Source organism: Paenibacillus sp. GCM10027628 (genome assembly GCF_042676385.1).
Taxonomy (GTDB): Bacteria; Bacillota; Bacilli; order Paenibacillales; family NBRC-103111; genus Paenibacillus_E.
Genome location: NZ_JBHTHA010000023.1, coordinates 115344 through 173014, shown reverse-complemented (window position 1 = coordinate 173014; position 57671 = coordinate 115344). Strand labels below are relative to the sequence as shown.

At 42.9% G+C, this 57671-nt stretch carries 42 protein-coding genes and 2 pseudogenes (1 of these 44 only partly in view); 5 read left to right on the top strand and 39 right to left on the bottom strand.

The genetic code is table 11. The features are described from left to right. Positions 1-172: the end of a beta-galactosidase gene (locus ACFQZT_RS17860; RefSeq protein ID WP_379302196.1), read on the top strand. 1892 nt of this gene lie to the left of the window's left edge; only the last 172 of its 2064 coding nucleotides appear in the window; the start codon falls outside the window, past its left edge; the stop codon is at positions 170-172. 35 nt (positions 173-207) lie between these two features. On the opposite strand, the gene ACFQZT_RS17855 is transcribed toward ACFQZT_RS17860, so the two are convergent. The 7 genes from ACFQZT_RS17855 to ACFQZT_RS17825 form a co-directional block, all read right to left on the bottom strand. After that, on the bottom strand, positions 208-1812 hold the full coding sequence (locus tag ACFQZT_RS17855; RefSeq protein WP_379302195.1) for a response regulator: 1605 nt from the start codon (positions 1810-1812) through the stop codon (positions 208-210). Continuing rightward, complete coding sequence (locus ACFQZT_RS17850) at positions 1794-3545, bottom strand: cache domain-containing sensor histidine kinase (RefSeq protein ID WP_379302194.1); 1752 nt, start codon at positions 3543-3545, stop codon at positions 1794-1796. Before ACFQZT_RS17850 ends, ACFQZT_RS17855 begins: the two co-directional genes overlap by 19 nt. Before the next feature lie 86 nt (positions 3546-3631). Further along, the gene (locus ACFQZT_RS17845) at positions 3632-4471 is read right to left on the bottom strand and encodes a carbohydrate ABC transporter permease (RefSeq protein WP_379302193.1); all 840 of its coding nucleotides are present in this window, start codon (positions 4469-4471) and stop codon (positions 3632-3634) included. Beyond that, on the bottom strand, positions 4468-5367 hold the full coding sequence (locus tag ACFQZT_RS17840) for a carbohydrate ABC transporter permease (RefSeq protein WP_379302192.1): 900 nt from the start codon (positions 5365-5367) through the stop codon (positions 4468-4470). The genes ACFQZT_RS17845 and ACFQZT_RS17840 overlap by 4 nt, the downstream gene beginning before the upstream one ends. Before the next feature lie 73 nt (positions 5368-5440). Next, the gene (locus ACFQZT_RS17835) at positions 5441-6781 is read right to left on the bottom strand and encodes an extracellular solute-binding protein (protein WP_379302191.1); all 1341 of its coding nucleotides are present in this window, start codon (positions 6779-6781) and stop codon (positions 5441-5443) included. Between the two features lie 823 nt (positions 6782-7604). Beyond that, on the bottom strand, positions 7605-9206 hold the full coding sequence (locus ACFQZT_RS17830; RefSeq protein WP_379302190.1) for a copper amine oxidase N-terminal domain-containing protein: 1602 nt from the start codon (positions 9204-9206) through the stop codon (positions 7605-7607). Positions 9207-9249: 43 nt separating this feature from the next. Beyond that, complete coding sequence (locus ACFQZT_RS17825; RefSeq protein ID WP_379302227.1) at positions 9250-10569, bottom strand: helicase-related protein; 1320 nt, start codon at positions 10567-10569, stop codon at positions 9250-9252. A 724-nt stretch (positions 10570-11293) separates the two neighbouring features. Here ACFQZT_RS17825 and ACFQZT_RS17820 point away from each other — a divergent pair. After that, positions 11294-11605 (top strand): hypothetical protein, encoded by a 312-nt coding sequence (locus tag ACFQZT_RS17820; RefSeq protein ID WP_379302189.1) that lies wholly within the window; start codon positions 11294-11296, stop codon positions 11603-11605. Between the two features lie 395 nt (positions 11606-12000). Here the strand turns inward: ACFQZT_RS17820 and ACFQZT_RS17815 are convergent, their stop codons facing one another. From ACFQZT_RS17815 to ACFQZT_RS17725, 19 genes and pseudogenes are all read right to left on the bottom strand, one after another. Then, the gene (locus ACFQZT_RS17815; protein WP_379302188.1) at positions 12001-13599 is read right to left on the bottom strand and encodes a response regulator transcription factor; all 1599 of its coding nucleotides are present in this window, start codon (positions 13597-13599) and stop codon (positions 12001-12003) included. A 21-nt stretch (positions 13600-13620) separates the two neighbouring features. Beyond that, entirely contained in the window at positions 13621-15330 is a 1710-nt protein-coding gene (locus ACFQZT_RS17810) for a cache domain-containing sensor histidine kinase (RefSeq protein ID WP_379302187.1), read from the bottom strand. Between the two features lie 87 nt (positions 15331-15417). Then, a complete protein-coding gene (locus ACFQZT_RS17805; protein ID WP_379302186.1) occupies positions 15418-16254 on the bottom strand; it encodes a carbohydrate ABC transporter permease in 837 nt (278 codons plus the stop codon). Further along, entirely contained in the window at positions 16244-17149 is a 906-nt protein-coding gene (locus tag ACFQZT_RS17800; RefSeq protein ID WP_379302185.1) for a carbohydrate ABC transporter permease, read from the bottom strand. Before ACFQZT_RS17800 ends, ACFQZT_RS17805 begins: the two co-directional genes overlap by 11 nt. An 83-nt stretch (positions 17150-17232) precedes the next feature. Beyond that, positions 17233-18510 (bottom strand): ABC transporter substrate-binding protein, encoded by a 1278-nt coding sequence (locus ACFQZT_RS17795; protein ID WP_379302184.1) that lies wholly within the window; start codon positions 18508-18510, stop codon positions 17233-17235. Positions 18511-18725: 215 nt separating this feature from the next. After that, on the bottom strand, positions 18726-18938 hold the full coding sequence (locus ACFQZT_RS17790; protein ID WP_379302183.1) for a Beta-galactosidase C-terminal domain: 213 nt from the start codon (positions 18936-18938) through the stop codon (positions 18726-18728). 14 nt (positions 18939-18952) lie between these two features. Beyond that, entirely contained in the window at positions 18953-19234 is a 282-nt protein-coding gene (locus ACFQZT_RS17785; protein ID WP_379302182.1) for a beta-galactosidase trimerization domain-containing protein, read from the bottom strand. 98 nt (positions 19235-19332) lie between these two features. Further along, positions 19333-20880: a glycoside hydrolase family 43 protein gene (locus tag ACFQZT_RS17780; protein WP_379302181.1), complete on the bottom strand. Its 1548-nt coding sequence runs from the start codon at positions 20878-20880 to the stop codon at positions 19333-19335. A 188-nt stretch (positions 20881-21068) separates the two neighbouring features. Continuing rightward, a complete protein-coding gene (locus ACFQZT_RS17775) occupies positions 21069-21971 on the bottom strand; it encodes a nucleoside hydrolase (RefSeq protein ID WP_379302180.1) in 903 nt (300 codons plus the stop codon). Positions 21972-22061: 90 nt separating this feature from the next. Further along, positions 22062-24731, bottom strand: a complete 2670-nt coding sequence (locus ACFQZT_RS17770) for a family 78 glycoside hydrolase catalytic domain (protein ID WP_379302179.1) — start codon at positions 24729-24731, stop codon at positions 22062-22064. A gap of 324 nt (positions 24732-25055) precedes the next feature. Next, positions 25056-27038: a PKD domain-containing protein gene (locus tag ACFQZT_RS17765; protein ID WP_379302178.1), complete on the bottom strand. Its 1983-nt coding sequence runs from the start codon at positions 27036-27038 to the stop codon at positions 25056-25058. A 1373-nt stretch (positions 27039-28411) separates the two neighbouring features. Then, positions 28412-28999 carry an SDR family NAD(P)-dependent oxidoreductase gene (locus tag ACFQZT_RS17760; RefSeq protein ID WP_379302177.1) on the bottom strand — a complete coding sequence of 196 codons (588 nt, stop codon included), beginning with the start codon at positions 28997-28999 and terminating at the stop codon, positions 28412-28414. A gap of 1185 nt (positions 29000-30184) precedes the next feature. Further along, a pseudogene (locus ACFQZT_RS17755) lies at positions 30185-30633 on the bottom strand (aldo/keto reductase); the annotation flags it as partial. Positions 30634-30794: 161 nt separating this feature from the next. Continuing rightward, positions 30795-31913, bottom strand: a complete 1119-nt coding sequence (locus ACFQZT_RS17750; protein ID WP_379302176.1) for a Gfo/Idh/MocA family protein — start codon at positions 31911-31913, stop codon at positions 30795-30797. A gap of 106 nt (positions 31914-32019) precedes the next feature. Beyond that, positions 32020-32892, bottom strand: a pseudogene (locus ACFQZT_RS17745) (ROK family protein). Positions 32893-32922: 30 nt separating this feature from the next. After that, positions 32923-34404 carry a glycoside hydrolase family 32 protein gene (locus tag ACFQZT_RS17740; RefSeq protein ID WP_379302175.1) on the bottom strand — a complete coding sequence of 494 codons (1482 nt, stop codon included), beginning with the start codon at positions 34402-34404 and terminating at the stop codon, positions 32923-32925. A gap of 18 nt (positions 34405-34422) precedes the next feature. Then, the gene (locus ACFQZT_RS17735; RefSeq protein ID WP_379302174.1) at positions 34423-36039 is read right to left on the bottom strand and encodes an ABC transporter substrate-binding protein; all 1617 of its coding nucleotides are present in this window, start codon (positions 36037-36039) and stop codon (positions 34423-34425) included. A gap of 48 nt (positions 36040-36087) precedes the next feature. Next, a complete protein-coding gene (locus ACFQZT_RS17730; RefSeq protein WP_379302173.1) occupies positions 36088-36969 on the bottom strand; it encodes a carbohydrate ABC transporter permease in 882 nt (293 codons plus the stop codon). An 18-nt stretch (positions 36970-36987) separates the two neighbouring features. Further along, positions 36988-37926 (bottom strand): ABC transporter permease, encoded by a 939-nt coding sequence (locus tag ACFQZT_RS17725; protein WP_379302226.1) that lies wholly within the window; start codon positions 37924-37926, stop codon positions 36988-36990. A 545-nt stretch (positions 37927-38471) separates the two neighbouring features. Here ACFQZT_RS17725 and ACFQZT_RS17720 point away from each other — a divergent pair. After that, entirely contained in the window at positions 38472-39506 is a 1035-nt protein-coding gene (locus ACFQZT_RS17720; protein WP_379302172.1) for a LacI family DNA-binding transcriptional regulator, read from the top strand. A gap of 197 nt (positions 39507-39703) precedes the next feature. Here ACFQZT_RS17720 and ACFQZT_RS17715 read toward each other — a convergent pair whose 3' ends face one another. The 9 genes from ACFQZT_RS17715 to ACFQZT_RS17675 all read right to left on the bottom strand — a co-directional run bounded on the left by ACFQZT_RS17715 (position 39704) and on the right by ACFQZT_RS17675 (position 50292). Next, a complete protein-coding gene (locus ACFQZT_RS17715; protein ID WP_379302171.1) occupies positions 39704-40381 on the bottom strand; it encodes an IS6 family transposase in 678 nt (225 codons plus the stop codon). 168 nt (positions 40382-40549) lie between these two features. Beyond that, positions 40550-42673, bottom strand: a complete 2124-nt coding sequence (locus tag ACFQZT_RS17710; protein ID WP_379302170.1) for a glycoside hydrolase family 3 N-terminal domain-containing protein — start codon at positions 42671-42673, stop codon at positions 40550-40552. 12 nt (positions 42674-42685) lie between these two features. Beyond that, positions 42686-44062: a family 4 glycosyl hydrolase gene (locus tag ACFQZT_RS17705; RefSeq protein ID WP_379302225.1), complete on the bottom strand. Its 1377-nt coding sequence runs from the start codon at positions 44060-44062 to the stop codon at positions 42686-42688. A 38-nt stretch (positions 44063-44100) separates the two neighbouring features. Then, on the bottom strand, positions 44101-44934 hold the full coding sequence (locus tag ACFQZT_RS17700; protein ID WP_379302169.1) for a carbohydrate ABC transporter permease: 834 nt from the start codon (positions 44932-44934) through the stop codon (positions 44101-44103). A gap of 6 nt (positions 44935-44940) precedes the next feature. Beyond that, on the bottom strand, positions 44941-45858 hold the full coding sequence (locus ACFQZT_RS17695; protein ID WP_379302168.1) for a carbohydrate ABC transporter permease: 918 nt from the start codon (positions 45856-45858) through the stop codon (positions 44941-44943). 70 nt (positions 45859-45928) lie between these two features. Further along, positions 45929-47272, bottom strand: a complete 1344-nt coding sequence (locus ACFQZT_RS17690) for an ABC transporter substrate-binding protein (RefSeq protein ID WP_379302166.1) — start codon at positions 47270-47272, stop codon at positions 45929-45931. A gap of 71 nt (positions 47273-47343) precedes the next feature. Further along, positions 47344-48072: a glucosamine-6-phosphate deaminase gene (locus ACFQZT_RS17685; protein WP_379302164.1), complete on the bottom strand. Its 729-nt coding sequence runs from the start codon at positions 48070-48072 to the stop codon at positions 47344-47346. Continuing rightward, positions 48069-49001: an ROK family protein gene (locus ACFQZT_RS17680; protein WP_379302162.1), complete on the bottom strand. Its 933-nt coding sequence runs from the start codon at positions 48999-49001 to the stop codon at positions 48069-48071. Before ACFQZT_RS17680 ends, ACFQZT_RS17685 begins: the two co-directional genes overlap by 4 nt. 163 nt (positions 49002-49164) lie before the next feature. After that, on the bottom strand, positions 49165-50292 hold the full coding sequence (locus ACFQZT_RS17675) for an ROK family transcriptional regulator (protein ID WP_379302160.1): 1128 nt from the start codon (positions 50290-50292) through the stop codon (positions 49165-49167). 287 nt (positions 50293-50579) lie between these two features. Here ACFQZT_RS17675 and ACFQZT_RS17670 point away from each other — a divergent pair, with 287 nt between their 5' ends. Continuing rightward, on the top strand, positions 50580-51086 hold the full coding sequence (locus ACFQZT_RS17670) for a GrpB family protein (protein ID WP_379302158.1): 507 nt from the start codon (positions 50580-50582) through the stop codon (positions 51084-51086). 1035 nt (positions 51087-52121) lie between these two features. Here ACFQZT_RS17670 and ACFQZT_RS17665 read toward each other — a convergent pair. The 4 genes from ACFQZT_RS17665 to ACFQZT_RS17650 all read right to left on the bottom strand — a co-directional run bounded on the left by ACFQZT_RS17665 (position 52122) and on the right by ACFQZT_RS17650 (position 56829). Beyond that, complete coding sequence (locus ACFQZT_RS17665) at positions 52122-52529, bottom strand: copper amine oxidase N-terminal domain-containing protein (protein WP_379302156.1); 408 nt, start codon at positions 52527-52529, stop codon at positions 52122-52124. 59 nt (positions 52530-52588) lie between these two features. Beyond that, positions 52589-54016: a leucine-rich repeat domain-containing protein gene (locus ACFQZT_RS17660; RefSeq protein ID WP_379302154.1), complete on the bottom strand. Its 1428-nt coding sequence runs from the start codon at positions 54014-54016 to the stop codon at positions 52589-52591. 159 nt (positions 54017-54175) lie between these two features. Next, positions 54176-55180, bottom strand: a complete 1005-nt coding sequence (locus ACFQZT_RS17655) for a hypothetical protein (RefSeq protein WP_379302152.1) — start codon at positions 55178-55180, stop codon at positions 54176-54178. Positions 55181-55215: 35 nt separating this feature from the next. Then, positions 55216-56829, bottom strand: a complete 1614-nt coding sequence (locus ACFQZT_RS17650) for a HEAT repeat domain-containing protein (protein ID WP_379302150.1) — start codon at positions 56827-56829, stop codon at positions 55216-55218. A 78-nt stretch (positions 56830-56907) separates the two neighbouring features. On the opposite strand from ACFQZT_RS17650, the gene ACFQZT_RS17645 reads away from it, so the two are divergent. Further along, complete coding sequence (locus ACFQZT_RS17645) at positions 56908-57531, top strand: restriction endonuclease (RefSeq protein WP_379302148.1); 624 nt, start codon at positions 56908-56910, stop codon at positions 57529-57531. Positions 57532-57671: the final 140 nt, after the last annotated feature.

Below are 57671 nucleotides of genomic sequence, written 5' to 3'. Positions count from 1 at the left end.
TGCCATCCGTGTGAAACAGAATCGTCGATTTGCCTTTATCCTGAATTACTCCAACAAATCGGTCAGAGCCAATCTGCTACATGATATGGAAGACATGTTGGAAGGTACACGCCTTAGCGCGGGGGATCTGGATATCGCCCCTTATGGTGTGAAGGTATTGGCATTAAATTAATGAAAAGGAACCGGTCATCAAGCCGGTTCCTTTCCTTATTTCTGTGAAGTTCTCTTGTATTCCTGAATGGAAACTCCCGTTACTTTCTTGAAGCGGTGGCTGAAATAATACGGATCCTTGATCCCAACTTTTTCTGCGATCTGATAAGCTTTCCAATCCGTTTCGTTCATGAGTTTAACAGCTTCTTCTATACGAAGTTTCAGCAAATAATCAGTGAAACCCTGACTCATCTCCTGCTTGAAAATGCGGCTTAAATAACTAGAATTGAGGTGGAACTTTTGGGAAACGGAGCCCAAAGAAACTTCGGGGTTTCGAAATTCATCGGTCAGATACGCCAGGATATCGTGAACAATCTGGTTCGTTTTCTTCATTCGCGTTCCCTGCACATAATCCGCCGCATCTTCCGCCAATTTGGACAATAGTTGACTCAATTCACCAATCATACGGCAACCGAACATACGATTATATATGGCGCCGTTCAACAAGTTCGAACGCAATTGCGTAAAGCCCAACTCCGACATGGTCAGATTCAGCATCGAAATGAAATGGACACCGAGCGAATACATGTGCTCATTCGTCGCTCCGCCAGAGGGAGCCAATGAATGAAACAGCTTATCGATCGATTTAACGGCTTGATCTTTTAGTCCCGTTTTAATAAAAAAAATAATCTCTTCCGTATCCGACAGCTTCAAGTCTGTCGAATAATTGACAAGTCGGATATCCTCTCCGAACGAGATGACTTGGTCCCCTCCGAATAGTTTGCCATAACGCAGAGCTTCAAGGGCCTCCTTGTAGCTCTGTTTCACCCGAGGCAAGGTGTCACTTACGCCTCCTACCCCAACTGTCGCTTGACAGTTCAGCTTATCCTTAATGATGCGAATGGCCTGTTCACTGAGTGATTCCAACTCAATCGTTTTATCCCAATTGATCATTACGACGCGTCCGCCATTGTCTTGAAGAACATGAATCCCCTCACATTCGTGCACCAGGAATTCCACAGCTCTTTTGCAACCCATACTGAGGTTTAGTCTTCTCTCTTCTTCATCGTTAGGTTCGCTTTGAAAATCGAGTACGGCAACAGAGCAGCATAAACGAAACGATTCTCCGAACAAATATTCGAATCTCCGATTGAGCTGCTCGCCATTTGAAGAGGTGCCCACTAGCAGGTCCATTAGAAATTTTTCTTGCAGCTCATGGGTATTCTCCAGAAGCTCCGTCTTTATTTTCCGGTATTCATTCCAATGGTGAGTTTCTTTCTCTATCGTATCTTTCAAATCGACAGCCAGTTTTTTCAGTACGTCAGGTTGAATAGGCTTTAACAAGAAATCATGGACACCAATTTTCACACTTTGCTTTGCATAATCAAATTCAGGATACGCGGTTAGAATAACAACCTTAATGAAAGGATCTCTTTCCCGTACAAGCTTCGCGAGCTCCAATCCATCCATGTACGGCATATTAATGTCGGTAAATACGATGTCTGGCCTCACAGTATCAATTAAATCCAGCGCTTCATTACCGTTAGCCGCCTCCCCTATGAATTCAATGCCAAGGGAATGCCAATCTAAGAGAACTTGAAGGAGCTTTCTTGGATTGACTTCGTCATCTACGGCAATGGCAGTTATCCTTCCTTGTTCCATTGGGAATCCTCCAAGTAGGGTATTTCAATTTCGATGATCGTTCCGTTTCCCGGTGAACTGCCAATTGAATAGGACATACCGTCCCCGTAAAAAAGTCTAAGTCTCGTTATCGTTCCACGCAACCCGAAGCTAGATGCATTATGAATAAGCTGCTCCTCTCTCATGGAATCTAGATTATCCTCTGAGATCCCCATGCCATCATCTTTAATGGTCAAGATGACCGATCTGCCTGAAGGGACGGCCGAGACAGTAATTACCCCCTGCTGCCCCATCGGACGAATGCCGTGGTACAGCGCATTCTCCACGAGTGGCTGCAGGGTGAGCTTGGGAACCGGATAATCATGTAACGCATCGCTTAATACATAGACAGTCCTAAACATGCCTGGGTATCTAATAAGCTGAATCGTCAAATAATTCTTGGCGATTTCAAATTCTTCTTTTAACGAGATAATTTCATTCCCTTTGCTTAAACTCAAACGGTAATATTGGGCTAACGCGGAGATCAGACGATAGGTTTCTTCCCTTTCTCCAGCCAAAGACAAGTATCCCGCAGATTCCAAAGCATTATATAGAAAATGCGGTTTAATTTGCTGGTGTAAAATATGAAGTTCAAGTTTTCGCCGCAGCGACTGCTCCTCTTTCTCGCGTTCCATCGATTGTTGAATTGTAGCAAGCAGACGGTTATACCGATCTTGAAGCTGCCGGATCTCATTGGAATTCGGATTGAGAAGGACTTCCTGGTAATCACCTGTCTCCGCTTTTCTCATCGATTTCAATAAACTTAATATCGGGTTGATAATCGATCTCGTGATCCAAATAAACCCGAGAAAAATAAAAACAACATTAAAAGCGACGATTGGGAAGAGGACTCGATTCACAGCCTTGTACGGATTCGGCCAGTCGCTCATCGAGAATGCGGTTACATAACGCCATCCGCCAACCTCCATCTTATCGAAAATATATCGATTATTCGCTATGGTTTTAATAAAGCTCCCTGAAGCATGGGAACGAAACTCTTCCGATTCCGCAAACTGCTGTAGCTCGGGATTTTCAAACTCCATTATAAGCGCGTCTTCCCGATCTACCATAAGATCGTACTTCTTGCCGTCAATGGTATGTTCATAGGGCTTCTTAATTTGAGCTAACGGAATGTTAATCATCACTATGCCAAGTTGTTTGGCGGTATTCAGATCGTTCACGACACGGATTAAAGACAGATATGGTTCCCCTTTAACCGGGGTATTCAGGAGCCCGCCTGCATTAATCCGCCATATCGGACCCCCGTTTTTGCTTACGGCTTCCTGGTACCAGGGAGCTGATTTCATGCTTGCTATGTTAAGTCCTAGCTTCTGAAATTCCAAAGAATAGTATAAATCGTCGTTTCGAAACAAATAAACGGAGGCTACGCTGGACTCCGCGAGAAAAATTTCATTTAGTACCTTCTGGATACTCAAGTTTGAAGCAACGAATCCATCGTATGTGAAGTCCGTCTTCAGCAGCTCCTGGACGGTGCCGCTGGCAATCACTCTTTGGGAATATTTCGAAGCGTTATCGAACAAGGAATTCATATTGGATTGAATCGCGTTTAAGCTTTGTTCGGAGACTTCCGCAATCTTACCGTCGATCAGACTTCGGTTAAATCTTTCATACAAGACGCCGCTAACCAGCAGAGAAACTGATAGCAAAACAATATAATAGGAGATCATTTGTGTTCTTATTTTGGCGAATTTCACCACATAAACCACCTTCTGTCTGATTGAAATCCTATCTACTTATTTCCTATCATTCCTCCTCTTATTATAGCATGGACGCAGCGGTACTATCCTTTAATTGCTCCCGCGACGATACTCTTCTGTACCTGCTCGCTTAAGAAAGCATACAAAACAATCGTTGGAATGGTCGCGATGACCATGCCGGCTGCGATCGGACCATACTCTGTCATATGCAGCCCCCGTAAGGAATTAATGGCAACGGTTATCGTCATGAGATTCGTATTATTGATAAACGTAGTCGCAAACATCAATTCATTCCATGCGGCTAGGAACGTAAAGATGGACACCGAAACGAGAGCCGGTTTTATTAAAGGAAGCATAATTCTGAAAAACACTTGGTAAATATTACAGCCATCGACGACGCTAGCTTCTTCCAATTCCCGAGGAAGGTTCGTAAAAAAACCAACCATAATGAACATAGCGGGAGGAATGGCATTCACCGTATAAGGGATCATCAAACCCCATGGCGTATTTAACAAATGGGTTTGCTTTAAGATGAGAAATATAGGCAGTAAGGTAGCATGTACCGGAATCATCAACCCGGACATAAATAAGGCAAGTACAATTTTGCTAAACTTCCATCTCATCCGGGTGACGGCATACGATACCATCGACGCTAACAACCCTGAAGCGATTACCGTTATACCAGTGTATAACAAACTGTTCAAGAAATTCCTGCCAAGCTTAGAACCAACAAAGACGTATTTATAGTTTTCAAACCTCCACGTGGAAGGCAGTCCCATTACATTGCTTCCGGTGATTTCAATATTGGTTTTGAATGAAGTTAACACTAGCCATAGCAGCGGATAAAATTGAATGATGGCGAAAACGACGAGAAAGAATTGAAGAAATAGCTTGGTGTTAATCCATTTGCGTGTCAGTATCACTTGCCATTCTCCTCTCCTCGTACTTGAAACAACCATTGCAGCCCCATATAAATAACAAGACATTCCACCACCATAAAGACGGCCATTGCACTTCCATACCCGTACATATTTCTCTTAAAGATCGTTGTGTACATCAGCGTGCTGGGTACATCCGTCGCCGGTGCCGAGGTGCCGTTCGTCATGATAAAAGTCAAATCGAAAAATTTCAACGAGCCAATAATGGCAAAAACGATACAAACCTTGATAATTGGCGTTATTAACGGAATCACGATCGAAAACGTGGCGCGCCATCTGGACGCCCCATCGATTTTGGCAGCATCAAACATTTCTTCGGAAATGCCTTTTATAGCCGCATACATCAGAAGCATGTAATAACCAACCCACTGCCACACGGCGGGCAGCATGATGCTCGATAAAGCCGTTTTATCATTCGTAAGCCAATCGTTCTTCCAACCTTCCAGTCCTATTTGCGCCAATATGGCATTCAATACACCGTAGTTCGGGTTCAAAATGGATAAGAACATGAGTCCGATGACGGCGGAAGAAATCGTGACGGGGATAAAGAATAACGTCCGATAAAACTTCTCTCCTTTGATGCCTCTGGCCAAAATTAGGGCAAGAAGGAACGCGAAAGGGATTTGCAAGCCCACTGACAAAATAGCTAAATAAAACGTATTCCAAACAGAGTGAAGAAATTGCATGTCGTACGTATCGGTAACGAACAGATCTTTATACAAAGCCAATCCTACAAATTTTCCTTTTCCGATTCCGTTCCAATCCAACATGCTGTAATAAACGGATTGAACAATCGGGATAAAACCTACTAGTATGAACAAGACTAGCGCAGGAAGTACGAAGACGGCTATGGCTTTCTTATCACCAAACACTTGTTGCATGGTTCTCCCTCCCCCTAATCAAACTGGCGGAAGTTGATTTCCGCCAGTTTCTTCGATTAGATTTCTTTCGTCTCTATTTGCCAGGATTGATTTTGCTTTGCAGTTCTTTATTAAAGTCCTCAGGCGATACTTTTCCAGCTGTGAATTTCATCAGTGAACCGAACATAGACTCCGTATCATTACCAGACAACATTTGATCCCACCAGTACGAGAAACCAGTCGCTTTTGCAGAAAGCTGGCCAATTTTAACAGCAAGCGGATCTACCTTGGAGGTGTCGCCTAGATCGCCTTTCCATGCAGAGGAACCGGAACCAGCAAGGTATACTTCCTTCGCCATCGTTTCCATAAAGTATTTGTAAACTTCCCACACACGATCTTTATTTTTTACATTGGCATTAATAAAGAAGGTTTCGCCGGAACCGCCATGCCATTCATCGGCATTGCCTTTCCCACCTGAAATCGTCGGGAATTTCACCACTTCAACCTTCCCTTTTACCGCTGATTCCGGTGCATTGATCTGTCCGTTCACCCAAGCGCCCATATACAAGATAGCGGCTTTGCCAGTTAAGAACATATTGATTGACTCATCATAGGAAGTCCCTAGTGGATTTTCCCCGAATGCCTTGGCGTCAATCAGCTCCTTGTACTTGCGGCTGGCTGTCTGGAATTCCGGCGTATCGAAGGATCCTGCCTTATTCAATGCTGCATTGACAGCAGCTGCCCCTCCCATGCGGATGTCCAAAATGGAGTTCCAGAACATCGCAGGCCATCTATCTTTTGCCCCCAGTGCGATAGGCGTAATGTTTTTGGCTTTTAAAAGGTTAATATCAGCTAGCAGATCTTCCCAAGTAGCAGGAACTTTAGCGCCTGCGGCTTGAAATAGCTCCGTATTGATATAAAGGTTCGCAGTTGCGATATTCGTGGGAAGCCCGTACAGCTTACTGTCAAACGTAAAGTTGTCCGTCGTTCCCGGAACCAACTTATCGATGGTTCCGTCTTTTACAAGATCTTGCATCGGTAGAATGCGGTTTCCTGCGACGAACGGCTGAGCGAAGCCTCCACCCCATGAAAAGAAAATGTCGGGCAATTCATTTGCTGCTGAAGCCGTTTTGATCTTCGTTTTATAGGCTTCTCCCCCGATCCCCGTATGTTCGATTTCTACATTGGGAAACTTGGCTTTCGTGGCATCCAACGCTTTGTAAAAGCCGATAAACCCTCCGTCTTTGGAGTTAGGATCGGAAAACTGCGACCACATTGAGATCTTGATTTTCTCAGCCGCAGCATTGTCCGTAGATTTTGGCGAGTTGGAATTTGCAGGTTGTTGGCTATCGCTTTTCGTACTTCCGCACGCAGCCAGTGTCACCGTTAAAACTGCAGCCAAACCCATGCTTATTATCTTTCTGAACATCTTCATTTTGTTTGCCTCCCCGCTATTAATAAAACCGCTTACATGTCATATCATACGATTTTCTACGCTGTCGAAGAATGTAATCGCTTTACTAAAAGATAGAATCTTTTTACTTTGCCTATCTATGAATTTCATGCCAAGAAGATTCTGCTAATCCAACTGCTAATTTGTAGTATACACCTACAAAGAGACATACATGTAACGGTCTCACTCAATTACGTCCCAAAATCAATACCTCGTCCGCCTGATCAGCGGTCGTAATTTGTGCCTAATCGAAGTAAAAAGATTCTATCATTCAGTAAAGCAATTACATTTTTCAAGCGACTAGCGTAGCGTATCATTACATTTGTAAGCGCTTAACTAAAAATTAGAAAAACAAAAAATGAAGGTAAATTTATTGAAAAAACATGTAAAGCGATTCGTGGTTACAATGCTTCTATTCCTAGTAATGTTAGGTACTTTGGCGACATCCGTTGGTGCCTATGGTCCTTTGACCATGTTTACACCTCCCAGTGATGCGCCTACTTACGGGGTCTTGTCACCCAGAACCGTTCAGCTCACACACAGCGGTGGCAACAATGGCAAAATGTATACCACCAGGGAAAACAGAACTACTGGTATACCGACATTCCCAATCTACGAAAGCACAAATAACGGACAATCTTGGGCAAAAATGGGAGATGTCACAAATACAGTGGATGGGTCTGGCTGGGGAATGCAGAATTGCCCGCAGCTTTACGTCGCGGCGAAAATCACAGTTTGTTGCAGATTTCGGTAGAAAGAAATTATCCTTGAGTATTTAAAAAATGCATAAAAATTCAGTAGGTCCTTACTTCGATACGTTTGTTGCTAAGGCTGTAATCCGAACGATACGATTCACGTTGTCCCACTCCACTTGACTGTCGAGAGCTTCGCTAACATAGCGGATTGGTACGTAGGTCACGTCGTCAATAAGCGCCGGTGCCGTATCAAAGATCGCTGAAACTCCGTTGATGTACGCCTCTTTTGAGCCGATTTGCATGATAATTTTTTTGTCATTTTTTACAGCTGTGATTTGTTGTTGTTTTTCGTTCCAGGTAACTTGTGCACCAAGCATTTCAAAAATCTCGCGTAATGAGATCATCACGCGGCCATCTTGCATGATGAGCTGATGCTGTAGTGCTGCCTGTTGTCCGTTCAGCCATAACGAAATGCCGCCCTTTTCGTCCTCTACCTTTTCCAGACAAATCACATTTCTGTTGTTCGCGATGACAATGGAGTTTTTGGTGAGTGGAATGATCTGAGAGTAACCGATAATTTTATTCATGATCTGCAGCGTAAATCTCGGATTCCCTTGTGGGTCTAAGGAGTGGACGGTACCACCGTTGGTCGAAACGAAGACATTCCCCTGATCGTCAGACACAAAATTCCCCTTGAAATTCGCAGCCAATTCATATCCAGCTGAGCGTTCCGCGGCGCTTAACATATAGCTCCATAGAACATTGCCGGACTGGATATCGTTGTCCGTTAAAGTGGAGGTTTTCTCATCGACCTGGAAAAATCCCCCTTGATGATCGATAGCTTTTCCGCTTATAGTGTACATAATCTCCGGTTTATTTTCTTCTACTAGGCCTGTTGAAGTAACCGAATAAATCTTTTCGTTTATCAAAAGGTAGCTATCTGACAATTTTATTCTGGATGTCGACGTGATATTTGGAATAGCCCAGATCACCTTACCTTCGTCGTTAAGACAAATGAGCTGGTTATCGATTCCAATCAACAAATTTCCTTGGACGTCCGCAAGAAGGTTGTTCATTGCAAATACATCGAAGGTTTTATCGTTAACTTTCAGTTCTTTAATCTGCCAATTCTTGGTACCATCAGGACGAAACGAGGTAAGTCCATTATCGATCAAGGCTACAAGGTTACCTATCCAATCAACACTGAAAAACCTGTCAGCAAAAAAAGTAGAATCTTTTCGTCGAACCAGTGCAAGGGATAAATCTTTATATTGGCTAAGCACCGTCCCGTCTTTATTAAACCGTATTACAGTAGCTTTCGAGGTAGTTGTATTTTTGTCAAGATAATTGAAAACGCTAGAGAACGTAAAAATACTCCCGTCCGCGCCAGTCATCAAATCACTACTTTTTCCATCCTGCTTCCATATAACTTGCCCTTGGTTATTAACAGCGAACACTTTGCTAAAATTATGTAATATAATTATTTGATCATTTAACTTCTTTGCTTGAAAATGATCGTATCTACTATCACCGCTAAATGACCATTTTAGGCGATATTTAGCACCTTCATTCTTAAGGACCCAATTTTGCCCTGAATCGTCCGTTACCGTTAAATCAATTGGATCAGCTTCTTGGGAATCAGCAAGTACCATCGATATAGAAATGTTGCTAACTAATAATAATCCTGCCAGGGCCAGCAATAATTTTTTCAACGTCAACCAACCTCTTTCCACGTTTTTGCCATCTGAATTGGAACTATTCCACTGCAATTTGATGATTATCGTCCTCCTCAATCTCTAGCATGATTTCTTCTAATATATTTACTAAATTTCTTCTTAGTAATGTTTCACTAAACCAAACGAACTCAAACATTCCTTTTAATATCCATCTCGATATCGCTGTAGAGATCATAGTTAATAACAATAAGAGAGTGAAGTTTGTTGCCATTGAAAAAGCTAATTCACTGGTCTTTACTTCTTTAAATACATTCGTTAAGAACTGCACCCAGAATGGAACGAAAAGTGAGATGAATATTGTAGGAGCAATTAATGAAGGTAGCTTTTTCCTTTCAATATCCTTATAAACCAGCTCTATAAGATGCTTGAGTTTTTCCTCTTTATACAGCTTCTTCACCTTTAAATGTCCAATCAGAATATCTGACTGTATTCTCTCAAAATCATCCGTTCTCCATGAGAACCCTTTAATATGTATTTTAAATTTTTTCCTTACCACTTTCTTTGCCCTCGAATTTATTAGCAATAACATTGCAATAGACATACTCAAGAGAATAAAAAAAGAAGTGACTGAATCACGAATTTCTACTAAGAAGCTGCTTTCAAGTTTATTAATATTGTTTAAATACCAAGTAATCCAATCCTTCTCGGTTGCCGCCTCAAAATCGAGTAATATCAGGGTATTTTCCACATTTATACTATTTATTAATGATTGGGCACTATGTAAAGAAATTGCGTTTTTTTGTGCGATTTTAAGAACTTTTTGCATACTACTATTGTCTTGTATAGATTGCAACCACTTATTTGTATTTAATATTGCTTGGTCTACCATACCTTCATTTAACATATAACTGGCAAGTGTTTTCTTTATTGTTTCTGAATCGATAGTTAAATCTCTTGCAGCTGCATGAATCAAGAACATATAGTTATTTGGATCACTTTCTTCAAGACTAATAGCCGCATTTGTGATTAGTTTTGATAATCCAGACTCTACTGGAACTACCGCATCAATACGCTCCAGATATGATGTATATTCACTTTCTAAATCATAACCGGTTTGATCATACGTTGATGGATATTGCGGAACAATTATTCCAATAGATTGAAAACCTAATCCAGGCCGTCCTGCCCTGCCCAGCATATTCATTACTTCTTCCTTTGACATAGGCCTTGGTATATCATCTGCTGAATACTGTTTAGTAGTATTTACTACCACTGCTGAGGCAGGAAGATTAAGCCCCTGAGCAAGAGTACCAGTTGAACAGATAACACCAATCTTAGAGGATTTAAAAAATTCTTCTACAGCTTCTTGCTCTTCTTCAATTAATGCTTGTGTATGAATACCAATTCCTTTGGAAAGCCCCTCAAATAACTCGGATTGATACCCTAGTTCAATTTCAGCGAATTTTAAATATGCTTTTACTCTCTCATTGAGTTCTTGGTTAAAAGTTCTGATTTGTTTGTGTTTATCAATTTCTCCAATTAAATGTCTTGTTGTCTGTGAGAATATTCATTCCATCGATTATTATTCTTTTTAAATCCGACGTTGACTTTCTCAGGAATTCTAATAGGGAAAGCTGAATTGCCACCTTCTTGTTTCCAAACATCCTGTACACAAAAGAACAAATCCGCAGTAAGTTGTGCATTATATGAACTTCTGCCGCTTTCTCTTGCAGAACGAAGAGCATTTACGTATTCATTACTAGGATGAGAGATAAACCCTCTAATAGTTCTTGAAGGTCGCCATCTTGTAAATGTTGTTGTAACGGGCTTTTTATTATATTATTTAGCCATTTGGGGAGGATCTCAGATTCATCAATCAGAGCAGATAATAAGAGATATACACAATTTGAAGTATAAATTGATATTCTAGATAATAGTGAATCTAACAAAGCCCCCCTTTGACCTTCTTTAATTGCGCTAGTACTTTTTTATCTGTAAGGGCTTGCTCCTTGTTCGGTATTTGAAAAAGGAATAAGCCCAACCGTTGGAACACGTGCAGGACGAACAATCCAGGCGACAGAGCCGCTCTTCAGCAGCTTGAACAAGAAGGCTATGTCCGAATCGTGCCTACACATGGCGTCATTATTTTAGATTCATCCGCTCAAAAGATAAGTGACCTTTTGGATATCGTGATTTCCTGTATCATGTTTTCCGTAAATGCCGTATGGAGTTTAAAACAACAGGAATTACAGGATTCCTCCGATAAACTATCTCAGTCTTTTACCAATTTTCTTGAAGCGGATACGCTGGATCCTGATACCTTGGTTCAATTTGAGTTTGAGTTGCTGCATGACCTCATTAAAGTCTACAACAATGAAGAAATGTCCAAACTGTTTGTCAACAACCTCCAGATTATTTTGATCAAACAACAATAAACGGTGGAAGGCACCCAATTATGCGGAAACAGCCAAAGTTCTTCGTCAGCTGATTGCTGCGATGGCAAAGGGATTGGGGCCATTTCACGAATCTTTATTTCTTCATCTTCAAATCTTAAAACGGACATGGGTCAAGGTTTTCCCTGAAGAAGGAGATGTCTACTTGACAGGTGTTGGTGTATAACCTGAAGTTTCAGAACGAATAACTACTACCTTTTCTTAATTCATTTAGGACGATCGGAAAGAAGGCAAAGAAGAGTAACTCCTTCATTAACCATATCCATTAGTACGGTCCTGAATTTAGACATTAAGATTCTGTTCGATGATGAAGGTCTATGCAATAAGAAAAGAGGCTTGTTTAATGGATCAGTAAAACCAAGCCCCTATCTTTAACGTTAGTTCTCCCCTAACTCAAATGCAATTCCAGAATTATTCTTTCTCAATACAGCCGGCGGGTACCCCTCCACTTTTTTGAAGACCTGGGTAAAATACGTGTAATCGGAAAATCCGACCTTTCCGCTGATTTCATAGATAAGATCATTCGTATTGAGAATGAGCTCTTTCGCCTTGACTATTCTTAAGCGGGTAACATATTCCTTGAAGGAGATTCCAAATTCGCGCTTAAACAAATGGCTGAAATAGTTTGGTGTCTTGCCCACATACTCCGAGAGCATCTCAACCGTAAGTTCGCGCGTAAAGTTTTTGCGGATAAACTCGTCCGCACGGATCATCAACGGACTGAGATCTTTGGAGAAGTGCTTGCCGGTCTCCTCGAAAACAGAGACAACGATTTCTCTGAAATCTTCGATCGTTAGAAAATCAGCATTTACTTCAATGAATTCAATTTTGCTTTGAATCTGTTCGATCCGATCAGCAGGAACGTTTCTATTCGCGACCGTTAAAAAGTGAAGCAAATTTCGCGAATAGGCAGCCACACTTTTTCTGCTATATTCACGTTCTTTCTTCATACGCTCAAACTCGTTTTCGACCATCGTCACAGCGGAAGTAATGTCCCCTCGGGACAATTTCAACATAAATTCTGCGTTTTCCAGCAAACCGACAATCGTTTTATCGCTTAATTCAGCGGATTTATTATAGACTTGGATCGAGCCGCTGCCTATGTATAACCTCATAGACAACGCTTGGTTAGCTTCCTGATACAGTTTTACGAATTCGGAAATATTGCCTGGGCTGCTGATTCCGGCCGAGAACGACATTCGACATTGGGACCTCGTCTCGCGATTCCAAGACCGCAATCGATTCACCAATTCACTCGCATATTGACGATAGTATAAGTAAGAATTCGTATCTATCGTCACCAAGAAAACCATTTTTACTTCTTTTGACCTTAGACAGATCCCCCGCGTAGCTAAATCGCTGGATGCAAAGAGATTGCAAATGGTGTCCGCGGCGATCTTCGATTGATCCGAATGCTTTTTCCAATCACCATCGAATTGTGCTGTTACGCAGATGAGTGATTTCGTTCCATCGAAACCATAGTACTGCTGCAAGCCTTCCAGAATGATCAAACGGTCCGTGATACTGCCATTTAGAAGTTCTTCTCCGAAATTGCTCTTAAAGGACTCGAGATATTTTTGAAACTCTTGCTCCGAAACCCGTTCCCTAATAATGTCATCCTTAACCTTTTGGATCAAAGCGATTAAACTTCGTGCACGAATGGGCTTCATTTCATAATCTACGGCATCCAGTTGAATCGCCTTCTTAAGATACTCGAAATCGTTATATCCGCTTAAGATGATGACCCTCGTTCTAGGATTGATCTCCTTTATTTTCTCCAGAAGCTCCAATCCGTCCATTCCGGGCATTCTCACATCCGTGATCACGATCTCCGGCTGCAGTTCGGTAAATCGTTGAAGTGCCTCAAGGCCATTGGAAGCTGTAACTACCATCTTAATGTCCAAAGCAGACCAATCGATACCTTGCTCAATGCCCGATCTGATCTGTTCATCATCGTCTGCGATTAACAGTTTCATTCCGACTCACCCGCCTTTCCATTAAACGATAAGGGGAATGAGCACCTCAACTTTAGTACCAACCCCGACCTTGCTTGTAAAATAGAGACCAAATGGTTCTCCATAACTGGTTTTAATTCTGTCATCGATATTTTTTAAGGCAAATACGTGTTTCGCTTCCTCGATATTGCTCATCATTTTATGGATTTTAGTTTCATCGTTCCCCATACCGTTATCCGTTACCATTAACCGAATCCCCTGGTCCGCTCTGGTTATTTTGACTTCGATAATGCCTCCCTCGACGACCTGTTCCAACCCATGAAAGATCGCATTTTCAACCAAAGGCTGCAGAACTAATTTAGGCATTTTATTGTTCATAAGGTCCGGCGCGGCATCGATATGAAGTTTAATGCGTTCCCCATACTTCCGTTTCTGAATAAACATATAATTTTCCAAAAAATCAACCTCTTGGCCAATGGTGACAAAAGGCTCTCCCTTATTCAGAACGTGCCTGAATATTTCTGCAAGAGCTTCAATTTGCTCGCTGACATCATAATTTTTTTGTCTGATCGCAAGCCAATGAATCGAATCTAAGGTATTGTATAAAAAATGAGGGTTAATTTGCGATTCCAGCGCCTTGATTTCGGCTTCTCTTTGCTTGATTTTGGTCAAATAAACGTCGTTGATCGTTTCCTTCAGCTGCTCTACCATCCGCAAAAATCCGTTGCTGATTTCGCCGATTTCATCTTTGGAATCGATCCTCAAAGCAATGTTAAAATTGCCGGTCTTCAGCTTCATCATTTCTTTACGTAATTGCAGCAGGGGCCTAAGCAAGTATTTGTGCAAAATGAAGGAGAATAATATGCCGAAGATAAGGCATAGCACAATAACAATCAGCAAAACTGTATTTATTGTAGATTTCAACAATGTAAAGGACTTTTCCGGGATGATCTGAACCATTGTCCAGTTGGATTGCTCTATCGTATAAAAGAGCACAATTTGTCTCGCATTTTCAATATCTGCGGTAAAATAACCGTTTTTCGTTAGAATGTTTCTATGAACAAAATCGAAGTCATCAATCTTGTCTCCGATTTTGTTTCTTTCCGTTGAAGATAAGACGATGCCGTTAGCATCCAAAAGAAAAATATGAGAACCCTCATAAGAATTGATGTTTTTGTAAAATTCATAAAGAATTTCTTCGTTAATATCAAGTCTTTCTACTGCAATCATTCTACCCATTTTTCTAAAGTCCATAATTCCTCGATAATAGGCGATCTTTCCAGGCCCAGTTAGCCAAAAGCCTCTTCCTTGCTCCTGCAACGCACGCTCCATCGCAGATTGGTCCAAATCCGGAACCGAAACCCCTTTTTGAAAAATAACTTCCTTGCCTAAGTACAAGTTTATAGAACGATAATATTTTTTGGATCCTACTACATCATCCAACCAAGAGTTCATATTCAAAACTATTTTGTCATAGTCCAACTCTTTGTTGTATTCGCCTTTGGCAAACTCTTGAACGAGCCCATTGGATAAGATTCGGGTCGAAATATCATTGGTATCGACGAACAGAGATTCAAAATTCTGTTTCGTTTGCTTTAGCGTCTGCAGGGCAATTTCACTTGATTTATTTAGTGTTAAAGCGGCAAATTGGCTGTTTAAATATAATCCCAATACGATTAAGGGAACAATAATCAAAACCGCTATGCATAAATATAATTTAATGATTAGAGGTAAGTCTTTAAACTTCAACACTTTTTGACCACGCCCCAAGTGTCCATTTATGTGTAGAGATAAATAGAACGGCATCGTTCAGACGAAGCCGCTCTGTTCGTAACTATTTTACCCTTTTACCGCACCGGATGTTAAGCCTTGAACGAAATACTTTTGCAAGAAAATAAAGAGAACAATAAGCGGAAGAAGAACCATACACATGCCAGCTGTCATTAAGGGCCAGTTCGTCGTATATTGTCCTTGAAAATTAATCAGACCGACCGAGATCGGGACCCCTTTGTCTGTCGTCAATGTGGCAATTTGCGCCCACATCAGTTCCCCCCAGGCAAAACCAAAATTAAATACGGTACATGTGGCGATGGCCGCCCCCGAGAGCGGAAAGACGATCCTGAACATCGTACCGAACTCACTGCAGCCGTCAATTCTGGCCGATTCAAGCAACTCACCGGGTATGGAAAGGAAAAAATTGCGAAGAATAACGATGGTCCCTGGTAAAAGCCATCCTACATAAACGACAACGATGGGAATATAGACGACTTGAAACATTTTCAATTTAGACATCATCATATAAAGAGGAATAATCATGGATTCGGCTGGCAAGATCATTAAGATAAATAAGATGCCAACGATAGCTCCTGTGAAAGGAACCTGTAATCTCGCGAGCGCATACGCCGCGAAGGTCGCTAAAACGGTTGCAGCTAACAACGTGACAACCACAATCACAATGCTGTTAAAGAAGTAATCGCCCAGACGCCCGACCTTAAATGCTTGGATATAATTCTCCAAATGAATTTGACTCGGAAACGACCATAAATTCGAATAAAACTCTTCGGTCGTCTTTAAAGAGGTGAAGACAGTAAAGAGAACTGGGTATATGTTTACTGCCGCGAATACAATCAAGATCAGACGTATGATAAGGGTTGAATTCCAGCTTCTAATACTCATAGACGTCCCCTTTTGCAAGTTTTTGCGAAATGAACATAATGACTGCAACTAGCACGGTAAACAAGACTCCAATCGCCGCGGCATTTCCAAATTCATTGTAATAGAATCCTGTATCCAGCATCTGAATCGGCACGATTTTCGAGTAATCACCGGGCCCACCCTTGGTCATGGAATAGACGATATCATAGGCTTTAAAGGAACCAATCAGGACTAACATCGAGACCAAACGGATCGTGGGCATAATCAGCGGCAAGATAATGATTCTGATTTGGCGGAAGTAGCTTGCCCCTTCCAGTCGCGCAGCTTCAAACATGGAAGCCGGAATCGTAAGCATGGCCGTATAAAATAGCATCATCACGCCTCCGCAACCTTTCCAGCCGCTCACCACGGATATGGTCCACAATACAAGCCCGGGTTCGGAGAGCCAGGCGTGTTCAAGACTAGTCATTCCGATCAACCGGAAAAACTGATTGATAAGTCCCATATCGGGACTTAGGATAAAAGCGAACAAAAGTCCGATGACAATAAAAGGCATCATATTCGGAGCAAAGAAGATTAACCGTAATACCGCTCCCTCCTTGCTGCCGATCCTGTATACCATCAATGCCAGCAATAGTCCTAGCAAGAGAGCAATCAAGGAGGATACAATTGCAATCATAATGGAATATTTGAACCCTTTAAGGGTAGTGGTATCCTGAAATAGCTGAATATAATTATCCAGACCAACCATTTGTATGCTGGATAATGGACTCCATTTTGCAAAAGATAAGACGAAATTCCACCCGATCGGGACGATCATCGTAAATGCAATAAAAAAAGCCGCCGGAATCAGTATGGCAATCCCCAACATTCGCGTTTTGACATTCAACGATTGACTTTTCACTAATCGTGGCACCTTATGTCCTCCTTCTTCTTGGAACAATAAAGGGCATAAGACAGGTCGCTTATGCCCATGATCGAACCATTAATTTTTACTTGTTATTTTTTCTGCTCAATCGCTTCCAATCTCAGTTTTTCGAGATCCTCCAGCGTTTTCTTAGGATCGAAAATGTAGTTGGCAGGCATTTTAGTGTTGAGATATTCGTTTATTTTCGGCGAAAGAGCATTGATATCTTTTTCGACATAGAGATTACCGGCATCCTTCGCATACTGCGCAACTTTAGGATCGGATATTTTCACACCTTTGACTGAAACCGGAGCTCCACTATCAACCCTGTGTTGGGCAATTTCCGTACTCGTTAAATATTTTAGGATCTCGATCGATGCTTCCGGATGCTTCACGTTCGCCGGAATCATGTACCCGTTGGCGTCGCCTGGTACTTTTGTACGCGAGCCCATATAAGGCCAGCTTAGTACCTGCACATTTTTCAATCCCGAATCCTTAACCGCTTTACTTGCTTGATAATTGATGTAGGCCATAATCGCGATCTTTTCGGACTTAAACGCAGTTAATATCTGGTCCTGGGTTACCGTAAGTGCACCTTTGCCCGGATACACATATTCCTTATCGTAGATCGACTTTGTTTCATCGAAAGCCTTCACAACCGTTGGGTCGGTAAAAGGAATCTCGCCTTTTGACCACTGCTGCAATTTGGCATCATCCGGCCAAACGGAGAAAAGAAGACCTGCATGCGTCCAACTCACCCAACTGTTTCCAAAAGGCGTAATCCCCAGTTTTTCTTTCACGGTACCCAGCGCATTCTTGAATCCTTCCCAGGTCGGTTGATCCGGCAGGCTAACGCCAGCTTTATCCAACAAGTCTTTGTTCGCCAGCATCATGAAATATACAGGGGTGATCGGGACCGAAAAGGTTTTGCCTTTATAGGTCCCCTTCTCCAAGGTACCTTCAACGAATGTATTCTTCCATTCGCCGCCATTGGCATCCAGATAAGGTGTTAGATCCAGCGCCATATTGGCATCCACGAACGTATCCATGTTGCCGGTCCAATAGAATGCGAGATCCACAGGCTCGCCTGAAGCGATCGTTGTTTTAATCGTCTTTTCAGGGTCAACGACCGGTTTAAAGGTGATATCATATTTATCGGCGAAACGCTTGGCCACTAACTCTTCTTCCTTTTTCCCGATCTCATCCCCCGGCCAGGCGATCATCAGAGTGAGCTTCGTCTTTTTGGCCGCAGCTTCATTCTTTCCTACGATGGAATCTCCGGTTGACGATTGATTACCGCAAGCGCTTACTACTAGAGCCAAACTCATCGATAGGCACAGAACCATGCTTGATTTCTTGAAGAATTTCATTTTTGACCCTCCCATTATTTCATATTTGATTGCGCGCGCTTTCTAATCCTGATTATACGAGCATAGGACTCCAGCATGTATTTAGAAAATCTACAATATCTTTAGGTTTTCTTTGATCCACAAAACAACTGCCAGCTAAGTATGAATTCTCTTTAAGTAAATCGACGTCCATTCCCTAATCGGGATGAATTCACCTATCTTTATTGTTTTCTTCATCAATTTGCAATTCCACACATTGTAGATCGCAGCTTTATAGTCGCACCCGCTTCGAATCCGGCACTTGAAAATTTGATGGGCAGAGTCAGCGTACCGCTGGCGGGCTGGCCATCCTCCCGATCGGTGTAGCTGACTTCATCCAGATAAACCTGTCGAGCTTCTCCGCTGAAGTTCATGACGAACACATAATCCTTCTCTCCATCTGTCCGCAATTGTGCCGTTACGCCTATTGAAACTCCATATTCAGGACACGGGCTACCTTCGCTTCACGAACTATTTCTTTATAGAATACGTTTAGGAAGTCCTGCTTCAGCCGTGTCGCCATGTAATAGGCCTGCCCCCTGCCCAGCTTATTGACTGTCAAAGCAGGACTCCCCGCATAGAAGCTGTCCGTATAAAGCCCCAGCACCTTGGCGTTCTCCGCATGGATCAGTTCGCAAATTTCGTGAGCCTCAAACGTTCCGGTGAGGCCAAGCTGATTGTCGGGCAGCATCGCCAGTTCGGCCATTGATCGGGATTATAATCGGCGCCATGCATGAATACATGAAGCTTCTGGCTTATCGGAAAATTTTTCAATATCTATTAACACTCCTATAATCGCAATTTTTAAAGCGGTGTGTATTGGAACCAGTCAAAGTAAGCAGGGACCGTGCAGGGGCGCCCATTCCCCGTTGCATAAAGCCCGATATAAACTCCTGTGAAACCGCCGGCCACTTCCGTGGACAGCATGGAACATTCGCCGGTGCCAAAGGACCTTCGCTGCCTATCAGGTTCAGCATAGTAAAAAGAGTAGTTGGAAGGATCGGCTTCCAATCCAAGAATAATCTCAGAGCCTTCAATCGCTTCTTCGAGCTCGACTTTCCATAAGAAGCCAAGCCGGCGTCGTAGAATCACCTTGCAGCTGCCTTCCTGATCATAAGTCAGCGCGATCTCATAATGGAATCTCTCATTCATATAAACGGTTAGTCCAGCTTCCTCACCTTCTTGTAAAGGTTCGAAGCTTAGCAGCGTTGAAACGGAGCACCTGAAATGCTGCTGCCTCCTGCCTATGAATGCAGGCGTGCCGATATCATTCAAACTCGTTGCTGAGCCGCGAAGAGTCAGCCAGCCTGGCCGTTCTTCAAGGGACCAGTCCCCAGCTAGAGGATTCCTCAAGAAGTTCCAACAGGAATGCAATTCCCTTCCTTCGAAATCATCCTTTGCCACCCAAGGCATTCCTGCTTCGAGCCGAAGCGTACCGGCATCCATCTTCTCCGACACCTTTCCCCCATCTCCGAAAACAGGCCACCCATCCGATGACCAAGTGACCGGAGCAAGAAAAGTCTCACGGCCCAAGTGATGGTGCCGCCCTTCGAAGGGAACGGACACGGGGCGGGTACCCAAGAAGACTCCCCACCAGCTACCGTCCTCCAGTTGGACAAGATCCGCGTGTCCCGTGGCTTGGATAGCACAATCCAAGCTCCGGTGGGAAAGAATCGGATTGTTCGGATTGCTATCGAACGGTCCGCAAGGCGTGCTCCCTCTGGCAATCGTGACCATATGACCATAATCGGTTCCTCCCTCTGCGATCATCAGATAGTACATTCCTTGGATATTGTATAAATGTGGTCCCTCAGGCGCTATGCCGCCTGTGCCTTTCCAGATCAGACGACGTTGCGACAAGAGCATCCCGGTTTCCAAATCAATCTCCGCTTGGTAGATTCCAGCGGGCTCTTCCTCCGTAAAACTATTCGTCCCGGAAATATAAACACGCTCATCCTCATCGAAAAACAGAGATGGATCAATACCAGGCCAGTCCAGCCAAACCGGCTCGGACCAAGGTCCCTCGGGCTTTTCGGCCCAAACGTAAAAATTCCTGAAGTTATTCATATTCGTGGTGACCATATAAAATCTGTCATTATGGAAACGAAGGGTTGGAGCATATATCCCCATCGAACTTTTGCATCCATTAAGATCCAACTGGCTATGACGGGTCAAGCAATAACCAATTTGCTTCCAATGAACTAGATCACAGCTATGAAAGATTGGTACCCCGGGAAAATATTGAAACGAGCTAGTAACCAAATAAAAGTTCGATCCTACTCTGCAAATGCTTGGGTCCGGATGAAAACCAGGTATTACCGGATTGGTGTATTGTTTATCTGAAAAGGACATATCCTATATCCATCCCCCTAACTACGCTTTAATATTGCATATCACTGATATTGGTTACACATTGTTTGGAAGTAATGGAAACACGACCATTCCAACGTAAGTAATGATGGACAAAAAATAAATTAGTGCCTGTAACCATATAACCGTGTACAAGGGCATACGTTGCAGGAAACTCCTATCATTCTCATTTAAAGCTTATTACCATAGTGTATTTTGAGCTTGGCATACATGTCCTCTAGGGTAAAGCGCGGGTCGATGTGATGATACCATCGAATAAGACGCTCCTGTTGCTCGTGCACGTACCACATATCAGTTGAAATTCGTGGCGCAGGTCTCCATTCATATCCGAAAGCATGATCATCCATTAGCAATGCGACAGCCGTAGAATCTCCCATAGACCACATCTCCCCCTTAGTCCAACCCGCCCAAGGGCCTAGATTGAAATCGACCAGTTGTTGATACAAATAATCTCCTATATCACCAAATGGTTTGACTCTTACGGCAAGCTCCGAAATGCTGACCTTGATGGTTGAATAAACGTTCTGCGGAACAACCCAGAGTTGAATATTCGAGCGGAAAATAATATTAGCTGCATTGATATCATTGCTTAAATTATATTCATGCCCCCCGTTAGGCCAAGGTCCGCCACCAACCCATATGGCAGTCAATTTGTTCGCGATGGAAGGTTCCCTTAAAAAAGCGGCCGCTAAGTCCGTAATTGGTCCCAAAAATATGACAAAAAGTGGGTGCGGATCACTGGAAAATGCTTCACGAATAATAAGTTCCGCCCCTTCTGACATGACTGGCGTTTGCTCATCAGGCAACGCTCTGTCTGCTCCTTTATACACAGAAATTTCGTCATTCAAATCCATAAGCTCTACTACTTTAACAATCTCCTCGTAGCTTTCCTGCATCGAAGTATTCGTTCTATATTCTCCGAAATGGGCCCCAATGACTCCTTTGACAATAAATTGAGGCGTCAATAAGGCATGTACAATAGCAAATTGATCATCAGCCTCATTTTTTGCATCAGAATTAATAATCAGTCGGATTTTTTTGTTATCTGGTATATCGAATGGAAATTGCAGCATTTATGACGACCTCCAAATATTATTCGCAGTCTTCAATAGACACTCATCTTTCCAGTCCAATGGCAGCCTGGAAGGGTTCTAACATAAACCTCAGGTACTTGAAAATAACGTAAAACTATATTTTCCGGATCCAATAAGAAGCGTGTGACCTTCAATGGTTTGCTCCATTCTAAGTAAGCCGGTCATTTGCTCCAACGACATCCCATTTTCCAGAAAATTCACGTATTCACGCGTTGGAATGACGACTTCAGCTGTCGTATTTGCAGGTATTACCACATCCATCTCCACCGAACCGTTATTCTGTTTACTCCAAGAAACCTTGATGTTTCCGTGAATGGATTCAAGAGAAGCTTCAGCCCATGAGAGATGTTCACCAATCTGCGGCTGGATTCGGATTTTTTTGTAGCCCGGCTCGATTAAATCGATTCCCCCGACAACGCGATAGAGCCAATCCCCGATGGCGCCGTAAGCGTAATGATTATAGGAGTTCATATCATCACTCCAGAATGAACCGTCCTGCTTGATGCCGTCCCAATGCTCCCATATCGTGGTTGCCCCTTGAATCACAGAAAACAACCATGAAGGGTATTCCTTCTGCAGAAGCAGCTGATAAGCCAGCTTGGTATACCCGAATCGTGAAAGGACTAAGCATAGGTAAGGCGTGCCCACAAACCCGGTCGTTATGTGGATCTTATTCTGTTCGATATGTTCGGCCAGCATTCTGGCAGTACGAGGCCGATCCTTCTCCTCCAGTAGATCAAACATAAGAGCAAGCACATACGCCGTTTGTGTAGGAGATTCCACCCGTCCTCTTGGTGTAACGAACTCCGAACGAAATGCCAACACAATGCTTTTATGCAATACTTCATATTCTTTTGCATCTTCCTCTTTGCCAAGTACCGCTGCCATTTTAGACAGCAATTCTGTTGAATAAGCGTAAAATGCAGTGGCGATCAAATCTGTGGGCGTTGCCCCGACAAAGCTGTTTTCCTTAGCATCCAGACCAAGCCAATCCCCAAAGTGAAATCCTGTATTCCACAGGAATTCGTCATCTCCTTGCGAACGCATATACTCAACCCAAGCCTTCATGCTGGAATACTGTCTATCCAGAATACGAATGTCCCCATAGCATTGGTAGAGTGTCCATGGGCAGATGACGGCAGCGTCACCCCAAGCAGAAGAACCGTAACCGGCAGCAGGTATATCGGGAATAACGTGCGGAACTCTTCCGTCAGATTCTTGGTCCGCAGCCAAGTCCTTCAGCCATTTTTCAAAGAATGGAACAACGTTCATATTAAAGGCGGCGGTTCGAATAAATACTTGAGCATCTCCCGTCCATCCTAATCTTTCGTCCCGCTGCGGACAGTCTGTCGGAATATCCAGAAAATTACCCTTTTGCCCCCATAAAATGTTGTGCTGAAGCTGATTCACCAGTTCATCCGAGCATCGGAAGCTGCCGGTTTGCTCCAAATCCGTATGAATGACACAGCCAATGAAGTGATCGATGAGTTGATCCTGCGGAACTCCTGTCACTTTGACATATCGAAATCCTTGAAACGTCAAGTACGGTTCATAGGTTTCTGTCCCGCCGCCTCGACAAATGTACGTAATCGTCTGCTTTGCAGAACGAAGATTGCCGATATAGAAATTTCCGTCTCGATCTAGCACCTCTGCGTGCTGTAAAGTAATGACAGTACCTGCTTCAGCACAAACCTTTAACTTGACCCAACCGACCATATTCTGCCCCATATCCAGAACAGTCTCGCCATTGGGTGTCGCTATGACGGCTATAGGCTTAATCATTTCAATAATTCGGGTCGGTTCGTTTTCTTGGGCAACCAGGGTAGATTGCGGAGTATTCGTAATCGTAACCATTGCTGTCAGCCAATCATCATCTGCATATCCGAGTGAAGCCCAACCATCCATTTCGAGACGAGCATCGTATGTTTCACCGTGGTACAACTCCGACATCAGGATTGGACCTGACGAAGAACGCCAGCTGCCATCCGAAGCAATGATTCGTTCAGAGCCATCGGACAACGTAACATGCACTTGAATGAGCACGGCACGATTGGAACCATAAAACTCTTTCTTTCCTTCCCAAGCTAAATATCCTTTATACCAGCCGTTACCTAAAATGCAGCCAAGTGCATTCTCCCCCTTGGATAGAAGGGAGGTCACATCATAGGTTTGGTATTGAAGACGTTTGGTATAGCTTGTCCAGCCGGGGTTAAACAGCGTGTCGTCGGCCTGGGCGCCATTGACATAAAGCCGGTATAGGCCGAGAGAGGTCGCATATACGCGAGCTGAAACTACATTTTCAGGAAGAGTAAATTCTGTACGCAAATAATCGCATGGTTCGTCTCCAGACTCGACGCTATGAGGCCGCGCCGAAATCCAGCTTGCCTGCCATTCCTCAGATGACAATAACGCTGTTTCCCAGTAGGCGGATTCACTCCAGTCCGATACCTCCCCATGGCAGTCCCAAACTCGAACTTTGAAATTATAATGTGTACGGGAAGATAAGGTAGGGCCTTGATATTCTATATGAACATTTTGATCAGATTCCACTTTTTCGGAATCCCATATGATCTCCGATGTAAACCCAGCATTGGATGCGACTTGAACTTGATAAGCTGTTTGTATAAAGCCTCTTGCATCCGTGATAATCTGCCAGCTGAGTCGGGGGTACAAATCATCGATCCCGAGCGGATTCCTTCTGTAGTTTACCCTAAGATTGGAGACTGTAAAGCTATTCATCTCTAATGCTCCTTCAGTTATATTTTTAAAGCAATAAGCTGACCCTCTACGTTCTCTTGCTCGCCATACTTCCAAATTCGTACTAAGTTATACATCGAAACCCTACAAAGGGGGCGCGGATTTTAATTTGATATTTTATTAGCAAGTTACCTGCCTCCTAATGCGGTTCCAACTCTTCATCAAATTATACGCATGTTAAATTTGGCATGTATTTAAGAAATCTACAAATTCTTTATATTTTCTTTGTTTTTGAGCCCGTATAGAATAAAAGAGGCGACCGCTCCCCAGTTGAATTCCGAGAAGCAATCACCCCTTAATCACACTCTAGTGAACCACGACACGAACGCGCCCCAGGTTTTGAACCTTGGCAAAAGACGTGCTTGAGTCACCCTCGCGCTGGGAGGTCACTCGCAGCGACGGGGAGTAAGTACCGGGCTTGGTGTAGGTAAATGTCGTCGACACCTCTAAAGTCTGCTTGGGACTTCCGAAGTCCGCTGCCGTGAAATTGCCCGTGCCATCGAAATCCCACTCCGTGCCTACGACCTTACCAGACCCAGGCGGGACCTGGATCTTCGCCTTGAAGGTGACTGTCTTGCCAGCGGCGATGTCGATCCGGGCGGCGCCTTTAACGGTCAGATCGACGACGGGCTGGATACCTCGGCGTACAGCAGCGTTCTCCGGCACCTTGATCTGACTGTCGACCACTTCGTAACGGGTGGATCGCGCTGGCGCCACGCCCCTCTCTGCCCAGGCGCTCACGTCCCGAAGTGCCTGCTGGACAATGCCGTCGAACTGAACGAGACGGATAGTACGGGGACCAGGAGTAATATGATCCGCGTTATCGTTGTACCAGAGCCGGAAGTTATCTTCGTAATGGTTGCCGAGGGACTCTCTCACCCTCGCGCTGTACCAGTCGGCTTGCCATGTGTAGGCGTCAGTGTCGAGAAGATTGCCGACAACGATGACCTTGCTATTGATCATGCCACTGTGCGTGCCGCCGCCACTCACGTTACGGGAGATGAGAGGGCCAATCTCCATGGGCCGTTGAGGGTAGAGTGGTGTTCCGTCAGATGCCTTGAACTGGTCCCAAACGTAGAAACCCGACCGCTTTGGAACCTGGTGCCGATGGTACGAGAGCAGCGCAAGGGACCACCGGTTGTCGATCCGCAGCTTGGAACCACTATCGATCGCGTTCAGCACGCTGTCGGGGTTCCCGCTCCCGATGGTGAAGACCTTTGTAGCCGGATCCAGTGAACCCAACAGTGTGCCGACCTTCGTCGTGCCGTCGGCTGTGTAGAGCGTGTAGTCGTTAACGATTGTTGTCAAGAACTCTGGCGCACTATCGAGCAGCAGGCTTGTCGGTATGTTCTGTTCGTTCCGATTAACCTGGGTGATGGTCGCGACGTGATCCACCTTTGCGGAACGGAACTTATCGCCGAGGGGCGACTGCTCCGTGCCGAGATACCCTGGCTTGCTCCAGAAGTCATCGACATAAGTGGGATCCATGCCCCGAATCGCGTTTCCGAAGCCGAGGAGGCCCTGTGGGTCGTTCAGACCGAGTACATACGTGTAGTCTTCCCAGGCCCGTAACGGTACGCCCATCTTCGTCACCTCGAGCAGTACCGCCCGCTCTATATCATTGAGCCCAGCGTAGGGGTTACCGCTACCACCTGGGCTCACCGCGTCCGATATCTGCGGTGCCTTGTCCTCCAGCACGAAGCGCGCGAAGGCACGGGCGAAGAAAGTGTTCGGGATGGAGGTCGGTACGCCCGGGATAAACGGCACTGCGCCGTCCCACACCCCGATGCTGTTCTCGATGGCACCGATCGTCTGGTAGGAGCCACCGCTACCGCCGTAAATGTAGCCATAGATACGTTTGGACGAGTCATAGTAGCTCGCCGCGACCGTCTTAGAGTACTTGGCCGCGGCCGCGTCGACCCGGTAGCCGCCGGCACCGTTTGTCTGTACCGTGTACGCCCCGCTATCCGCACCGAAGCTGATGGTCTCGTCGGTTGCATTTTCGTCTTGAAGCGGATACACCAGGTTGTAGAAACGGCCTTCCCACTGACTCTTCGGCGGGAAGTAGAAGTTGAACCTCTTATCGGTTCCCTCGAAGTGGCCCGACACCTTGTGATGCGGCACCGGAGTGGTCAGATCGATCTGGCTGTCGATGATCGGGCGGTTGTACAGCGGGTCGACACAGTCGGCAGTGACCCACACGGGCCCACCGACTACCTGCGGTGCGCACTCAGGTTGAGACGGCGCAGCAGTGATGCTCATGCTCGGCATCAACAACACGCTGAGCATGGCTCCCACCATTGTCTTCCAGACAATGTGGCGTTGGCGCCTTGTCCACGTTCTGCTCCAATAACCGGACCCTGTGTCGGGGTTCCCTTTAATTTGCTCCAATCCAGCCCGATGTTCGGCCGTCCGATCCAGGTGCGGCCCTGCAGCCGCGGAAATCGATGATTTCTTAGAGACTCGCATTGATATACCCTCCCATTTTTATTCCCTAGAAAGCGCTTTCCATCCCAAATAATACTTGTTTAATAGTCCCAAGTGTATTAGAAAAACTACAAAAACTTTAGTTTTTCATGGATTACAACGATCATTATTCGCCTTATGCCATGCGCTCCAATATCTGGATTTCGCCGATGGGTAGTGTCAACATCCCACTCATGAGTTGGCCATCCTCCAAATCGGTGTAGCTTCGCTCATCCTCTTTCAAATAAAAGAGAACATGGTTATAAACGATTTTATCTTTATATATCTATCTTCAACTCCTCCATGTCCCTGGTTAACATATCGAGCAAAATTGGTAATAACGTATATTCTTTAATAATTTGAACATCCTATTCATTCTCAATTCTTGATACAACACTCATTTTCCTTATCGCCTTCACAAAACGTATGTTCGCATTATTTATTATACACCGAACATAAGGAAGTGTTTGTCTACATAGGTTTATTAATCCTAATCGCTTTTACCGGTTCAATGATCCTTGCCGGAGTGAAACTGCCAAGCCAGATGGTACTGGTTCGTTTCTTGTTTGAATCGATTGGAAAATGGATGCTGAAAGAGTGAAGTCGTTAAAACATTGTGCAAATTCTAGCTTCATTTCCGGCCAATATGGCGTTTCCCCTTTTTACGATTCTATATTGCTGGGCTGGGCTATCTTAGAAAATCGAGGATTCATACCGATCATCACGCCCACGGGAACCGTCCATATAACGGCAAGAGCGTCGAGACAAATACCCGGAGTGCCGTTAACAAGCCGAGTTCCACAACATGGTATAAATCGTTTCAGCTTAACTGGATGATTTCAAAAACAACTCTTCTCGACAGACGCAAATGGAAACCTTTTATTACAATGTATTTAGTGCAGATGTCCCGAGGTGTTGCTCAACAAATAAATTAACGCCCGTTTTTGGGGCGGTTTGATTCGATACGTTCATCATGATTAACATTCATCATGTAGTACAGTCATTTTAACTATTCCTACCTGTTTAGCGAGTTATATTAGTGTCATAAGAGAGCCCTTTTACCTGTCAAACGTTTTTTTCAATTATTGCCAAATTACTTTTACAACAAAAAAAAGCCGAAAAGGAAACCAGGCGCCAACGTCCCTGATCCCTTTTCTACTTGTTTTTGGCGTTTTACAAATTGTGTAATAGACGAATTATCGACCAGACATCATATCGTTAACCTGGTTCACAAGAACGCTTTCGTTCGGGCCTGGATTATTACGATACATTTTTGCTTCCTCCACCAGAACCTCGTCCGTATCTGTACCAATTACTTTTATCGTTTCTTCAATAAATGACGCAAGTGGCATCGCATTCGGATTGTAATTGATCATTTTCGTTTGAACCAATGGCGGCGCAATTTCCAGTACTTTCACCGATGTGTCTTTAAGGATGTACCGTTGGGTTAGCGTATAGGAATGAAGCGCTGCTTTCGTCACAGAATATATAGCCCCCTGTGCCACTGGTACGAATCCAAGGATCGAAGTCGTGTTGATGATGAAAGCTTCCTCTTTGGACTTCAAATGCTCCAGCAACGCAGACGCCATACGAATCGGCCCGAACAAGTTTGTAGTGACTGTCGATACCAAGACATCTTCGTCAACCACAGCTGATGGATCATCTGGTATATAAATACCTGCGTTGTTAAACAAGACATTCAGATCCGGATATTCTTCAATTAACTGCTGGGCGACTGACTTTACGCTTGCAGGGTCCTGTATATTCAGCTCTACTGCAGACATGTCGCTTCCAATCAAACTGTCTATGGGAACTATTAGTTCATAGGGGGATTGGAATTCTATTTACAATTGCGTCGCGACAAATCATAATACCAGAAAATGCGCAGTAATTACATGGTCTTACTTATTGGGTAAAACAGTAAACTCACTTAACAATCATTCAGAGGAAAAGACCGCCCCCACTATTCTAGAGAACGGTCTTTCCTTTACATACAATATCGAACCGAAATCCCAACAGCGGACTATCGAATGGAATAGATTGTTAGCAGCAACTCAATTCTTTTTATTTGCAAGTATTATTACCTTTATTTTTTCGTTCAGCAAAGCACCCAGTGTAAGCTTAAAAATCAAGGTTTTGTATATGTATTTATTCATTGATATCCGCATTATTTCATCTACTCTCTAGTTTAATTAATTTTAACCCTTATCTTATTATACAACTTGAGGTATATATAAAAACAAAACTTAGATCCAATCGCATTGATCATAACTTTTATGCTTGATCCGATCGCATGGCACAGTAGAGTGTTCTCATAAGTTTCCCTAGTGGACACCGGATATAGGAGTAGCTCTCCTCCAACCGTGGCCATAATGGCTGGCGGGGAATTCCGCCCAAACAGTCATGCATCGTTTTTCATCTCCCTCTCAAGGTTATTTCCTTTTTATTACATTTGATACATTATGCCATCAAACACAACAAAAAAAGCTACCCTTTTATGGATGGCTAAATATTTAAGCATTAATTTAAATTGATCTACTATAGATTAAATTTCTGGATTTCCTCTTTGTAGAACAGAAGATTCGTTAGAGTAAAGATACTATAAATGTAACATCTTAACTTAATTTCGGCTATAACAATGTAACTCCTTATATAGAATCAAATGTTTAGTTGTTTAGTGATTGGCGTTTTATTATAACGTTCATTATACTATGCCAATGATTCACATTTCTTAGGCTAACCGTATTTCCATCTACGATTATTTCTGACACAATAACATCAGAAAATTTAATAAATGTGATTTTTAATAATATCTGAAATAACAAGTTTATTGTTTATTCCCTATTGAAATAATGCTGTTATCCGAGATGAATTTTTGTGACGTTTTGCAATCCTTGATACCAACTATTGGAATAACACTTAAAAATATAATAATAAAACCTATCAAGAATGCCCCTCTTTTTATACTAATATACAAGAAACTCAAAGCCACCCCACATTTCCTCCCAAGTCACGTTCCGATCAAAACGGTGTATCTGATAAAGTTCAATATGAGCCGTCTGCATACGGCAGAGGTATCCTTCCAGACGTCGGCGAAACTTGTAGCCAGATAACCCTCCTGCATTATTCGACCCGTCATTCAGATCATCCATGGGGTGATATACTTTCGTCGCCAAAACAACATTTTCCCTCTGGCCCCCTCCCTGAACAACCAACGTCCAATGATTTCTTCCTTCTCGCCGCTGTGACCAGAATTTCCATAATGATTCGCCGTATCGAAAAAGTTGATCCCTGCATCCAAAGCAGCATCCATATTCCGAAAAGTTTCACATTCATCAGAGAACGGACCGAAATTCATCGTCCCCAAACAAAGCCTGTTTACCTTTAAACCTGAACGCCCCATTCGTATATCATTCATTTCAGTACTGCCTCATATCGATTAATTACAGATTCAGAATGCTTGTAATATCGTAGTCTTGCTTAACTGAAGCCGTGTCTATTCCTCTATACGCATACCGTTTCTCAACTCTTTCCGTGAAATATACAGGCAGCGCACATTAATGTGTTTCTTTTAAAAAGCTACTTTTTAAAAGATTTCATTTCCTTGATCACCGAATCTTCATATGCGTGCATTTTTCCGAGGATGATGTCTTGGACATTAACCGGTTGGCCAATTGTAGCTGACTCCAATGCCGCAAATACGACGCCTAAGGCTTCAAGCCCCCGTTCAGCGCTCGAGATCGGCACCTTTTGATCCGCAATCGCCTCCCATAATTCCACATAAGAATGCGCAAACGGATTTTGTACAATATCGGGCGCATAACGTTCAATAATTTCAGGCAATGGGATGATACTCCCGTCTTCTAACGCCGCATGTTTTCCAGGACGGAAGCAACCTTTGCTGCCGTAAATCCATACCCCGCCTGTACTTTCCCCATGCGCGGCAGTACTGCACATCCAGTGCCCCAACCCGCCGTTTTCAAAACGAAAAACCGTTACCGACGTGTCTTCTCCACTAGGACGTATAATGGTTTCCCCATCGCTCAACTCTTTCTCGAAAATTTCCTTATATGAGAATACTTCTTTAATAGGACCGTTCACTTCAGTAAAAAAATGAGTGCGATGGACACCATGATCATTAATCCATCCGGCTCCCGCTCTTCCCTTCATATGACGCCATGCCGTACCGGCAAAATATTTACGCCCAAGTGTAACTGTCGCATAGTCCATAATCATGTAGACGGCGCCGATGACACCCTCTCTCACCGCTCTTGCCATTGCGACATTGTCAGCTCCCAATACGCTTGGTTCAGATAAAGTCATAACCTTGCCGTACTTTTTTGCATCCGCAAGCATCTTCTTTCCGAGGGAAGGCGAAATAGCTAACGGCTTTTGCATTTGAACATGTACTCCCGCAGCAAAACAATCTTCCGCAATGGTATGATGCAAATCATGATCCAGCAGGACGGATACCGCATCCAATCCGCCTTCCTCCAGCACCCGGCGATAATCTGTATATACTTCGGGCCGCTTTCCGAGTCGTCTCTCCACTTCAGCTGCAAACGCCTCAGCCCGATCCAGTCTAAGATCGCAAACAGCGGTTAAATCAAACGTTTTCTTGCCATCATTTATTAATTGTTGCAAACCTTCCAAGTGTGCAGTTGAAATAACTCCGCATCCGATGAATCCAAGTTTCATTCACGTAACCCCCTGAATAATAATTGTTTCTTAAAGGAAAAATACCTCCGCTAATATAAATAGCTGAGGTACCCTGAATTTCCGGTTATTTCTTGATGTGGCATTTCTAAATATCCAAGGCTTGCTTAGCCAAGGCCAGGGCCCCACAAAGGCCAGCGTTGCTGCCAAGAGCAGGTTGTACAATGTAACTATCGTCATCCTCTGAAAATGCAGGATGCTGTACATAACCGTTCAACAATTTACGAACTTGTTCGCGTATAAGCGGGAATAAGTGCGACTGGTTCATAACGCCGCCAACAATGATTTTCTCCGGAGAAAGAATTAGCGTGTAATTGACCAGTGCCTGAGCTATATAGTAGCTTTCCATTTCCCAAGCGGAGTGAGTATATCCAAGTTCAAACGCTTTCGTGCCCCAACTATCCTCCAGCGCCGGTCCCGCCGCCATTCCTTCCAAACAATCTTGGTGAAAGGGGTAGTGTCCTTCATAGCTGTCATCCGGATGCCGTCGTATAAGGATGTGCCCCATTTCCGGATGGGTCAAACCATGAACGAGCTTGCCTTCAGCGATTGCACCCGCACCGATCCCGGTTCCGATCGTCATGTACAGGCAGCTGTTCTATCCTGTTGCAGCCCCCCATGTTGCTTCCCCCAAGGTAGCTGCATTCACGTCGGTATCAAAACCAATAGGGATGTCAAAGTACCGCTTCAAATGCTCTACGATCCGGTAACCGCTCCAGTGCGGCTTTGGAGTTCTCGTTACAGAACCATAAGTCGGGCTCTGCGGATTCACATCGATCGGGCCGAAGGTTCCGATTCCAATCGCTTGTATCTCTTTAGATGTAAAGAAATCCATCGCATAGCCGAGCGTAGCTTCAGGTGTCGTTGTTGGGATAGAGATGCGGTCAAGGATTTCGCCATCTGCCGTACCAATCCCAAATACAAACTTTGTCCCACCGCCTTCGATAGCGCCTAATAACAATTCGTTTCCCTCACAATCATCGTCACTTTATTATACCGTCACAACTGAATAGATTGATTTCAATGGATGAAGCGCTAGAGAAATGACTTTGGCCTTTCCATTAAGCACATACAATTCCAATCCTGTACTGGACGGATCCGGAAAAATTTGATCGGTTAGCACGGTCTCCCCGTCATTCGCAAATACTTCAACGGAGGAATTATCGACAAAAAGATGCAGCTTGAGCCGTCCGTTTTGAAGCTCCATTTGCACATCATGCTTACAAGCAAAAGCTTGATGAAATCCGCTTTCACCGGAGTTACATCGATCAACAAACAATGTCTGAGTGGCAGTATTGTAGCCGACTACGGTTTCTTCCTGCTCCGATTTCCGAAGCTTAAAACCGACTTCCGACGCTTCACCCAAATCGATTTCACATTCGAGCTCATAGATGTCGCTTTGTACGTCCGAAAGTATGTTTTGACCTGGATTAATCGTAACCCCTTCCCAAATCTGCGCTTCTAATCGAAGCTTCTGCAAATCCGTCACAGGCTTTTGAACCAAACGGGATCCAGATGGCCCCGTCCTCAAGGACAACACCCGTGGAAGCGTCATAGCGCTCCTCCAACTGGTTGTCGGAGTGATATTTGCATACTTCCAATTGCTCATCCAGCCGATAAACAGCTTTCCTTTATCCGATCTAAGAGCATCCGACCATGTGACACCGGCATAGTTATCTCTTCCATGATCCAACCACAATACGGTTTCGGGAGAAGCATCGTTCGTAAACGTACTTCCGTCAAAACTCCCGATAAAATATTGTGTCCTTGAGCCTTCCGCCATCTCGGGATGATCCCCTATGCTGACAATCAGCACCCATTTGGTTTCTTCAGCAAGACCTTCTACAGGAAGCTCAATTAAATCCGGGCATTCCCATACTCCGTCGTGCGAGCCTTCTGCGGCACCGAACTCACTTACAAAAGACCATTCCTTTAAATTGGCGGACGCATAGAAATGAACACGGTCACCCGCTGCAAGCACCATTACCCACTGCTGCTTCTTAGCATGCCAGAATACTTTAGGATCCCGGAAATCCGTAATTTGCTCGTTGCACAGCACAGGATTACCCTCATACATCACCCATGTTCTACCTTTATCCAAACTATACGCAAGGCTTTGCCTCTGTCTCGGGCGTTCAGAATCCGGATAGTGGTCCGCATGAGTGAAAATAGCAACCAGACCCAGCATACCGGAGAAAAATCCACTGGTATCCTCCCAATCCACAATTGCGCTTCCGGAGAAGATAGAACCGTGTTGATCCGGCTTTAACGCAATCGGGCAATGCTCCCAATGGGTCAAATCCGTACTGATTGCATGTCCCCAATGCATCGGCCCCCAAGTTGTACCTTCCGGATAATGCTGATAGAACAAGTGATATTCCCCATCAAAATATACCATTCCATTTGGATCGTTCATCCATTTAGCCGGCGGCGTAAAATGAAACTGTGGCCGGTACTTTTCTCTATATAACATCTCTCCCACTCCCAAAACTTATTTTTTTACGTTTCTGTCATAACCTGCTTGTTTAATCTTCAACCAATCTTGTAGACCCAGACGGTCCAATTCTTTTAAATAACCGGCCCATTCAGCTTCAACCTTGCCATTCTGAATCCATTCGGTCCGTTTTCTCAGTACATAGGCAAACATATCTGTTTCAATCGTAGAAAGTCGATCCAATTCTTCAAGAGAGAAGAATACTTTTGGATAAATATTTTTAGCCTTCATGTCCGGGACCATCACTTTTTTCATTAGGTCCAATCTCCATGCGGCATCGTCCGGCTTCGTCGTAACATTGCCATAGTAAGAATCCAAAATCGCCAACGGTCCGCCAACAAAGGTTTTTTGTCTCAATTCCCAAGGAGACGCTCCGTTCAACGGTAAATGTTTCAACATTTTTTTAGATTCATCGAATTCAAAGATATTTTGCTGCGTTTTATCTCCATAAGTGCCCCAGTTGTTTTGTACGGATTGTAACGGATCATACAGGGAATCAATCCATTTTGCCGTCGTTTCGATATTTTTATTGGCTTTGGTGATAACCATTCTTCCTCTATCGAAGCCCATTCCGTTCGTTCTCGTTACGTTTTTCCAGCCATTCGGCCCTTCAAGTGCAGGCATAAGGTCATATTTATCGTTCATGCCAGTGATATTTCCCTTATCCCATGTAAAATATAGACCATAACGATTTTCTTTTCCTTTAGCTAGATAGGTATTCCAATCCTGCGTAGGCGCTTCAACATCCATTAAACCTTCCTTATATAATTCATTCAGGAACTTGACGCCTTCCTTAAAGCTAGTATCAGCAGAAGTAAAAATAACCTTTCCATCATCACTGACTACCGTATGGTCCCAGTTTTCACCCTGACCGAAAGAGCCGAATAAGAAGGCCAAGTCCTCTCCGCCGGTTTTATTAATAAAGGACATAGGTATTTCATCCGCTTTTCCATTACCGTTCGGGTCTTTTGTTTTAAAAGCAATCAAAACTTGTTTCAATTCCTCCGTTGTTTTAGGCATTTTCAAGCCTAATTTATTTAGCCATTCCACGTTAATCCAAGGGAAGTCATCTACGGAGTGGATGCTTTCTTTACCAGCACCCAGCTCCTCAATCCATGGGAACGAATAAATATGACCGTCCGGCGCAGTAATCATTGCTTTATATTGCGGCGCTTTCTCCAGAACCTTCTTGAAATTAGGCATTTGTTTTTCAATAATATCTTCAAGCGGAATAATGGTTCCGTCCTTTGCCAATTTGAGCAAATCGTAGTCACTTAAGGCTGCATCGAAGATCGCATCAGGAAGGTCACCGCTGGCAATTGCTAAATTCCTCTTCTCCGCAAAAGAATCCCACGGATAGTTCGTCCAATCAATGTGAATACCCGTCTTTTCTTCCAATCGTTGGAACACTAATTTTTTATTAGGATCTTCAGGAGCAAGCGGTGAGCTTTGTGTCAGAAACTTCAACGTAGGTTTCGCGGTTGTACCCGTGACCGTACTTGATGCTGCCGGCTCTTTGGAGTCCGATTCTTTTTTGCCGTTGTTTCCGCTGCAACCTGTTACTGCCAATAGTGCCGCCAGAGAAATGAATAATGCCTTTTTGGAATGTTTCATACAATAACCCTCCTCTATTATTGGAAAACTTATATGCTAGCCGGTCCATTATTTCAATGAACCGACCAAGACACCCTTTTCAAAATACTTTTGGAAAAAAGGATACATAACAAGTAACGGAAGACTGGAAATGACAATTGACGAGTATTTAATGATCTCAGATAGCCTTTTCAGTTCCGCCATTGCCAATTGGTCCGCAATCATTCCCGGATTTACCTGATTCTGAATTAAGATAGATCTTAATACCAGCTGCAGAGGCTGCAAATCAGCGCTCTTCAAATAAATCAAAGCATCGAAATAAGAATTCCATTGACCTACGAATGCATAAAGAGCTAATACGAAAATGATAGGTTTAGATAGGGGGAGAACAATCTTAAAGAAGATACGCATCTCCGATGCGCCATCAACTTTGGCAGCCTCATTCAATTCGTTAGGAATTCCGCTAAAGAAGGTCCTGGCCAAAATGATATTCCAAACATTCACAGCCGTTGGTATGATGATCGCCCATACCGTATCTAACATTCCCAAGTTTTTGATCACCAAATAAGTTGGAATTAATCCACCGCCGAAGAACATCGTGATGACAAACAGTATGGTAAAAAATTTCTTCCCGACGAAACCGGCAACCGATAACGGGTAGCCCGCAAAGATCGAAACAGCCACCGTAACAATAGAAAATGCTGTGGAGTAAAAAATAGCATTTACAAATCCCCGGATCATCGCATGATTCGATAAGATGACTTTATACCCTTGAACACTATAATCCGCAAGATGGAAGGAGATCCCTTTATTTAACAGTGCAGTCGGCTCCATAAACGACGCCACGACTACATAAATTAAGGGAACTACCACGATCAAAACAGCAAAAAATAATAGCATGTAATTGATAATCAGAATAAAGCGGTCCAATCGAGTAGGCTTAATATTCATACGTCGGCTCCTTTTCTTTTAATAGAGGCCTTCTCCTTCATTTAATTTCTTCACGATGATATTAACGAGGATAAGCAAAACAACATTAATAACGGAATTAAATAGACCAACTGCGGAGGAATATGCATAATTACCAGCTTGCAAACCAATTTTATACACATAAGTTGGAATGATCTCTGAAGTCGGAATATTCATTGCCGTTTGCATCAAATACGCCTTCTCAAATCCAATCGCCATTATGCCACCGGCAGCTAAGATGAATACAATCGCCATAACCGGCTTAATCGTCGGCAGATCGATGTGTCTGATTCTTTGCAGCAGGTTTGCACCATCAATGGTTGCAGCATTATGGAGTTCGGGGTCAACACCTGCCAATGAAGCTACATAAATAATCGATGACCAACCCGCTCCCTGCCAAATGCCGGATAAAATATACAGCGTACGAAAATAGTCCGGGTCAGACATAAAATTGATAGGATGGCCGGTCAGCAAGGTTATGATCTTATTAATTGGCCCTACCGGCGATAAGAAAACGAATAACATACCGACTATAACGACAACGGAAATAAAGTTTGGAGCATATAAGACTAATTGAATATTTTTTTTAACACCAGCTTTACGCAATTGATTCAGCATTAGCGCTAATAGGATGGGGATCGGGAAACCAAGTATGAGTCCGTAAATACTAACTTTCAGCGTATTCATGAAAATGACTTCAAAGTTTGGTGAGGTTAAGAACTTCATAAAATGCTTAAACCCAACCCAATCGCTGCCGAAAATACCTTTACTCGGACTAAAGTCTTTAAAGGCAATGACCGCCCCATACATGGGCACGTATTTAAATACGATCGTCAAAATGAAGGCCGGCGCCATCAGTAAGTATAGAAAAGGATTTTTTCTCATGTAATCCATTTTACTTATGGATGTACGACTACTTTTCTGTTTGACTGCTCTCATGTCAACTTCAGCTAACTCTTGCAAGATAGTAACCCCCTAACTAAATTCAAAGCATTTTCTCATTTGCACAAAAACTTGCAAGTTACTTCGATTTTTCACCTTACACACCTTCAGAAGTAAGGGCTTTCATCTTTAAAGATTTACTTTCAATCACATTTACAATTTACATTTAAATTATATTTTAGTCAACATTTTTTATTACAATATTGTTCATATGGAAACCAGATTAATTACATATTACCATTGAAAATCGGAAAATCTGTATATTTCAATCGTTTTTTCTTCTATCACGAGAAAAGTATCAAATATTCCAAGAACACCTCTCAAATATAAATTTCTATTTGCGCAATTATATTTGTGCATTTGTTTATATTTTTTATTCAAAAGCATACCTTGACGAAACTTTGCAAATGCACTAATTCCTGCATATCGTTTTGTTCATTTGTAACTTTTGCAATTGACATTTTATTTATAGTATTATACATTTATCTTTAACTAACTATAGTTTTTCTGCGCATTGTTGTTGATGGTAAAGGAGTATAAATATGAGTAAAGAAAAAATCACGATACAGTACATCGCGGACTCCTTGGGACTATCCAGGAATACCGTTTCTAAAGCTCTAAACGGCAGTGAAAGCATTCCTGCAGAAACAAGAAATAAGGTATTAAAACGTGCGATTGAGTTAAATTATAAACAGTTTGCTTTTGTAGATACGAACACATTAACCACCAAAAATCCGGGCAACATTGCACTTTTAACATCAAATCTGCCGAGCAATACTCATTTTGGCGCTTCATCACTAAGCGGGCTTGAGAAAAAAATCAGTTCCGATGGTTTTAATTTATCCATTCACATTGTTCGAGAATCGGATATTCATTCGTTAGTGCTGCCTAATAATTTCGATGCCAAAAAAGTGGATGGAATCGTTTGTATAGAGTTATTTGACAAGAAATACACGCAATTAATCAATTCCTTGGGGATCCCTGCCATATTTATAGATTCCACAGTGGATATCGTTTATCCCGAGCTTAATGCAGATATTATTTTAATGGAAAACGAACAAAGTACTTATTTAGTTACAAAGAAATTAATAGATAGTGGTTATACAGAAGTTGGTTTTATTGGCGATTACAATCATTGTAAAAGTTTTAATGAAAGATGGGTTGGATTTAATAGGGCATTGCTGGACTCTCATTTGCAGCTTGACCCCTCATTTTGCGTGGTAGAAGAAGATCGATATGTTGCGGATCCTAAATGGTTGGAAAAAAAGTTGGAGAATATGAATAACCTTCCGTCTGCATTTGTTTGTGCGAATGATTTTATTGCCATTAACGTGATGAGAATATTAAAAAATATGAATATACAAATACCAGAAGATATCGTTATTTGCGGTTTTGATAACTCTCCCGAGTCGCAAATCGTAGAACCTCATTTAACAACTGTCCATATATTCCGGGAAGAAATAGGAATTCTGGCTGCTGAAATATTGTTATCCAGGGTTGAGCACCCTCTCAAACCTCCTCAAGTCACACACGTCCAAACGAAGCCCATATTTCGCGAATCTACTGGTAAGTTATAAATTCAGGGTATACTTGTGCAGTTTTATTATTTGCTGCACAACCCAGTAAAAAGAGCTAACACCAAAACTGGGGTTAGCTCTTTCAGATTACTGCCAGAATAAGAAAAACGGTTGTGGTGCAAGAAATAAATATAAACAACATGTATCATGAAATTAAATTTTTTTTAAACTATCATACCGAATAACTAATTGAAGAGTTAAATGTTATTAGGGGCAGACAAATTTTTCAATTTGACCTGCCCCTTTTTGATCATATGTATCGTTTCAATTCCTTCAATCGTTTTCATTGCTGTTTCAAATGATTTGAAACCAAGCATCGGATTCGTCCTTTTCTTAATGAAACGATGATCTTGTTCGATCACATTATTGAGATACTTAGTCTGTCTTATCAAAGTTTCTTGGGGTAGTTCTTTATTTCCCTTTAGATTTTCGATAGCCGCTGGGTAAGCGGGATTCTTATCTACTGTTATCACTCTTGGTGTTTGAACTTGGTCAGAGGATAACGCTTTTTGAAAAAAGCGTTCCGCGGCCTTCATGTCCCTTCTTTCACTAAGCAAAAAGTCTATCGTTTTGCCCGTCGAATCAACAGCGCGATAAAGGTAGTTCCATTGGCCTTTCACTTTGATATAAGTTTCGTCGGTGCGCCAAGAATCGTTCACAGGTTTGAGATAGGGACGAACTTTTTGAGCTATTTCGGGAGCATACTGATGTACCCAACGCATAATGGTTGTATGAGCAATAGATATGCCGCGCTCAGACATCATCTCCACCAAATCACGATAACTTAATCGATATTGAAGATACCATCTCACATTCAGTAATATAATTCCCGCCTCAAAATGCTTCCATTTGAATGCACCTAATGAAGATTTCATTCCTATTATCCTCGTACTTTCCAAAACACCTTTTACCCGTGTTACCACTCGAATTCATATTTGCACCAGAACCGTAAATCCCCTTAAGTATGATCATAGACGAAATAGGCCAAATACGCGAGACGAAGAAAAAAACACAACCTCAAACAAGGTTGTGCTTTTTTCCACTCAATATTCGATCGTAAACACCGGATTCTCCAAATCATTCACATAAACCTGAAAGTTTCCTGGTTCAATAACTTGCTGCAAATCGGCGTTGATATATTTCAAATCTTCCATAGTAATCGACAGTTCTACATTTGCCGTTCCATAGGCCGGAACTTTAACTACCTGATAAGCTTTCATTTCACGCGTCGGACGAACCGTTTTGGACACCATGTCCTCGATGTACAAAATCGCAATTTCCGAATACGCGTATGAACTCGGATTATGGATCGTAAACGATACTTTCAACTCTTGGTTAGCTGTCACTTTCTGTCCGGATATCGCAAAATCCGAGTATGTCGCTCCGGTATAGTTTAGTCCATGCCCGAACGGGAACAACGGACCGATCTCACAATCCTGATACCTGCTGCTGTAGCTCGATGCGTTGGCTGGTCGTCCGGAGCTGTATTCGTTGTAATAAATCGGCGCCTGCGCAGAATAACGTGGAAACGACATCGTCAGCTTACCCGACGGCGTAGCTTGTCCAGTAAGCAGCGAAGCGACAGCATTGCCTGCTCGCGTGCCCGGATACCAGCACCACAATAGTGCAGGGATATCATCAATAATGTCCTGTAGTGCTAGCGGTCGGCCGGAGAAGCATACGCACGCGTAAGGCACATTCGCTGCCTTCACCGCGCGAATCAACTGCTGCTGGCTCTCTTCTAGCTCCAGCTTAACACTGCTGTGTCCTTCACCGCTTAGACTCCAATGCTCGCCGATTGCTACGATGATATAGTCACAGTGATCCAGCACTTCCTTCGGACACGCCTCAAGCGTATCATAGGCGTTGACTACTAGCGACGGTTCCTCCTGCTTTAAGCCTTGCTCCAGCGATACGACGTCAGTGAAGCTGCCTTTGCAAGCCCAATTGCCGAGCAGCTCTTGCGTGCGAGCGAACGGACCGACAACGACGACGTTGTTATGCTGCTTGCGCAGAGGCAGTGTGTCGTTCTCGTTTTTCAACAATACACAGCTTCTGCGGGCCGCTTCTTCAGCAGCCTCCAGCGACTTCGCATTCAAAATAACCGCTGGCTCCAGTTCCTCGTCAGCATACGGGTTTTCAAAGAGGCCTAGCTCGTTTTTGAGCTGCAGCACTTTCCAGACAGCCGCATCCACATCTTTCAGCAAGTGTGGCTGCTCCTCGATAATCGCCTCAAAGTTCTCCAAGTATAATGTGGAGACCATCTCGATATCGACGCCTGCGTTCAGCGCCAATTCAGCTGCCTCCTTACCGTCCTGCGCGACACGGTGCTTTTTCAACTCAACAACCGCGCCCCAATCGGAGATGAGTAGTTCATCGAACTGATACTGATCTCTTAAAATGTCTTTTAACATCATAGCGCTAGCCGTCACCGGCACACCATTGAACGTGTTAAACGAGCTCATGACGAACTTCGGCTGTTCCTTTAAAGCAATTTCGTACGGCTTGCCGTAGTATTCGTAAAACTCTCGCATGGACATATCGACTGTGTTGTAGTCTTTTCCGCCAATGCCTGCTCCATAAGCTGCAAAATGCTTCAAGCACGCAGCGACTCCATCCGGAGCGATGTGTCCTCCTTGCATTTTCTGATAGCCTTTGATCATGGCCCGACCCAAATTGCCGGACAACAGGTGATCCTCACCGAACGACTCCATCACGCGGCCCCATCGGGAATCGCGCACAAGATCGACCATCGGCGAAAAATTCACATGGATGCCGGAAGCGCGCAGCTCAGACGCTGTTTCCTCCGCAACCTTTTGCAAGATGTGCTCATCCCATGTACAGGACAACCCCAAAGGAATCGGGAAAATCGTCTTGTAGCCATGAATCGCGTCATGCATAAAGAGCAGCGGAATTTTCAGCCTGGATCGCTCCAAATATGCGGCCTGAATGCGATTCGTCATCTTCGCGCTGGAAGCACCGATCACGCTGCCAATCGTATATAAACTCTCTCCATCGAGAATATCCCGCGAATATTCAGGGCCGGTTTCTACCATTTCCTGATCGACTTTTCCCACGTAGAGCTCGCCGGTAATTTGGCTGAGCTGCCCGAACTTCTCCTTCAGCGTCATCGACTCAAAAAGCCTTTTTAATTGTTGGTTATCCATGTATGAAGACCTCTATTTCCACTCAAGAGCAGGGAGTATATCCTTCTGCAGCTCGCACATTTCGTCAATCATCGCGCAAGCCTGATAATACGTTGGCGCCTGAGGGTCGAGCAAAATCGCTTGCAGCAGCTTCGTCTTGGACTTCTCAACGAACGCTTCTAGCAAAAGCTTATGGATCGTTCCTTGAATATGGATTGTTCCGATGACCGCTGTTGGCAGTTCAACCGTCATCGGCTTCAGCGTAATGCCTTGACCATTGACGATCGCTTGCGTCTCCACTGCCATATCGTCCGGCAGACCTTTGATCGCGCCGTTATTCAGCAAGTTAGCTGCATTGATCTGAATCTCATCGTCAAAGAAAATGGCCTCGATAATAGGAATGGCATATTCCTGACTGCATTGTACTTTCTCTTTGTTGAACGTGTAAGCTTCTTTGACCCACGCTTCCTGCGTTTGTACAGAATCGAACAAACCTTTATCCAAGCTCTTGCCGTTCGCGCAGTAGACGAAGTCTGGCGTTCTAGAGCCTTGCTTCCATAACTGTTCGCGAATCGGATCGTAACGGTATTGTAGCGACAAGCCCGCATAGAAATCTGCCGCGTAGGAGACATATTCGCCGCAGTGGTTTGTTCCCGGATACGGATAGTAGCCGTAAATTTGGTACATCGTTCTGGATAGCGCTATGTGGTCGAATTGCGCAAGACGGTTAGCCTTTTGCTCTTTTTCACGGAACAACGGGTACAAATCTTCGCCTGTCTTCTTATCCCAAACTTTTGTAAAGAAACCGAAGTGGTTCAATCCGCCTCCTTCAAAGCCGATTTCTTCCGGTTTCATTTCCAGGAATTCGCATAGCTGATGAACGCCCATATCCAGACCGTGACACAGTCCTACAATTTTGATGGAAGTCAGCTTGGAAATCGCTTCAACCAATTTCGCTTCCGGATTCGTGTAATTGATGAACCACGCGTTCGGGCATACTTTCTCCATCATGCGGGCGATTTCGAGCATCGGTCCCAAGTTGCGAAGGGTGTGGAACATCGAGCCGGGGCCGCCATTTTCGCCATAGATTTGCTTGCTGCCGTAACGACGCGGTATGTGGAAATCTTGCGACCAGTAAAAATAACGATCCACTTCGATCGCAACGATGGCGAAATCAGCGCCGCGGAGCGCATCTTCTAAATCTGTAGTCCGCCAAATGTTTGCCGGATGGGAGAATGCGTTGAACATTTCTTTCGCATAATCATAAGTACGATTTAAGTTTTCTTCTACGATATCCATAAGTGCAATCTCAAGCTCGACCTTCGTTTTCAAACGGTCGGACAGCACGATATCTTGTAAAGCCCCAAGGGCAAAGGAGACACTTCCCGCTCCGATTAATGCAATTTTCATTTTTTTCAATGGATTCATCTCCTTAAAAATTAGCTAATTTATTCCTTCAGAGCGCCTACCATGACACCAGAAATGATATTTCGCTGGAAAATCATATAAACAATTGCCGTCGGCAGCGCTGAGATGACAGCCGCGGTGGCGATCATCGTATAATCCATCGTAAATTTCGTTTGGAAATAATTCAGACCTACCGGCAGCGTACGCAGCAAATCGTTCTGCACGAGAATCGTCGGCAACATAAAGTTGTTCCACGTTCCGATTGCCGTGAACACGATCAATGAAACGATAGGCGGATACAGCATCGGCATCATAATCAAGTACAGATTTTGCATCTCAGACGAACCGTCCATGCGTGCCGATTCCAGCAGGGCATGTGGAATGTCCCGCATAAAGCCTCTTAAAAGAAAAATAGAAAAAGGAATATTCAACGCGATTTGCGGTAATATGAGTGCCCAAAGCGTATTCAGCAAACCGATGGATTTCAAATTGTTGAACAGCGGGATAATGAGCAGGTCCATAGGCACTGTAAGTCCCCACAGAATGATCAAGAACAAAATTCCTTTTCCTTTAAATTTCATATGCGCAAACGGATAAGCGCCAAGCAGCGATAAAATGACGACAAACACGACAACGACAACCGTAACAATGACGCTATTTTTAAAATAGCCAATAAAGTTGCCTACCTGCCAAATACGAGAATAATTTTCCCAATGCAGCATCTCCGGCAGCGCTAAAGGACCGTTCACGTTGATTTCACTCTTTGTTTTCAGCGAAGTACTGAGGATCAGAAAAAATGGACTAATCGTTAGCACAGCTGCGCAAGCCATAATGGCGTAGATAATGGCACGTCGGATGAACGAAAATTTGGTCATAGCTCATTAATCCCTTTCCCTGAAGTAAATAATGGTTCTGGAGACGATGAGGATGAACAAGGTCAATACGATCGAAGCCGCAGCCGCAAAGCCCAAGCGGTTCACGATAAAGCCTTGGGTATATACGTAATAAGAAATCACGTAAGAGCTATACCCTGGTCCGCCCTTCGTAGTAGCCATCACGATATCAAATACGCTGAAAGAGCTAATCGTCATCAAAATAATAATCGTCGTCATCGTTTGACGCAGACTCGGAACCGTAACATGACGGAATTGCCCCCAAGGGCCGCAGCCGTCAATGTTAGCGGCATCATATAGCTGCGAATCCACGTTTTGCAGCGCCGCCGTGAAGATCATCGTGGTATAGCCATAGCTTCCCCACAAGAAGACGACGAACAGCGCATACATGACCAAGTCCGGATTGCCCAGCCAGCCGGCTGTCGGTTTAGCAATCCCGATTTTGCCCAAAATGGCAGCCAACGGCCCGAAGTTCGGATCGTAAATCCATTTCCAGATGACCGCAGCAATGACCGAGGAAATGACCTGCGGGAAAAAGAAACCCATCTGAAACCATTTAGCGAATTTGATTTTGCCTCTTACCAGCAAATTCGCAAAAATAAGTCCCGCCCAAATCGGGATCGTCACACCGCCAACGACCCACATCAACGTATGCTTGATTGCTTGCCAGAACATCGGTTCATTCGTAAATAGCTGAACATAGTTGCGAAGTCCGACGAATTTCTTTGGACTGATCCCGTCCCAATTCGTCATGCTGATATAAAATGTTTGTAAAGCCGGCCAGCACATGAAGTAAATTACCATGGCGAAGGCGGGCAACAGAAACAAATACGCGAGCGGATTGTTGCGGTCGAACCGTCTTCGCTTCGTTTTATTTTTTATAACAGGTATGGCTTCTTGGTTCACAAGTATCGCCTCGTAGTATAGGATTGGACGCCTCCCACTTTAGGAGCTGAAGGAGTCTACGTATTGCTAATTATTTACCTTGAGCTGCTTTTACAAGCTTGTCATACTCATTCTTAATTTCAGTCCATGCTTGCTCCGGCGTGCTCTTATGCAGCGACATCAATTGAAGCTGTTTGTTCAAAATATCCCCCAAGCCTGGAACTGCGTTGTCGAGGTAGAAGCCCATTTGCGTCCCTTGAGTTGACTTGTCGACTTCTTTCTTCAGATCGGACACATTCGCGCCAGTCAGATCCACTTTTACCGTAGGTGTAGCGCCGTTTTCGTACCAAACCTTAACGACTTTCGGGTTCATGAACGTATCGATAAAGTCAAGCGCAGCTTGTTTTTTCGCCGGGCTCATCTTCGCGTTCAACGCCCAGCCGCCGTCAGACGGATTGATGATCGTGTGCGACGTGCTGTTCGCATCCGCTTTCGGGAATGCAAACGCGCCTGTCGGTATTTTTGTGCCTTCATACGTTGGAATATCCCAGTTTCCGCCCAGCACCATGGCGGATTGACCTTTTGCATAATAAGTAGGTACGGCATCACCAGTGATCGAAGCGTCATCGGCACGGTAGTACCCTTTGTTCACCCAATCATTGATTTGATTGAGCGAAGAAACAAACCCTTTTTCAAAAGCAGGCGTTACACCTTTTTGGAAGTAAAACTGTTTCACATCATCCATGGAAACTTGGTTGTATAGCATTTGGAACAGCGACCACATTTTTGGCGTGTTGGTCATGCCGCCGTTTTCCATTGGCACGAGACCTGCTGCTTTTACTTTTTCCATCACAGCATTCAATTCATCCAGCGTTTTTGGCGGCGTAAGCTGCAGCTTGTTAAAAATGTCTTTGTTGTAGTACACCACGACAGGTGCAGTCATAAATGGCACACTGTAGTATTTGCCAGGAGTTCTGCTGTTATTGAAGTCGATAGCTCCGGGTGCTTGTTTATCGGTCCAGCCGCGGCTCTTCACATCCGCTGTAATATCCATCAAGTAGTTGTTACTTTGCAGCATTTGCTGCATCGTATCGTCGACGTAGACAACATCTTGGCCGGAGTCGGAATTGAACGCCAACTTCAAGTTTTGTGCATAATCCGCCCATGGGCTCGGGGAAAAATCGATCGTAACGTTTGGATGCGTCTCATTGAATACTTTGATCGTTTCATTCATTTCTTTCATACCGGTTTCATCACTGAATGTGGATGTCACCGTCAGTTTGATTTTTTCCCCAGAAGCAGCTCCCGTTACTGCAGCCGTTGCATTTGCACCTGCAGCATCTTTTGTGTTTTCCGCGTCTTTGCTGCAACCGACAATGCTTGTCAGCATGATCGCCGATAAAAGAAATATGGAGTAAGATTTCACTTTGTTCATATTAAAATCCCCTTTGCGATCGCATTTTTATGTGTTGAAATTGAAACGCTTCCAGTATCGGCTATTCCAAATTACGCTTTGATAAAACTTGCTGCAGCTTCGTCCAGGCAAACGTGCAAATTCGGATGCCCTTGTAGAACCGTAACGGGAATTTCATTCGTGATTTCATAGCTCAGCGCTTTGCGCATAATATCCGCTTTTTTCGCGCCATCCGCGACGACAATAACGATTTCGGCTTCCATCAGATGCTTGATACCGAGCGTTATTCCCTTTTGCACATCGCGCTGCTCCGTGAAATATTTGGCGGAAACCTGCTTCGTAATTGCATCCAAATCAATCACATGCGTGTACATATCAAAGCTGATGTTCGGCTCATTAAAGCCCAGATGGCCGTTCATACCAACTCCTAACAGCAATACATCAATGGCTGCGTGAGCCTGAATGCGTGCATCCATCTTTGAGCATTCCGCTTGCAGATCGTCGCTCTTGCCGTTGAAGAAATGAATGTTCTCTTCTTGAATACCGCATAGCTTGAAGAAATGTTCATCAAGCGTTTGCCGGCAGCTGCCCTCATCCGCGCTGCCCAAACCCACCCATTCATCCAAACTAATGAAATGACATTGATCAAAATTCACTTTACCTCGACGCCATGCTTCCACCAGAAAGGCGAATGTGCCAAGTGGCGTGTTGCCTGCTGCTAAGCATACGAGTGAATTCGGTTTATTATTGATACTTTGAATGATGAGCTCAGCAGCCTGCCGGGACATCTCTTCATAGTCGCGATTTACGTATGTTTTCATGATACAAGCCCCCTTTTAATTGTGCCCAATTGTTCAAAAGCAAACGCTGCAGCGCCCACGGCTCCCGCTTCCTCGCCAAGTGCAGTCAACTCGATTGTGGTCGGGATTGGCGTCAGACTCGCCACCGTGGAACGGATCAGATCCAAACACACAGGGAGCGAACGGGAAACGCCGCCACCAATAATGACTTTTTGCGGATTGAGCAAACTAACCATGTTGGCAATCCCCATCGACAAATTGGTGACAAATTCCTGAATGACCGCGACCGCATTTTGTTCGCCACGTGTATACATCTCAAACAGCTCATGAGCTAAATAACCGTGCTGGGATAGCGCTACGCCAGAAATCTTGTTCTCATACAACCCAAATTCACCGAAAGCGTTCTCTTTATTATCGAGAACATCTTTATCCATCACCAGATAGGCCAATTCACCAGCCATATAACCGCTGCCTTGGATCAGAGAGCCGTTAGCCACAATCGCACTACCCACGCCCGTTCCAAGCGTAATCACGACAAAATCTTCCAGACTCTTTGCCGTGCCGACCCAGCGTTCTCCTAAAGCTGCACAGTTCACATCGTTATTCACAAATATCGGTTTATCTAAAAATTTCCGAATTTCTTTTTTGAATGGCATGTGATCCCATTTGAAAGCCGGAGCTTCAATGACCGTTCCCTCTTTGCTGTCTGTAATCCCAGGAACACCGAACCCGATCGCAGCCACTTGATCCATCGTTACATCAGAAGCTTGCAAACATTCCGTAATTTGGATCGAAATCGCTTCAAAATCTCCGGAAGTGCTTACTTTTTTCTGATAAATCACATGTCCTTCATGATCTACAATGACAGTGATCATCTTCGTTCCGCCAATGTCGACTCCAACACCATAAATTCGCTCATTTTGTGACTGTATTTCATTATTCTTCATCATAGATCCCTCTGATGTCACCCCCACTGCTGTCAGTTGCAATGATAGATTTATTTCGGTTAGTTTGTTCTTAGTACGTACTAACTAAAACAACTATAACGCAAATTTTTAGTTATGTCAATCATCGAACAAACTAAAAAAGCCCGCCACTCGGCGAGCTCTCTTTTCATATTAAATCTTTTTCTTGATCGAACGCATACGCGATGACGCCAAGAACACCTGCTTCCGCACCCATAACGGCGGTCTCCACGATCGTTTGAATCGGCGTAATCTTTTCTACCCTCGCTTGTATTTTTTCCAGCACTGGGATCAAATAGGCGGATACTTCTCCACCAATAATAACCTTCTCCGGATTCAGCAGACTGACCATATTTGCAATCCCGATGGACAAATGCTTAATAAAACGGTCTACCGTGGCTATGGCCTGCTTATCTCCTTTTTCATAGCTTTTAAAAAGTGCATGCACCGATTTCTCGCTTGCCGCCAGCGCCTTGCCCGAAACCTTTTTCTCAAAAATACCGAACTGGCCTATTTCGTTCAGAGGCTTGTCCGACACATCCTCTTCCAGAGCCAGATAAGCGATCTCTCCTGCCATAAAATGCTTCCCGAGCACCAAGCTCCCGTTCGCCACGATCGCACTGCCAACACCTGAGCCCAGTCCGATATAAATGTAGATGAAGTCGTCCAAATCCTTGGCCCCACCTACCCAGCGCTCACTTAATGCTGCACAATTCACATCATTGTTCATGTAAACAGGCTTGCCCAGCCGCCGTGTCATCTCCTCGACGAACTTCACATTTTTCCAATTTAACGCCGGCGCATCTACGATAATGCCTTCCTTACTATTCGTCAAACCAGGGATACAAAAACCGACCGCGATGACCCGTTCCATAGACACTGCTGCTTTCTCCAAGCTCTGCAGAATGCAGTCGTGAATCTTCTGAAATTCAATCCCCTCTTCCCAGAGGTCATTCCATACAACATTACCGTCCAAATCAGTAATGCATAAGCGCATACCGCTCTCCATCAGCTCCACACCTATACCGAAGCCGGACTGCGGATTGAAGCTGAGCTCGATAGCCCTACGGCCGCCCTCTCGCGTCGAAGAACTCAGACCTGTTTCCACGACAAACTTCTTTGCAATCAATTCATCGACTATGGCCGAAACTGTCGAGCGGCTAAAGTTCAACTTCTGCGCCACCTTTGCGCGGCTGATCGGTTGATCCGTGCGAATCGTCTCAAGCACGAGCTCTCGGTTAATTTGTTTTAAGTACTCCAGATTCCTCTTTTTCACGTTCTGCTGCTCCCCGCAAATAGTCTCGATCATCTCTCATAATTTGTTTGATAGAAAAACAAACCTTCGTTAGTTTAATTTAATCCAAGCGGGAGGGAATCGTCAACATTTCCACCTACAAATGAGAATTCGGCAAAAGAGCAAAAAATGCCTTCATCTATCTCAGCTGTCTCTTTTTCAAACAAGATAGGTACGTGAAAAAAGGGATCAACCATATCCAACTAACGCATTACTGTTTTCAATTTGATTTGTGCTACAATTTACTAAAAAAGTGGGTGAAATATTGGATGGGAATTGATGAAAATATAAGTGTGGTTCCTTACGATAAAAATTGGAATACTTTATTTCAAAGCGAAAAGGCAAATCTTTTGAATGCCTTCGGAGAAGAGGTTATCGATATACAGCATTTCGGCAGCACCTCTGTACAAGGAATGATTGCAAAACCGATTATTGATATCATGATTGGCATAAAAACGCTTGAGTTGAATAGCTCTGTCACTAACAATTTAATAGAACTGGGTTATGAAGGATTCGGAGAAATTGGTGTGGGGAGATTATACTTTCGGAAACGGCAAGAATATGCCTTTAATCTTGCTATCGTTATTTGGAACGGTGAGCAATGGGTAAATAATCTACTCATAAGAAATTATTTAAGAGATAATCCAGATGTAGCCAAACATTACTCTGAAAAAAAGCTCAAATCCATAAATAAAGGATATACTACATTACTCTCTTATTCGGATGAAAAAGCCGATTTCGTATACAATTTACTTGAACAAGCAAAGAAAAGATAGGATAAACAGAACCGCGTCGACCATGCCGTACGGTTTCGATCCGACCTCCGAGTGCCCCATCCCATTCCACTTTCATTCCCATGCCCAGGGAGCTGTTTTCAATCCGATAACTTGCTTTGATCGCCGAAGCCCGTCAGGTACATCATCTCCGAAGTCGTCCCCTTCTCCGGAAGCACGGAAAAATCGATTGTCTTTCCCCCTCTTCCCTGTTTGGATACTGTTAGATTACGAAATAATTTGTATTTGTTGATTGTTGAGTGCTCATTTATTGATTCAATCATTTTCTGAACTTATCTTTCCAACATTTTTGCAAAAGGTTTAAATATCGCTGTGAACATTTGAGTCGGGCCTGGAAGCTGAGGATAAAAAACAATCAAAACGGCCAGAACATACCCTATCATGAAAAGCGCGGCAAAAGCCATTTTCTCCTTACGGAGATGATCGAATTTGGGCCATTCCAATAGAGTGATCACTGTAACAAGCAATGTTATCCCCAATACGGTTACCCATTTCACTTTTTCTTCACCTCTTTTTCAGGGTTATATGCAAGTTGATTTTAAAAGTCGAAACAAAATCTACAACTATTTATGAACCATCTACAACTTTTATTAACACTAACACTTCATAGATCGTCGATGACGATTATCCTATTGGTCCACTTGACAGGCAAAATTCGCTTCAAGTATCTCGGCAGATTGTCTAGGGCACAAACCAATGTATAACGGTGCATTATTATGCATTTCTCATTTATTTTGGAACTTTTTTCTCACTAATTTGAAAAAATTTCTCAATATTTATGACACCACACAAAGAAGGAAGGAAGTGTGATATTCCATAATTAATTAGAAAACGGAGCCCGCAAAACCGCGGTGCTCCGTTTTTGTTGTTTCAGAATTCGTTAGAATTTTAACTAGTCCGCGGCGAAAATGAGTGTTTGTTGCAGAATTCGTTAGAAAAAAATATTTAAAAATAATTCCACGCATGCATAATTATACAAAGCATTATTTAATCCAAATCATTCCTTCAATATTGTTATTAATTGGCTGTAATTACGACTGTCTTGTTTGAGGCATTCCATTTGACCTTAGCGCCTAATGCTTCACTGACAAGTCTAATAGGGACAAATGTACTTCCGTTGATTATTTGAACTTCTGTATCTAATTCCTTTACCTCTCCATTAATTTCAACTTCATTAGAACCTACCCGAAGTTTTAATGACAAATCTGATTTAGCTGCAATAATCGAACGAGTATCATTCTCCCATGTTATTTTTGCATGTAATGCCTCGAATATTTTCCTCATAGGAACATATATTGAACCTTTAATATTTTGAGGATCTTCTTCAGCCGGATATTTTTGAATTTTACCATCTATCTCTACAAATATGTGATCACCATAAGAAGTAACCACCCCCTTCTCTTGTCTAACTTTTAACCAATTCAAAGAATCTTCACTGATAGGATTATTAGCTAAATATATTTCCCAAAGTTGATTTTGACTTTCTAAAGTTGAAATTCCGATAAATCATTATTATTAAGAGATATCCTTCTCAGATCCGTTTGTGAGGACAAAACTGATATATTGGAGATACCATTTCCATCCAAATAAAGTGATTGCAATTTATTCACTTTTTCTAATGGCATTAAATCAGTAATACGATTATTTCGTAGTTCTAATGAAGATAATTTAGTTTGACTTTCAATCCCATTGAGATTGCTAATCAGATTATCATTTAACGAGAGTAATGAAAGTTGAGCAAGCCTTCCAAGAAAATCAAGTGAATTAATCCCATTATGATCTAAATAAAGTGAGTTTAACTTAGGCATTTTAGCTAATGGATCCAAATTTATAATAGGGTTATGACTAAGTTTTAGAAACCGTAATTGTTTCAAATAGCTCAGTGGTGTGATATCTGTAATATTGTTATTCTCTAGGTAAAGTGAATCTAATACATCTGAACTAGTTAGTGGTGAAAGGTCCGAGATCTCATTATTTGATATAATCAGATTTCGGAGTTTCTTAAGCTTTAGAAGTACATGAATATCAGAGATTTGGTTATTATCAAGATCGAGCCTATAAAGATTAGTCAGATTCTCAAGAAAACTAATATCTTTTAAATGGAGTGATCCTACATTAAGATTCGCAAGATTTGTGAGTTGTTTTAATACACTTAAATCTGCAATCGGATTATTTGATAATTCTAAGCCACCTAGATTAATGAGCCCATTTAATGAGTTAATATCTTTTATCAAATTATCTTGAACACCCAAGTAGCCCAAATTGAGCAGACTACTTAATGAACTTATATCTTCTATCTGATTCTCCTTAAGGTCAATAAATTTTAATGAATGAAGTTCCGACAATGGGGAAATATCGCTAATTTGATTATGATAGGCAGTAAAATGTTCTAATTGTTTGAAATCTTTTAGCGGTGTAATATCAGAAATCAGATTATCACTTAAATTTAATTCTTTTAGTTGCGAAACTCCTTTAAGGAAACTAATATCAGTAATATTGCTCGCAGCTAAATCCAAATGTTCTAGTTGTTTCATTTCCCCCAATAATTCCATATTACTCAATTTATTGTATCTAAGAGTTAATACTCTAAGATTCTTCAAGCCCACGATTGGACTAATATCTTTAATTTCATTTACAGCCAAGAATAAATTCCTTAAATTTGTCGCATGCTCCAAGCCATTTAAATTAGTAATCCCTTGCCAAGCAGTTGGTCCTAAAGTAACCAATTTATCCATGTCAGCTTGTGTTATAGGAGAATTGTCTTTGTTCAATTGTTTACGTATAACTTTTTCAAGCGCATGATCCTCAATAGTTACAACATTACTTACATCTGCAACAGCAGTAAAAGGAAAAATAAGAGCAGCGAAAATGAAACTAAGTATTACAATACTCAAAAAAGAAAACCTTCTCACAAAAAAACCTCCTAATTAATTGGAAAGCGGAGCCTGCAAACCCACGTGACTCCGTTTTTGTTGTTGCAGAATTCGTTAGAAAAAAATATATTAGACTTTTAACTGAATATGCATATAAGTACTCTGGTTTCGGACGACTATTACAACTACTTGCCTTTTTCATTTTTTACTATTCTCGAACATAGAAAAAGCATATCGAACAATCTCTTCACGGGTAATTTCTGGAATGTTGTAATTTCCATGCAAGTAAGCGCTTGGGCTGACTTTAACGTCTTTGCCATCTTGCTGCAATCTCTTTACCAACGAAGACAAAGTGTTTAGAGGATTAACCGTCGCTCGAAGAAGCGAAGATTTTATTTCTGACAGTATTTTTGTAGAATCTACTTCTGGAAATTGTAAGGCGCTAGCCGTTATTTGAGCATGCATTTCAAACTGATCGTTATGTTCATGTAACTCCCAACCAGGCCATTTTTCTTTAAGTCTTTGCATGATATTTGAAAATACATCTGCATGCCATAAGACAATTCGCTTATTGATTGCATCAATATGGAAACCAGATGATGGGAAATCAGTTGTCCATTCATCAATTTTAAATTGTTTGTAACCAAAAGATTTATTACAGTTTCTTATAAGCTCAGCTCCATGAAGCAAACAACCTTCAATTCCTCCGTAAAGGGGAAAAATTAGTATATCTTCATCTTCAAATCTGATACTAGCAATCGTATCAACCCATTCCTTTTCTTCTGGGGGTTCTAGGTCTGCGTTAATCAAATCATCATCTTTACCAGCAAGCACTTTTTCTTTAGGAACTCCCACATATTCCGCAAGATCAACGATGCCTTCATGTGCCCATTGGATTTCCCAATCTCCCCAAACCTTTTGTATTAATTCTAAGAAGAGCCTTCTAAATGGGATATTGGATTGCACATCTTCGCCGCCGTAAAATAAGAGTAATTTTTTAGCTTCGTCAATGACAGCTCCGCCCTCGGCCCATATATCATCTAACCAATCTGTTTGTTCAACTTTTGTTTGAGCCTGGATAAATGCAATTGCATGTTCTGGACCCCAAAATAAATCACTAGGTAGCGTATTTGCACACCAATGATTGTAATAAAGATCGTAGCCATCTTGCTTTACAATGACTAAATTAGCTCTTTGTCCCATAGGCAATCCCACCTTTTGTATGCTATTTTAAAATTTTAACGTAACATGAACTTAATATTTTTGACTACTTTTTCACCCAAATCTTGTTGAAATCGATCTAACAACTTATTTACTTCCTCAACATTGAAAGAACTTGGTTTGGCTTGAACACTACGATTAAAAGACGAGATCCACTTTCTTAGTTGAGCTTTAATTTCGACTCGAATGTTATCCTCATTCATCATCTGAAGAGCGTTTAATAAACAACGCAACTGATCCCATTTATTTAAAGCCGCGAACAATCGTACGACATATTTGGTGACATGTATTTCAGGTGATTTAAGAATCACATTAAACAAACGGTTGGAATCGATAAGGTGTGCTTTCTTACGCAATCCTCGATATCCTTCAAATGATAAACCGTTGTTATCACTTTGCAGAGCGATATAAAAAAGTTCAAGAAACTGCTCGCAGTTTAATAAAGATAATCCCCTAAGAGCTGCTCGTTTTATTTTCATATCTACATGAATCGCATACTCTGCCAGAATTTCCACATGCTCAGGACCCCCTACTTCACCCAGAGCAATTAATGCTGTAGCTAGACTCTTCGTATTATCGCCCCATAAATAATCCAAGTAGTGATTCGCAAAATCAATCTCTGTTACTGAATTAAGATAGAATCTGGACACTTCCCTAACAGAAATATGGGGATCAACAAGGGACTTCTTTAGTTCAGGAATGGCGTCTATCTGATTTTTTTCTGCTAAAGTGGTTAGTGTGATTCTCCTGATTGGCGCATATCGATCATTGATTAAGCAGTTGAAATAACTTGGAAATAATAACTTACTGTCACAAATGACTCTGCAAGCCATTACTCTAATGATCGGTTCCGATTGTTTCAGAGCTTTATTAAGAATGAGCTGCAGCTGCGAGTTCTGATATCCCAAGGCTATTTGATAACACATTCGTTTTGTTATAAAAGTACTTGATTCTAGTCCATCCATTACAGCTTGGAAAGATTCTTCTAGGTTAAGTAGTCCAAACACCGATTCAACGATGTGATGATGACTAACCCGGTTACGAGTTCTAAGCCGAAGCACAAGCGGGAGGTTATTTATAAACACGGAAGCATACTCAGAATTAATACGCACATTAACAGCCATTCGCGCTTGTGTTCTTATTGTCTCAACCCAATCATTTAATCTGATTAATAGATAAGGGAGCTCTTGACCATCTTTTATTTGCGAAAGCTCTTCAACCGCTTTTTCCCGGATATACCCATTAGGATGGAAACTACATAGATAAACGAGCACTCGGTCCTTCATCACTTTCTTGAAATCACTAATCTTCATTTTATTCCATGCTTCTAGTCTAGAATTCGGAAAATAAGGCGAGAAATCTCTTATATATTCATCCAATCTAACCAAATCCTCTAGCTGACAAGTCCTTAATAAAGACTCCACAGCATTCACAGCTGTGCTTCTCAAATCAGTATTACGCTCTAACAATAAGGGGATTAGATGTGGGACTGCAGCAATTTCTACCGATTGTCCGATCAATCTAATCTGCCTTAACTTTTCTTCTTTGTTATTAGTAATCGACTCCCATAATGAATGGGATTTATAAATATTATCAATACTGTCTTGAGTTGTCTGAGATAATCCCATCAAACTTTTTACCTCCCTCAAAATGACTAATACAACTCGCAAATGGAAATAACTGATAAGAAAAGGAGGGAAATATATAGAATGATAATCATTTTTTTCGCTGTTGTTACAATTATCCTCTTAGGTGTTGGGATGTTCAAGTACAATTTGAAAGAACAGGAACTTGAATCTCTTCGTTCACTATCCACTAAATTATTGGATACGAATCATCAAATGTATAAAACTTTGGCTATGGGATTGTATTATCGTTTTAAGAAAGAAGAGGTGCCGGGCAATCAAAGTCTCTCGAGTAACTTTATAAAAAATAATCCTTATGAATTTGAATATTTTGTAGCCGATATTCTAGAGGGTTTACATGGTGGGAAAACTTTTGTTACTCAAGGTTCTGGTGATTATGGGGTAGATATCGAACATCAGCGGAATAATGGTTTATTTCTTGTTCAAGTTAAATGCTTTAAAGATGATGTTCCATTTGACCCTATTGCCATTATTCATTCTCAAATGGTAAAACAGAATGCCAAAGGTGGCATAGTTATCACCACGAGCAGCTTTACTTCAAACGCACAAAAGTATGCTAAGGAAGTAGGAGTAGAATTAGTTGACGGTATTCAACTTGTCCATTATTGGTCGCTTTACTTACAAAAGCAAGGAAGAACGCTAGATGATTCAACTACTAATAGCGGTATGAAACCAGCACTTGTGTAGTAAAAAACAGAAAAAATTACAAAAAAAAAGATAAGAAAAAGAAAAAAAGAAAGAGAAGCAAAATATAATTTTCCCAAAAAATAGAGGCTGCCGATGGACAAGTTACAACTCACAAAAAAAAGAGCCAGGGGCACCGCCCC

Coding starts and splice junctions, on each gene's coding strand:
- ACFQZT_RS17740 (WP_379302175.1), bottom strand. CDS start 34,404: ATGTTATATAGAGAAAAGTACCGGCCACAGTTTCATTTTACGCCGCCG.
- ACFQZT_RS17760 (WP_379302177.1), bottom strand. CDS start 28,999: ATGTCTGCAGTAGAGCTGAATATACAGGACCCTGCAAGCGTAAAGTCA.
- ACFQZT_RS17785 (WP_379302182.1), bottom strand. CDS start 19,234: ATGGCCGAACTGGCGATGCTGCCCGACAATCAGCTTGGCCTCACCGGA.
- ACFQZT_RS17855 (WP_379302195.1), bottom strand. CDS start 1,812: ATGGAACAAGGAAGGATAACTGCCATTGCCGTAGATGACGAAGTCAAT.
- ACFQZT_RS17645 (WP_379302148.1), top strand. CDS start 56,908: ATGATAATCATTTTTTTCGCTGTTGTTACAATTATCCTCTTAGGTGTT.
- ACFQZT_RS17770 (WP_379302179.1), bottom strand. CDS start 24,731: ATGAATAGCTTTACAGTCTCCAATCTTAGGGTAAACTACAGAAGGAAT.
- ACFQZT_RS17705 (WP_379302225.1), bottom strand. CDS start 44,062: ATGAAAATTGCATTAATCGGAGCGGGAAGTGTCTCCTTTGCCCTTGGG.
- ACFQZT_RS17835 (WP_379302191.1), bottom strand. CDS start 6,781: ATGAAGATGTTCAGAAAGATAATAAGCATGGGTTTGGCTGCAGTTTTA.
- ACFQZT_RS17765 (WP_379302178.1), bottom strand. CDS start 27,038: ATGCTCAGCGTGTTGTTGATGCCGAGCATGAGCATCACTGCTGCGCCG.
- ACFQZT_RS17815 (WP_379302188.1), bottom strand. CDS start 13,599: ATGAAACTGTTAATCGCAGACGATGATGAACAGATCAGATCGGGCATT.
- ACFQZT_RS17735 (WP_379302174.1), bottom strand. CDS start 36,039: ATGAAACATTCCAAAAAGGCATTATTCATTTCTCTGGCGGCACTATTG.
- ACFQZT_RS17685 (WP_379302164.1), bottom strand. CDS start 48,072: ATGAAAACATACGTAAATCGCGACTATGAAGAGATGTCCCGGCAGGCT.
- ACFQZT_RS17780 (WP_379302181.1), bottom strand. CDS start 20,880: ATGTCCTTTTCAGATAAACAATACACCAATCCGGTAATACCTGGTTTT.
- ACFQZT_RS17710 (WP_379302170.1), bottom strand. CDS start 42,673: ATGGATAACCAACAATTAAAAAGGCTTTTTGAGTCGATGACGCTGAAG.
- ACFQZT_RS17725 (WP_379302226.1), bottom strand. CDS start 37,926: ATGAGAGCAGTCAAACAGAAAAGTAGTCGTACATCCATAAGTAAAATG.
- ACFQZT_RS17730 (WP_379302173.1), bottom strand. CDS start 36,969: ATGAATATTAAGCCTACTCGATTGGACCGCTTTATTCTGATTATCAAT.
- ACFQZT_RS17720 (WP_379302172.1), top strand. CDS start 38,472: ATGAGTAAAGAAAAAATCACGATACAGTACATCGCGGACTCCTTGGGA.
- ACFQZT_RS17715 (WP_379302171.1), bottom strand. CDS start 40,381: ATGAAATCTTCATTAGGTGCATTCAAATGGAAGCATTTTGAGGCGGGA.
- ACFQZT_RS17670 (WP_379302158.1), top strand. CDS start 50,580: ATGGGAATTGATGAAAATATAAGTGTGGTTCCTTACGATAAAAATTGG.
- ACFQZT_RS17775 (WP_379302180.1), bottom strand. CDS start 21,971: ATGCTGCAATTTCCATTCGATATACCAGATAACAAAAAAATCCGACTG.
- ACFQZT_RS17840 (WP_379302192.1), bottom strand. CDS start 5,367: ATGCAACAAGTGTTTGGTGATAAGAAAGCCATAGCCGTCTTCGTACTT.
- ACFQZT_RS17680 (WP_379302162.1), bottom strand. CDS start 49,001: ATGATGAAGAATAATGAAATACAGTCACAAAATGAGCGAATTTATGGT.
- ACFQZT_RS17805 (WP_379302186.1), bottom strand. CDS start 16,254: ATGAGTATTAGAAGCTGGAATTCAACCCTTATCATACGTCTGATCTTG.
- ACFQZT_RS17690 (WP_379302166.1), bottom strand. CDS start 47,272: ATGAACAAAGTGAAATCTTACTCCATATTTCTTTTATCGGCGATCATG.
- ACFQZT_RS17795 (WP_379302184.1), bottom strand. CDS start 18,510: ATGAAATTCTTCAAGAAATCAAGCATGGTTCTGTGCCTATCGATGAGT.
- ACFQZT_RS17700 (WP_379302169.1), bottom strand. CDS start 44,934: ATGACCAAATTTTCGTTCATCCGACGTGCCATTATCTACGCCATTATG.
- ACFQZT_RS17655 (WP_379302152.1), bottom strand. CDS start 55,180: ATGGGACAAAGAGCTAATTTAGTCATTGTAAAGCAAGATGGCTACGAT.
- ACFQZT_RS17750 (WP_379302176.1), bottom strand. CDS start 31,913: ATGAAACTTGGATTCATCGGATGCGGAGTTATTTCAACTGCACACTTG.